Raw genomic sequence first — 56594 nt, 5'->3', positions numbered from 1 at the left:
CGAGTTCAGCGATGCTGAGGGAAAAAAAGTAAGGGTACACAGTCATATCATTATGAACTTTAATGATCGTAAAGTAGGGGAGGAATTATGGGCTAAGGGTTTTGCGAACTCGCGGCAGTTGAAACCGAATGAAAGTGGATTAAAAGGGATTGCTCAATACATGATGAAGCAACAGCGCAAAGACAGCACAAAGCGTTATACACCTTCTCGCAATTTGAAACAACCAATTATCACAATAGCAAACAGCAAAGTAACAAGAAAACGTGCGGAACGTATTGCACTAGAGCAAAATACTGCACATGAAATATTTGAAAAAATGTATCCAGGTTATCAATTTAATGAAATCAAAGTGAAATATAGTCCTTTTGCTTCAGGTGTCTATATATATGTGGAGATGATACGAATTGATAATCCAGTGCAAACAAAAAGGAGACTAGATATATGAGAGTAATAAGCATAATCAACTTAAAAGGTGGAGTGGCTAAAACCATATCTGCTATCAATATTGCCTACACATTAGTAAAAGCGCATGGAAAAAGGGTGCTGCTTATTGATAACGATAAACAGGGGAATACATCTAAATTTTTTAATTTGTATAACTATGAGGATAAAAGTTTAGCAGATTTGCTGACAGATAGAGATTGCAGCATAGAGAGCGTTATTAAACCTACAGCATACGAAGGGTTGGACATTATTCCAGCAAATATGAATTTGTTACGTGCTAATAAAGAAATTTTACTAGATGTTTCGCGTCCACAGCAAACACGACTACGGAAAGCCTTATCGCAGCTAACTAATGAATACGATTATTGCATTATCGACAATGCGCCAGACATTAACATGACGGTTATTAATGCCCTTGTGGCTTCTGATGATGTTTTAGTACCAATTAAGGTAGATAAGTTTGCATTTGATGGTTTAGAGCTACTGGTGGAGCAAATTGAAGATGTAAAAGAATTTAACGAAAAGATCACATTCAAAGGATGCTTTATTACGATATTCCAAAAAAATGGTGTAAATGTACAAGGATGCGAATATTTGTTTTCATCCACAAGTTATCCACTTTTCCACACTGTTGTAAGAAAAACAGTGAAAGTAGATGAAACGACATTCGTCGGCAAACCGCTATTGGATTACAAGAAGTCAACTGCTGGACAAGACTATGAAAAATTGGTCGAAGAATACCTACAAATGTGTTAGTTTCGGACACAAAAAAGGGGGTACGGACACATGAAATTCAATCTAAATCAGCTAATGAATGATAAATCTAAAGAAGCGGTAGAAAAGGAAGGGCTTGCTTTCAAAATAGAACACATTCCGATTGATCGGTTACGACCATCGGAAAAGAATAAATACACTGTTGAAGATGTAGAAGAGCTAAAATCCAGTATTGAATTAATGGGGCTTCAACAAAACTTATTAGTTCGTGAACAAGAAAACGGTTTTGAGGTTATAAGTGGACATAGACGATTGAAAGCCATGCAAGAGCTGTATGTGGAAGGAAATGAACAATTTAAAAAGGTACCATGCAAAATCATGAAATCAGTAGACGACATTCAAGCTGAATTGCAACTAATACTAGCAAATTCGACAGCTAGGGAATTAACTGATGCTGAAAAAACATATCAAGCAGCAAGACTACAGGAGTTACTAACTGATCTAAAGAAAAGTGGTTATCCAATATCAGGGCGAAGACGAGAAATAGTCGCGCAGCTTATGAAGGTATCACCTACACAAGTTGCCCGTATGGAAAGCATAAATAAAAAGTTGATTCCCGAGTTAAAAGAGGAGTTTGACAAGGAAAACATCAATATTACAACTGCTTATGAAACATCGAGATTGCCGAAAGAACAGCAACAGGAAGTTGTCAGAGAATACAAGGAAGGTAACGCACTAACACCATCCGTTGCTATAGAGAAGCGCCAGGAAGTCATTGAGTCAGAACAAAAAGAAAAACCGATGACGCATGAATTAGAAAGCTATCCAGAAGAGTTTGAAGCGGTAATAAAAGGATTGAAAACATTTGTATATGGTTTCAACAACAGGAACTTTCGGGTTGGAGATAAATTGAAAATAAACGAATTTGACGATGAAGAAATATTGTATACCGGCAGATCAGTAGAGGCAAGAGTAATTTACTTACAAGATGGGGGACAATCTGGCATTCCAGATGATTACGTCATCATGAGTATTAAAAAAATCAGATAACAATAAGCGACTCATTGATTGAGCCGCATTCATAGAAAGGATTGAAAGCTTTGACTTATAGCAGAAGCCATGCAAACAGGGGCGCAAAGTTAGAAATGTTAGTAGAAATGACAAATAACCAATATCGAAATGCTTGGTTAGCGGATATTAGAAAAGTACCTACGCCAGTAAAAATTTTAAAAAACGAAGGAAATAAAGTGACAGGTCATCTTGATACGCCGACATGGGTTGACTATAGCGGAATTTACGAGGGTTATTCAATCATTTTTGACGCGAAAGAAACCAAAGTTAAACGATTCCCATTGAAAAATATCTCGCCACACCAATATCAGTTGTTGAAATCATGGAATAAGCATGGAGCAGTTGCATTCTTATTAGTTGCGTTTTGGTTGGAAGGCAAAAGTGAGCCAGAAATTTATGTTTTACGTTTCGAGCAGTTAGAAGGGGCGTATGAAAACCAAAATGCTGGACGAGGTTCTAAATCAATTTCACACGATTTCTTTAGAGAGAATTGTGAACGTGCGAAATCAAGAAACGGCATTCCTGTTGATTATTTAGCAGCACTTAATTTAGAGCGGTCAAAAAAGTTAGTACAGCAATAAGGTGTAAGGGGCGTGTTGAGTAATGTCGATTAATCAATTAAATATATTTGATTGTGATACTAACATCCAAAGAAATGATTGGATTTTTCAACAGTTAGAAGCTTTAGAGATTGAGCGCACATTAATTGTAGGGGAATTGCAAATTAGCAGAACTGAAAAATTCTATGTCGTAGAGAAAGAAACTGAGTTTGAAGAGGTCTTTAAGAAAATCGAGCGTTGCTATGAATTTATAAATGGGAAGTTATTACATTGAAAACTATGTGAAGAGGTGAATTATGATGGCGAATCAGTATTGGAGTGCTAAACATGGTGGTTTTATCAAGTGTCCTGTTGAAGGGTGCAACCATGTAGGTATTATCATCACTACAGCGCACTGCCGATTACAACATGGAATGACACAAGAAGAAGTGCGAAAGAAATATGGTCTTCCAACGAATGTGCCGAAACGTAATCGAAAGCAGATAGAAAGAATGAGGAAAAAGTGAATCAAAGGGGGGATCACTAATGATAGATATTAGAACAAAGCGAATAGTTAAAACGCGAAAAGAGCATTTGTGCTTTGGTTGTACGGAAATCATAGAAAAAGGTAAAAATGCAGTGGCTGTTGCTGCAAAAGAAGACGATCAGCGTAAGAACTTTCACTTGCATGAGGACTGCAACAAAACAATAGCAAAAGATAATTGGTTTTCAGGAAGCGGCCTTTACTATGGCTGTATCAAAGATGCTGAAAAAAGAATAGAAGGATTGAACGTAAATTTAACTCCTGATGAAGAATTACCATTTATACGTTAAACAATTAATTTTTTAGATTCTATGTATAAAGGAGAATTATTTGCATGAAAATTGTTGTATCAAAAGAGCAATATGAGCAGGTACGTCAAGTTGAGAAGGTGTTAGGGATAAAGATAGCGTTAGCACCTGAAGAACAGCAGCTACGTGTCGTTGATAACGTAAATGGACAGTGGGGAGTTTATCAAGTGCTGCGTTGCTATAAAAGTGCAACAAAGTACTTTGCTGAATTGAGATTAATTGAGCCAACTAAAACAGAACAAGAAGCGGTATTGAAATTTTTAGCTGCACAACAACGAAAGGCAAAAGAAGGGAAATTGAAAGTCGTGCTTTATTGAAATAAAGTGTGCAGTAAATATAATAAAAGGCCACTTCCATAAAGAAAGTGACCTATCATAACTTAACCAGGTATCCGAATAGCCTGAATTTCTTGACAATCGACAATAATTGTTGAACCTGGTTCTGTTGTTGGATCGTTGAAGAATGCACAGCAATTGTTTGGGTCAAAGGAAATAAAAATAACGTCTTCTATATCCTGACCACCACGTAAGAAAAGGTCAACGACAGTTGAAGTTTGTAAGGTTCTTAATTGATTACAAACACAACCTTCGCAGTGATTCATGGGGTGTTTTTTCTTTTTATCATAAGAATCACAATCAGAATCCATAATTTTAATATTTATTATATCGCCCAATAGCAATACCTCCTTTTCAATTTTATTAAGGTAACGTTAACCTTACTTTATTAATTTATGATTAGAAAAAAAGTTCGCTTGGCGATTTGTCTATTAAGAAATAATTTAGTTATACAAAAAAAGAAAATGGTTAATAGACCATTGTAAGTTTAATGAGGATTTTGTGCAGTAAATATAATAAAAGGCCACTTCCGTAAAGAAAGTGACCTATTATAACTTAACCAGGTATCCGAATAGCCTGAATATCTTGACAATCGACGATAATTGTTGAACCTGGTTCTGTTGTTGGATCGTTGAAGAATGCACAGCAATTGTTTGGGTCAAAGGAAATAAAAATAACGTCTTCTATATTCCGACCAAATATGAAAAGATCAACTACAGTCGAAGTTTGTAAGGTTCTTAATTGATTACAAACACAACCTTTACAGTGATTCATGGATTTTCTTTCCTTCCTGCCACAAGAATCACAACCAGATTTAGTTCTAATATCGCTCATTCTCAATACCTCCTTTTCAATTTTATTAAGGTAACGTTAACCTTACTTTATTAATTTATGATTAGAAAAAGAAAGTGGATTGGCGATTTGTCTATTAACTAATGATTTAATCTTATAAAAATCGAAAATGGTTAATAGACCATTTTAAGATTTCATTAATGTACTTTAGAAACATATTGTGCAGTAAGGAAGTGAGAACATGGGTTATCAATTACCTGATATGAATGAATAAATCTGAAAAGAAAAAAGGAGCAAATCCTCCGTCAAAGGATACTTACTCCTAACTATCTTTACCGAGTATTTATCTTTAAACAATAGGACTTAACATTTTAAGGATAATAGAAGCATTTACGTTTGTTTGTGTGCCTCCAGCCAATGTTTGAAGGATTACTGCTGCAGCGGAGGTATGATTTCTAAGTGTAAGAATACCGCCTGCTGGGATAGCAATTATTACCTGACCAGTATTTTGTTGAGTACCAGCTCCGGAACCGTAGACTGATTCTGGGATCGGTACACCATTTAAAAATAGTGTAAATTGGTTAGGTTCAACACCTGATACGCTGAAAGTAACTTCGTAGATTCCTGGTGTGGTAACAACAATTTGAGAGGTTCCTGGAATGTGCGTAATTCCAGGTGTAACTATACCTGTTGAATCAAAAATAACATCAGCCTCAAGAGCTACAGTTTCAGGACTTAGATTATATATATAACCATATTCGCAAAGACCACTACATGCTGTTGGTGTTACAGGAATAGCGCCAGTAATTCCACAGAGATCGACAGCTGTGAACGGCCCTATTTGACTTCCGCATTGGCAGGAACGTTTATTACAGTTACTACAGTTATCCATTTTTTTCACCTCCATTTGTAGTATTTTATTCGTATGAAATATGGGATAAAGGGCAATAGGCTAACGATCGACTAAATTTAATCGTTCATTTATTGATGTTTTATTTAAAAAGGAATTTGATACAAGGTTTAAACTAAATTTTATAAATTTTAAGTTACTGCACATTTTGAGGAAAGAGGTTAGGTAATGATTGAAGAAAAAAGTTGGAAAGATTTTAGGAAAACAGGATTGCTATGGTTTATTAACGCTACATTGCATGTGTTTGGTTGGGCGATTTGTGTAGAAGTTGAAAAAGAAAGTGGAGAAATCATAAGAGCATACCCTGCAAGAGTCAAGTTTAGAGGATTTAATGAAAATGCAAATACAGAAGGTTATATAAAAGTATCGGATTACTTGAAAGAGAACATTGAACAGCTTTCACAAGAAGCGAAAGAGTAGGTACTGCACAGTTTGAGTATTTAAAGCAGTATCGGAGGTGAAACCAATGAATGAAAAGGAACGACTAGAGTATGAAAATGTGCAAGAACTTTTTAAAGAGTTAGGAATTTGTCTTACTAACAATCAGGGTGAATATAGAACGTTCTTAGATGTTACTAAGGATATTAGTTTAATATTTAATAAACTAACAACTAGTCAACAGGAAAACGTAGTATCAATGTTGTTCCAACGAAAAGAAAAGGGGTGTGAACAATGAATAGTACAGAGTTAGAGCAAACAGTTGAAATGACCATTACTAAATTTATTGAACGTCAACAAGAAGAACAAACTAAAAAAGCAGATAGACGGCTATTCAATACTCGACTACTGTTAAGGAATTATCATCAATTCAAAGTTCGTTGTGAAGAGTTAAAAGAATTGAATAAAGTCGAAACAGAAGAAGATCCATTTGTTGAAATTGGCGGCGAATATTTATCTATTGAATCACTTACCCGTAGCAGTGTGCGAACAATGAATATGATGAACTTTATTGATAAAATGCTAGAGTTCTATAAAAATGACTGCAAACAACAAGGGAAAGAAGGGATTCGTAAGTATGATACATTGATGCACTTTTATATTTACGATGACAAAAAGACATATGCTGATATAGCAGAGTTGCATGAGGTTAATGAACGGACGGTAAGAAGAGATTTAAAAGAAGCAGTACACGCACTTTCAGTGTTAATTTTCGGCATAGATGGATTGCGTATTCAGTTATGAAATGTCAAAAACATGCCCTTTTTTATGTTTTTTAAATATTATATAGTGTATATGTAGAGTTAGTGAACTTGCTTTACATCAACTCATTAGTCTTCCAACTAAATAGACGTTTGCGGAAACGTCAACACTACAGAGTCACATCTAACAAGGTGTGGCTTTTTATTATGCCTTAGGAGGTTGAGTTGAAATTGAAAGAGGAAAATTTAAAAGGATCACCCGGAGGATAGTGACCCTTAGTAAAGGTTTGAAAGTGTAAGGTTAAATTAGTATTACCTTACAGTAGTTATGAGCAATATAGGCGGTATTGGGTATTAGTAACCTCCATGCATGAAAGTAGCGCCGACAATAATCAGAAGAATGAATAGAACAACGACTAAAGCGAATGGGTTTCGTTCGCGACGCTCTTCGCGAAATTCTCCACAGAATTCCATAAAATATCCCTCCTTTCTATAATCTATAATCTATAATATGTATAGTTTTCAAAAGGGATTGCGATATTTATCTTAGGATGCGTTAGAAAAATGTTTAAAAATAAATATGTTAAAAATAGGTATACACTATCAAGAAAAAATAATAGATGTTAGCTAAGTCATATCCAATAGGGTATGGCTTTTTATTATGCCTATAATGGTTGAGCATGACATTGAAAGAGGAAAAATATTTAAAAGGGTCACCCGGAGGATAGTGACCCTTAGTAAAGATTTGAAGGTGTAGGAGTACCCTAATAATTATGAGCATTAGAGGCGGTATTGGGTATTAATAACGCATGAAAGTAGCGCCGATAATAATCAGAAGAATGAATAGAACAATAAGGAGCGCAAATGCTGAACCGCCACCCCAGCCACCATAACCACCATATTCCTGAGACATAATAATTTCCCTCCTTTCTATAATCTATAATCTATAATATGAATAGTTGTCAAAAGGAATTGCGATATTTATCTATTTTACAAAAATAAAGTCTTATAAATTGAAAAAAATGTTATGACATTGGGAATACAACGAAGAACAGTCTGATAGACTTTCACCTGATTTCTAATCAATATCAGGAAAAAATGAAAAGGATCACTCTGGTAAAAGTGACCCTAAAATAAGGAGGTGTATGGCTAATTAACTTTATCCTATTATTTATTCCTATGTTGTGAACAAAAGAGGTTTTGAGATTAATACAAGAAAGTAGCGCCGACAATAATTAAAAGAATGAATAGAACAACAATTAGTACGAATGCTGAACCGCCACCATAGCCACCGCCGTTATAGCCTCCGTAATAACAATTGTTGTTGTAATTGCCTAAATTATTTCCGAAGTATCCCATGTATATACCTCCTTTCTATTTCTATAATATGTATAGTTATAGAAAGTGAAGGAGGTATTCATCCTATTGAATAAGGATGGGATTGCTCCTTTTAGTGAGTCGTCTTAAAAAATTAAAAGATGATAGGTTAAAAATAGTGTTAACTAAAGGTCGTATCCAAAAGGGTATGACTTTTAATTTTGCAATGGTGGGACAGCAATGTATAAAAAAACATGGGCGAAGTGAGAGTTTGCTATCCCAAGTCCATTGTATGTTAGTAAATAGATCGAAATGACAAAGTATTTATTGTGGAGGGACGAATGATGGCAAATAAATGTTTTGCAAAAGGATGTACTAATGAAGCCACAACAGAGTTTTGTCCAGAATGTTTAATGACTGGTGGTATTAAACCTAAAGATTATATCAACTCTCAATTTGAAAATAGCTTCACGTATCATGCACCAAAGAATGATCAACCACAACGATATGAAGCAATTAGGGACAAAGCAAAAGAATTGGCTCATATGATTGATGAACTATGTCCAGAAAGTCGTGAGAAATCTATTGCTCAAACGAATTTAGAACAATCTGTAATGTGGGCTAAAATAAGGAGGTCCAATCAGATGGAACGACTGATTGATTATATTAAAGAGCTAGAGATTAGATTGTTAGCCAAAGGTGAAACATTACCTGCAATGCGTGAAGATGTAGTTGCATTATTATCAGAAGATGATTTACCAACGCGATTAGAAGGTAGTGACTAGGATTGATTAAAGAAGCACGTAAACAAGAACTGATACAGCATATCCTTGCTGGTGAGCTTATGAAGTTCTATAAGTCTAAAGAGTGGATGGATTTACGACTTGATGCATTAAAGCGTGACAACTATGAATGTCAGTTATGTAAAGCAGCTGGACGTTATCACAAAGCAGAGAATGTTCATCATATAAAAGAAGTAAAGACTCATCCACATCTGTCATTGACTCTAAACAATTTACAATGCTTATGCATTAAATGCCATAACGAAGTACATGATCGTTTGGAATTAACACGTAAAAATAAATATGCAAATGACGAGAGGTGGTAGGGGTGCAACTTTCTGATGGCACATGGACATATGATACAGATGTTATCAATGCTGCAGTTACAAATGAGTGTCGTGATTGGTATGAGCGAGACATGCTGAACGCCTTTACTCGTTACGCTTACTATCTATACAAACAGATAAGAGATTGTGTCAATGCTCGTAAGTGCAAGCACATGACGATTGAGAAGGTACGAGAACAATTGAAAAACAATAACAAACTTGACTTCGCATGTAATTTGTTGTCGATTTCGGCCGAAGAAATTTGGTACATCGTTGACTTCGCTGATCAGCATTTAAAATATGTAAAATAAATACCCCCCGGTCAAAAAATTCCGGCTTTTTTAAGGGATTCGTTCAACGGGTAGGGTTCTGTACTCGCAAATTTTTTTTGAATTTTTCTCGCGTAAGGGGGGGTATGGTGAATAAAAGAAAATTAAATGCGATAAAAAAAGAGTTGATGGCGCTCATCGATAAAAATAGAAATATCGAAGTTGAGAAGGTCGAACGTTATATTAATCTTATAGAGATATATTATATGTTAGATGCAGCGATAGAAGAATTTGGTGTGATGATTACAACAGAAAATGGCTCGCAAAAATTCACCAAACCTAATCCGGCCATCGCAGAGAAAAATAAAATTAATGCTTCGTTAATCGCTCTTGGTAAAGATTTAGGTTTGGATAAACCATTACCGTCACAGACTACAACTAATAGTGGTAGTGATAGTAGAAGTGATTTGACTTAACGTGTTGCGACAAAAATATGTAGATGAATATATTTCGCTTTACCGAGAGGGTAAAATCAAGCTTAATAAAGAGCGAGAACTTTTAATTAAATATTTAGAGCGTGATATTTTGTCACGTGATGACTTGTATTTCAATGACGAAATGATTGAGGACTGCATAAATTTTGGGGAGAAATGGTACTTTCCTCTAAATGCTTATCAGAAGTTCTTAATTGCTTTCGTTTTTTTATTTTTCAAAAAGAATGACCGCGTGTTTTACAGAAAACATTTGTGGATGCTTGGTCGTGGTGGCGGTAAGAATGGATTAATCACGGTTATTTGCAATTTCTTGATTAGCGATTTACATGGTATTAGAGAATATAATATTTCAGTCGTGGCTAATTCTGAAGAACAGGCACAAACATCTGTGGAAGAAGCAGAAAAAACAATCAAACGGAATAGTACTCTACAGAAATATTTCAAAGCAACAGCTACTAGAATAATTTCCAAATTAACAGATAGTGTTTTTAGATTTAGGACATCTAATGGGAATACAAAAGACGGTTTGCGTGATGGTGCAGTCGTATTTGATGAAATACATTATTTTGAAACAAATAAAGATGTTCGTGTACACATTTCTGGTCTTGGAAAAAAGGCGAATCCACGAGAATTTTATATCGGTACAGATGGCTATATTCGAGATGGTTTTTTAGACAAGCTCAAAGAAAGAGCTATGAATGTATTAAATGGGGAAGCTCGATCTAATGCTTTATTTCCGTTTATCTGTAAGTTGGATGATGAAAAAGAAGTAGATAATTCAGAGCTTTGGGAAAAGGCTAATCCGATGTTGTCTAAACCGCTGAGTGAATATGCACAAGGTCTTCTCGACACAATTTATGAAGAATATGACGACTTAGAAGAAGATCCGTCAAACCGTGAAGAATTTATGACCAAACGCATGAATTGTCCAATAACGGATTTACAAAAATCGGTGGCTACTTGGGATGAAATCATGGCGGCAACTGAAAATGAAATGCCTGAATTAAAGGGGCATGAATGTATAGGTTGTTTAGATTACGCTAGTATTAGAGATTTTGCAGCATGCGGATTATTATTCCGACCAGAAGGTAATTACGTATTTAAAACTCATTCATTTGTCCGTAAAGAGTTTGCGGATATTTTTTATGCTTATTCAAAGAAGCGGAATGAAAAGGATAACAAAAAAATATTAGCTCCTATTCGCGAATGGGAAGAAAAAGGACTGCTTACTGTAGTTGACGAGCCGACAATTGGTATTAAACATATCGTGAATTATTTTGTGGAAGCGCGGAAAATCTATAAAATTAAAAAGATTATCATTGATAATTTTAGAGCTGACTTAGTACGAACGGCATTAGAAGATGCTGGATTTGAAGTAGAAGTTATACGTAATCCGAAGGCAGCAGATGCATTACTTGCGCCTCGAATAGAAACGGCATTTGCAAATAAGCAAATTATTTTTGGGAATAATCCGCTGATGCGCTGGTATACGAATAATGTGCTAGTCATCATCAAAAAGGACGGCAATAAAGAGTATTCAAAGAAAGAGCCAATTCGAAGGAAGACAGACGGATTTGACTGTTTTGTTACAGGTATGTGGAGAGCTGATGAACTACTCGTCACGAAAATTATTACGAAAGAAAATGTTAAACGGGCTATTAAAACTTATAGCTACTAGGAGGTGAAATTAGAAATGTGGCAATGGATTAAACGATTTTTTAAAAAAGGTAAATTAGAGAGTTTGAAAGATTGCTATTATGAGTTATCAGCTGAGTATTATTACAAAAAATTAGCTGTAGAAATATGTGTGAATCTTATCGCTAACGCTTTATCGAGATGTGAAATAAAAACCTATAAAGAAGGAAAATTGTACAGAGGAAACATGTATTATGCTTTAAATGTGCAGCCTAATCAAAATCAAAATGCAACTGCCTTTTTCCATAAAGCTATTCGAAAACTCATTTATGAAGGTGAAAGCTTAATCATCATGGAAAATGACAATTTTTATATAGCTGATAGCTTTAATGTTAAAGAATACGCCTTCTATGAAAACGTATATTCAGGTATCCAAATAGGTGATTTGACGCTTGATAGAAAGTATTCAGAATCCGAAGTTATTCGTTTAAAACTTACAGATACAAAAATATTGTCAGTGATCAATGAATTATACGAATCACATGGGAAAATGATTGAGGCGGCTAAAAGTTATTACAAGTTAAAAAATAATAAGAGAGTATTAATTAAAGGTGATTTTTTAAGACCTCAGGATGACGAAACGCAAGAGGCGATTGATGACATGTTTGAAAATCAATTGAAGAATTGGTTTGATCCAGACAAGAAAAGTGTGGCTTTCCAATTACAAGAGGGTTTTGAAATTGAAGATATGTCTGATTCAAAAACAGGTTTAACAATAGATAGTCGAGATATAAGTAATCTAGTGGATGATATTTTTAATTATGTAGCGATGGCATTTCATGTGCCGCGCGGACTACTTAAAGGCGATTTGGCTGACATCGATAAACAGACTGATAACTTTATTATGTTTGCGCTGAATCCTCCTGCAGAAATGACGGAAGATGAATTCAATCGTAAGGCTTATTCAAAAGATGAATATTTGAAACGAACATATTTGAAAATTGATACATCAAAAATAAAAGTGTCGGACATTACAGAGATAGCAACAGCGTTAGACAAAATGTTTGCAATCGGCTTTACGTTAAATGAAATTTTTGAGGAAATGGGACGTGAAAAAGTGGATGATCCTATTGCTAATATCAGACATATAACAAAAAACTATCAAACAGTAGAACAGGCTTTGAAAGGAGGTGAAGGACAATGAATAATGCTTTATCAAAACTTTTCTTAAATTATCAAAATGAAGCATACATGAAAAAACTAGAAGAAATTGAATATCGCTTCGAAGCAAATCATGATACAGAAAAAAAGGTAACTGAAATAACAATGTATGGTATTTTTGCTTCGTCGTTATGGAGTGATACAATTTCGGCAAAGAAAGTAGCACAAGCGCTTGATGAAGCGGAAGGAAATGACATAATCATTCACCTTAATAGTCCAGGAGGAGATGTAGCGGAAGGTATAGCAATAGCAAATAGGCTGTTACAATATCAAGGGAATGTTACAACATATGTAGATGGTTTTGCATGTTCAGCGGGGTCATTAATACCTCTAGTTTCCGATGATACCATAATGGGTGTAGGTTCAATGGTGATGATACATCCTGTTTCTACATTTGTATATGGGGATGAAGCGATATTATTAAAAGAAGCTAAAGTTTTAGCAAAGATGACGCAAGGAGCAATTGACATTTATATGTTAAAAGCAAAAGTTGAAAGAGAAGAAATAGAAACAATGGTAAAAAACGAAACATGGTTTACAGCACGTGAAGCTCTTGCGATTGGCTTTGCTACAGAATTATCAGAAGTGCAGGTATCTCAACAAAAAGATAATGAAGTTGATTCAGAGCAATATAAAAATAATGTTTTAGCTAGATTTATGAAACATGAGCCGGAGCAGCAACAATCAAATAATTTCTTCAATAAATTCAAGCGCGGTTCAAACGAGTAGCGCTTTTTTATTTTGATAAAAATAGGGAGGTCATTTTAATGACAATTAAAAATTTAGATAATGATCCAAAAAAAATTGATACGGAGGAGCAGATCACTGGATTAAAATTAGCATTTGAAAATGGCGATGCGACAGAAGTAGCGCAACGAATCGTGGAGCAATATTCAAACAATATAGCGCACTACGAAGATTTGATGAATACCACAATTCGTGAGGCAAAGCGCGCGGCTGAAATGCAATGGGACGAATCTGTATTAGTTTCACGAGGCGTTAGAAAATTAACGAATGAGGAACGTACATTTTATAATCAAGCAATCGAAGTAGAAAGCTTTGACGAAGTATTGAAGTTAATGCCACCAACTGTTTACGAACACGTATTTGAAGATTTAGCGCAGGATCATGTTTTACTATCACGCATTAACTTTTCGCCTCTTGGAGCAACGACACAGTGGGTATTACGTAAAGAAGGCGCAACAACAGCATACTGGGGTGATGTTTGCGACGAGATTCAAGAAATGGTTGATAGTGGATTCCGCACAATTGAAGCAAAATCGTATAAATTAAGTGGCTTTTTAGTTGTATGTAAGGCTATGTTTGAACTAGGACCTGAATGGCTTGACCGTTATGTTCGTGCAATTATTGCAGAAGTAGTAGCAACAGAATTGGAGAATGTGATTGTAAACGGAACAGGCAATAAGCAACCTATTGGCATGATGCGTGACATGGATGCACCTGTTGTCGGGGGTATGTATGCACCGAAAAAAGCGGTGGAATTAGTAGCATTTACACCTTTAGAAATAGGGAAGAAAATACTTGCACCTTCCACGCGTGGAGGAAAGCGTGATGCACAAGGTGTTGTCCTAATGATTAATCCATTTGATTACTACGATAAGCTGTTTGCGTATGGTGCAAAACAACGTGATGATGGTGTATGGGTATTTGGGAAATTCCCTGTACCAGAACTAGAAATCATTAAATCGCCTGCAGTGCCATTAAATAAAATGGTAAGTGGTAAACCAAAAGATTATTGGTTAGGAGCGGGAAAAGCAACACTGGAATCATCTGATCATGTCCGGATGATTGAGGATCAGCGTTTATATTTGACTCGACAATTAGTGAATGGTCAGCCATTAGACAATGATGCATTTACTGTATTTGATATTACTGGCGCTGGAATTGATAGTACAACAAGTAATGCTGAAATACTAGATACACCTTAATTAAAAGTAAGAGGAGGATGAATCGCATGATCACAGCAAAAGTAGTAAATACATTTAAAGCGCTTGAACATGATGGCCATATGTATAAAGCAGGTGACACATATCCAGCTGAAGGATTTACAACAAATGAGGAACGTGTGTATTTTTTAACAGGTGTGCATCCTGAGTACAAAAAAATCTATCTTGCAGAAGTTACAATTAACGAGCAGGAAGAACATAAAGAACAAGTGTCAGAGTTTCCAAAGCACACAGGAAGAGGCTATTATGAGCTTTCTAACGGCACTAAAGTAAAAGGTAAAGAGGAAGCTATCGAAGCGGAAAATGCATTGAAAAGCGGTGAATAATGATGAATGAACTGCTTATAGAATTAAAGCATCGATTACGTGTTACATGGGATGATGAAGATGCTGAGTTAGAACGTATCATTAATAGAGCAAAGTCTTACTTCGAGAAATTGACGAGTAAGACTTTTTCTTTTGGATTAGACGCATGGGAAACAGAGCTGTTATTAGAGCGCTGTCGCTATGTTTATAACAATGCCGCTGATGAATTTGAAAAGAATTTTGCAGATGAACTCAAGCGTTTAATACTACATGTCGCTTTAGAGAAGAGGGCTGTAGATGGCGAACAAGAAGATTCGTGATGTTTTAAACGATGGTTATATTCAATATGGCACGAAGGAAACTGGAAGGTCCGCGAAGAGAAAACGAATCGGTGAAAAATTTGTTCCAATGGGTCGGCTTGCTTATCAAGAAATGTCGTGTCGTGATGAAGATTATGAAATGGCAAAAGTATTAAGTGCTGTTTTAAGCTTGAAAATTCGCACGCTCTGTCCTCCTCAATTACGCAAATTTGATAAAAGTAAATTAAAAGTCATTGTAGAAGGTATAGAGTACGATGTCATAAAGGCAGATAGTGACCGTGAAAAGATGTATCTCTATTTTTATTTACAGGAGGTGGGGGCACATGAGCAAAACGAAAATCAAGATGCAGGAACAGATTGATGCTTTACTTACAGCGTTAGACACCTTCGATATTCCTGTTTTTGAGGATGATTTAGCAGAGGATGAGGAAGCACAGTTTGAAAAGAAGAAGTATCATTTCTTTGTCTATGAAACAGGTGACATGAATAAAAATGATGATCGAAAGTCTATTAGTCAAGATGTAGTTATCTATTACTATTCAGAAAACCGTGACGACATTGACGAACGTACTGTTGATATTATTACAGAACTTTCTCAGGTATCTCGTATGTCTTTGAAACGTACACAAAAACAAAGATTAAAAAGAAAAGATACTGATAACTATGTTGATAGAGTTGTATTTCTTTATCAACGCAAAATTGTGACTGGGTGTGTTGAATTATGAGATCACTAGTTGAATTTGATGATTTAACTTCTTTGGAAGAGAAAATTAAGGCGTTACCAGGTCGAGCTGAGAAAGCCATTAACAAGGTTTTACACACGGATGCTATTGAGATTGCTACAAAAGAAATGTCCAATCTTTTACCCGTTTCAAAGGTTGCTAATAAGAGACACGCGAAGGAAAGTAATTGGTCAACAAATGAGGAACATAATTTGGGGTTTGTTGTGAAAACAAAGGGAGGAGCCGCCAATAAAAAAGGTAGTTTTGGTTACTTAGTTTTCCCTGATGAAGGTCGAGGACCATCGAATCCCTGGGCACAGCATTTTAGTGATCGTTCATTACAGAAATCAACGCCTAAAATTTTAGAGAAATTACATGGCGCATTAGAAGAATTAATAGAGGAGGGCTTATAATGGCAAAACAAGTAATTGAGCAATTTGATGCGTGGAATATCAAAAACGCATCGATTCAATTTATGAAAGGAGGCAAACAAGAACCAGGTACAAAATTTGGTTGTGTAGGTACGATTGCATCTGAACCTGAGACAACCGTTTTATCGAAAAAATGTGGTCGTGCAACAATTGCGGAGAAAACCGTTACATTAAAGCTAAATGTAACAGTTAGTGCCCATGTACCTGTACAAGTTTTACGTGACTATTTCGGTTTATCTAATGAGGATTTAAAGCCCGGTATCTATAGTTATGGCTCCAATTCATTAGGTAAAGACTTTGTATTTACAGCTGATGTGGTAGATGAATTTGAGGACCTCACAAAATTAATCGCATTCCCTAAAGCATCTAATGCGGGTGGTTTTACCATCAACATTGATACGTCCCAAGAAGAGTTAGCGATGCTTGAACTAGCATTTAGTGCAGTTGCTGATGCACATGGCCAATTCTACTATGAGGCGATTACAGCTGAGTTAGAAGATCCAGAAATTGCGGAAACTTGGCATACAAACTTCACACGAAAATTAGTTGAAAAAACTTTACCAGATACACCTTAATGAGCGCCGCCTATTGAGCTTTGTAAAAAAGATTGATAACAATTATTTCTTTAGTTAGAAGTGATTTTCAATTAGATATTTATGTTGAATTTGAAAGATTGTGAAGAAATATATTTAAACTAACGGTGCGGGTTTGTTCAAGTTCAATAAAAACTTGAGTAGTTTTTAAACCAATCTAATATTTCTTAAAAGCATACTCTATAAGAAATAGTGGGGTGAAATTATGTCTAAAAAAAAGAAAATTACTACAATAAAACCTAACGGATGTTGTCCTCCGGTTAAATACACAGCGCTTAATAGTCATTGTCCTTCTGTCCCTTCATCTTCATGTCTTTGTGACTGTTGTGTTTCTCCACTTCAGTCCGTCTTACAACAACTTGTTGGGCAAACTGTAATTCTTGGTACTGTTGCAGACGCACCTAATGTACCTCCTCTCCTTTTTTTATTCACTATTGTTGAGGTGAATGATTTTTTAGTTACTGTTACAAATGGAACTACAACCTATGTTGTAAATATTTCTGATGTAACAGGGGTAGGTTTTTTTCCACCAGGACCTACTATCAATTTGTTGCCACCTGTTGATTCTGGATGTGAATGCAATTGTCGCGAACGACCAATTAGACAATTGTTGAATACACTTATTGGTTCAACAGTAAATCTTTTGGCAAGTAATGGGTCTACTGCAGTAGATTTTAATGTGGAACAAACAGGTCTTGGCATTGTGTTAGGTACTCTACCAATAAGTCCTAACCAACCAATCTTTAGATTTGCAATTTCAACTTGCAAAATTGTAGCTGTAGGGCAGACTAATTGAATAAAAAATGATGTTAAAAACAAATATTTAGTGAGTCAGTAGTTATTAATAATTAGTAGTTTTTATTTCAAACCAACACCTCCGAATTGGAGGTGTTTTATTTTTAAATAGATGGAGGAGAATCACATGAAAATTCAAAAGGTCGAGTTAAAAGAGATAGAAGTTGTAGAAGTTGACGGTGAATTTGAAAAGCGATTTGTTAACACAAAAGTACACCCAGCGTTTTTAACGAACGCTGCAGTGAAAAAAGGATACGATACAGGGTTATTAGAATCAAGCTTGTTTGAAGATTTACTGAAAATAAAGGGACTTGAAACACTTATTACTCAATCCGATGAAGAAGCTTCCCTTGAGTTATTGAATGCTTTTGATGAGCAAAAATTAATTGCTGTTATTTATCTAGCTGCAATTGGCGCCAATAAAAATCTTAGATTATCTTTTGATGAATTTTTAGAAAAGTACCATTATTCATTAACAGATACAATCCAACTTTATGCTAATTTGATTGTTGGATTAATGAGTGAATCGAATGAATTTGCTAAAGCTTTACACAAACAAACGAAAAAGTCCAAAAAAAAACAACACCACCAAAGCTAGTCATCAAGCATGTGGAGGATCTCTACACACTCTACGTATTAATAGCAGGCATCGACACAGAAACCTTTTGGCATGGTCCAATAGCAACAGTAGAGCGTATTTATGCGAATAAACTGGCGTTTGATGGGTGGAGTAATAGCCTGATAGGAGAGTGAGTATATGGCTAACAATAACAACGAAGTCAAAATAACCTTCAAGGCATTTAACCAAGAATTTAATAAATCAATGACGGAAATGAACAAAGAAACCACATCATTACGTCAACAGATGAAGCTCCAGCAAGAACAGATGAAACACAATGCTTCTGAGACTGAAAAGTTAGAGGCGAAAATGAGTGGTTTACAACAAATTTATGAAGTGGCAAAGCGTAAAACAGAAGAAACCACAGCAACTTTAGCACGTGCAAAAAATCTATGGGGTGAAAATTCAGAGGAAGCCAAAAAACTAGAGGAACAGCTTAAGCGTAATCAAATTGCTGAACAACAAGCAGCCAATGCCATAACAGGAACAGAACAAGCATTACAACGTGCTAAGCAAGCTCAGGCTGATCAAACGGAGTCTTTACGACAATTACAAAATTTATTTTCAGTCACTGGCCAATCGGTTGGTGATTTTTCTGATTTATTGGGGCGAGATTTAACAAGAGCTATCCAAAATGGTTCTGCCAGTGCAAAACAATTAGATACTGCATTCGATAAAATCGCACGCTCATCATTAAATGCAGGTCGTGATATAACAGAGTTGCGAGCATCCATTCGATCGTTAGACAGCGGTTCTTCTGTTGAACAAGTTCGACAAGATTTAGCTCGATTGGGACAAGAAGCAAATGAAGCCGAACAAGAAGTGAATGGTCTTGCGGATAGTTTAAAGTCTATGGCAGGTGCAGCGACTGCGGCTATTGGAGTAAGCACAGCGGTATCAACAGCATTAGAAAGCTCTAGTTTGGATACATCTATTAAGATTTCCTTTGATGTACCTGAATCATCAAGAGAAACCGTTAGACAGGCTGTGCGAGATGTAGAAGCGTACGGTGTTGATGGAGAAGCCTCACTCGAAGGAGTTCGTAGGCAATGGGCTTTAAATAAAGATGCTACAGATGAGGCTAATCAAGAAGTTGTAAATGGTGCAGCTGTCATTACCCGAGCATATAGTGGGATCGATTTTACTGAACTGATTCAAGAAACGAATGAAGTTGGCAAGGCGCTGGGTATATCCAATATCGAGGCAACCAACTTAATTAGTCGTTTATTGAAAATCGGTTTCCCTCCTGAACAGCTTGATATTATCAGTGAATATGGCGGACAGCTGAAACGAGCGGGCTACAATGCTAAGGAGATTGAAACTATCTTAGCGAGAGCTGCACAAGAAAAAAGCTGGAATATCGACAACCTGCTAGACGGGCTGAAAGAAGGGCGTATTCGCGCTGTTGAAATGGGTAACGGATTGAAAGAATCCATGAAGGATGCCATTCGTGATGTTGTTGGGGATACTCAAAAAATGTCAGATGAACAACTTTCCGCGATGGAAGCTAACTTTTCTAAACAAGAAGGTGCCCTAGCAAAATCGCTAAGTAATCGTGAGAAGTCCATCTCAAAGGGTCATGCTCAACAACAAAAATCTTTAGATAAACTGCTTCAAAGAGAGTATGACGCTGTATCTAAGAGTTATGACCAACAACAGAAAGCACTTGAAAAAAAATTAAGCGCTAATTATGATGCTACGGTTAAAAGCTATGAACAGCAACAAAAAGCATTGGAAAAAAGATTAACTGCTGAAACTGAGACATTAACTAAAAATCAGCAAGAACAGTTACGTCAGTTAGAAAAGGCGCAACAAGAAGAGCTGAAAATTTTTGAGAAAAACTCTCAAGCAAAAATAAAGCTCATAGACAAAGAGTACAAAGAGCGTATGAAGCTCATTGATGAAGAAAAATATAATCAGTTAAAAGCCTTAGACAATAAAATAGATTCATTAAATGCTAAAACCGAAGCTGAAGATAAAGCCATTAAGAAACAAGAGAACGCACAGAAACGTGCTGAACTAAACTTACGTGTAAATAATGCGAAAACGAACGCTGATCGCCAGAATGCAATGCGAGAATTACGCAATTTTGAAGAACAGTTACGTCTTGAAAAAATCAGAGAAGATCGCAAAGAACAAATTGAAGTTTTGAAAGGTCAAAAGGATGCGGTAAAAGAAGCATCGGATTCTAAAAAAGAAGCGCTTAAAACAGAGACTGAGACTCGAAAAGAGCAACTTTCAGAGCAAATTGCAAACGAAAAAGAATCGTTAAAAAGTGGATTTGATGAGCGGAAAAATGCATTAAAAGAAATGCAAGCAGCCGAAAAAGCAGCCTTGCAAGAACGGCATAACGCTCAAAAAGAAGCTTTTCAACAACGCAAACAAGAGGAATTAAAGGTACTTAGTGAATCTAATAAGGCACAGATTGATGCGTTACGAGAAGTGAATCAGGCGAAATTATCGGCACTTCAAGAGGAACATACTAATCGTAAAGAAGCACTTAATGAGAGATTAAGTGATGAAATAGATGCTGTAAGAGAAGCGCACAAAGCTGAATTAGATTCATTTAAAGCTATGAATGCCGAAAAGTTAGCGATAGCGAAAGACCCTCCTGACAGTGCTGCTGTACAAGCCTTATTCTCTCAGTTAGAGGGATGGGGGAAAGCAATTGCCAAAGGTGGCGAAGAAGGTTCAAAGGCATTTTCCGAAATGGCTACATGGTTATCAACAATAGAAGATGCTACTTTACGTGAAACGATTGGCGTTGAAATTTTCGGTAGATGATAAATTGTGCCGAAGTAAAATCGCGGTATTAAGCAAAGAGGGTGAGAATCCTAATTTGAACCGAAGGCTATACAAAGTATAGTCAGGGGCAGAGCATAGAAGGTGAAAAAATATAATCCTTCCAAGAGACCGCGACACTATAAGTGAAAACGTATGCCGAACTTACAGGAAATGAACTGTAAGAAGTAGAGGATAAAAAGCCTTTACGATAACAAAAAATGACAATGTGGGAAGACCAGGGCGATGCAATTGTTAGCGTGCTAGAAGACGTGGCTAATGGACAGATTACTGTTGCTGAAGGCCAAGCGGAAATTAACAAAATGACGGAGCAAGTCAATGCTGATCCAATGACTGAGTTGAGACAAGCTGTATCAGATGTAAAAGAAGCACTTGAACCGTTGCTAGGTGTTATTGCCGATGTAGTATCGAGTATTGCTAGTTTCGCAAAAGAAAACCCAGTGTTAACATCTACCATTGTAGCTATTGTCGGTGCTATTGGCACATTAGTAGGTGCATTTACCGCACTCAGCCCAGCAGTATACACCATAACCACCTTATTTGGTGGTGGAAAGGGTGGTGCTGGCTTTGCTTCGATTTTAGGTAAACTCATTCCTGTCATTGCTAATCTAGCCTCGAAAGTCTTACCAGCTTTAAGACTTGCTTTTGGTGCTTTGACGGGACCAATTGGTATCGCGGTCACAGCGTTAACCATAGCTGTTCCGTTAATTATTGAAAACTGGGATTCTATAGCGGAATTCTTCACTGATTTATGGGATTTTATTGTTGGCGTTTTTAAAAAAGCTGGTGGCGCTATAGTCGACTTCCTGAAGGAAAACTGGAAAACCATCCTTGCTGTCGTTACGGGACCAGTTGGCATATTAGTAAAAACGATTGTCGAAAACTGGGACGCAATAAAACGTAAGACAGTTGAAATTTTTACAGGTGTCTCTAACTTCTTTTCGAATATCTGGTCAAAAATTTCCGATGTTGCTAAGACGGTTGTGGGAAAAATCAAAGGATTCTTTTCATTCAGTGATCTCCTTGGCAAGGTCAAAGAAAAATGGGATTCTATTTATTCGGCCATTAAGACACCAATAAACAAAGCAAAGGATGCCGTAAAAAAAGCAATAGATGCTATAAAGGGCTTCTTTAAATTCGATTTTAATTGGCCAAAGCTCAAGAAGCCTAAATTTAGTATTAAGGGCTCTATCAATCCATTAGATTGGTTTGGTGAAGGGCTTCCTAAAATCGATATTCAATGGCATGCAAAAGGTGGCGTATTTAATAAGCCAACGTTGTTTAATACAGGAAATGCATTGCATGGGGTAGGAGAAGCAGGTCCAGAAGCCATTTTACCTCTAAATGAGCGAGTGTTAGGTGCAATTGGTAAAGCCATATTTGATGCATCTGGTGGAGGACAACAAGAACCGCAAGTAATTCACAATAATTATGAACGCATGTTAGAGGGCGCACAATTTATTATTCGCGAAGAAGCTGATGTTAAGAAAATTACACGTCAAATTTATGAACAGCAGCAACGTGATCGAAGGGGGAAATAGTATGCGTGACATCACATTTAAAGGAATACACTGTTCACGATTTGGGCTTGAGGTTATGGACACCGAGAGGCCCCTTTTTGGTGAATTTAGTGATTCATTTATAAAATTACCGGAGGTTAGTGGCAGTGTAGTGGTAACTGATAATAGTGAAAGTGATATTGAAATTCGCATACAATTCCTACTTACACCGTTGCCTGGTCAAACCTATTATGATGCTTGTCGGGCTTTGCGTGGTTATTTTAAATCATCGCAGAAAGAGCGATTAATTTTTGATGAAGATTCAAAGTGGGCATACATGGCCAAGTTTATTTCTAGTGAAGATTTTGAGCGTATCGTGGATGACGGGTTATTTTGGGCAACGTTCCGTTGTTCACCTGATATGGTGGCTGTATGAGTTACGATATTAAGGTTTTAAATCATAGCAATCTATCGCTTATCGGTACGCTTGAAAATGTTATTAATGCAGAGATTTATGAAGTCATCAATGACCAATACACTTCTGATATACAAATGGCTGAAAATATATTTCCCTCCTTTTTACACTACCCTAATTTAGTGGAAATGGATGGGGATTATTTTATTATTGCTGGGGTAGACAAGCAGCGTGATCGAAGTAAAGCAATTAAGCTGATGCTTGAGCATGTAAGTTATGTATTAAATACTCCATCGGAAGCGCCCTTTGTAGCAGAAGATGAAGAAGAGTTTTATGAGGGTTCACCAAGGAGTATCATTTCGCAATGCTGGGGATTGGACGGATTTAAGATTATTGATTTAGCAGGCGGTTATTATTACTATAGGCCAAGCGCTAAAGGTGGTAGAAGTCGCATTAATGAATTTGCACGCCAAAATGGGTTAGAAGTTGAATATAACAAGTTTGTCATTACGATTCATAACAGACGGGGAGCCAATAAAAGCCTTAAGTTAGAGGTTGGGAAAAACATTCAATCGATTACACAAAAAATTGATTTGGATGAAAATTTTTCGTTTGAATATGCACATGAAGTAGACATTATCGATTTTAGTAAAATGTCTGGCTCTCAACAGCAAGAAATCGCTTCAGCTGAGCTAGGGGATATCGTTCGCATGATTGATACAGATTTAGCCATTGATGCAACGGAACGTATCGTAGGTAAACGCTATAATCCTTTATTTAAAGAAGTACCGAAGTTGGATGTAGGGCAAGTTATACGTGATATTGTGAATGTCATGAATGAAGATAAGGAATATGAAGAGAAAGAAGACCCTACTTTGAATTACTTTTTGCAGAGCTGGCAAATGGGCAAAATCAATTGTATGGCTCTTGATGGAATCGAACTTGGCGAGGAAGAAATCTTACCTGACAATATATCAACCTCTATTGATTATTATATCCAAGGTGAACTAAAAGGTATGTCTTTAAAGGTTAAGCCCCAATACAGTAAGTACCACGTGTACATTAGTGAATGGTATGAGGACAATCAATATGAAGAATACAAACTTGAGAAAATAGCTGACGTCATGAGTAACTGGACATTTCCAAAACCTAAAATGCAAGCAATCAGTATTACCATAAGTGAAGTGCCTCTCGAACAACTTAATCCAGAGATTCACAAAGTAAGAGATTATGCAGTGAAATTCAATAAAGTTTATATTGCCCCGTTACGTGAATTTAAAATTGGTAAGAACAACATGTTAGGCAACAGTAGCTTGTTAATTGACACAGAAGGGGAAAATATAGAGCTTGATGATTTTTCCGTCAAGTTAAACTATCACCTGATGCAAGAGTACGGAGGTATTAAATTATCATTAAGACCTGAATTTAGTAATTATAAAATAAATATTGTGACGTTCGGCTCCGATGGTGTTCCATTTGTGTACGATTACGAAACGATAAGGGATCAGTTGCTCAATTGGAAACTACCGCGTGATGGTGCAGAATACTTATTAATTACTGTTTCAGAAGTTTCAAATTCACAATTTGATCCAACTGTTCATAAGAATGTGATGTATGGAGTTGCTTTCGAAAAGATACCATTTGAACCTCTTTACGAGTTACGTATTGGAGAAGTTAATTGTTTACAATTAAATGGTGTGTTAGTACCTGCTAGTCCTTCATTAAATGCTATTCAAGCAGAAATATTTTATAAAGCATTACTCGAACACAATGGATTACGCTTGAAGTTATTAAGAAAATATCGTTCTTATTACGTTAGTATACGTACTTACAGCAGCAAAGGTATAAGAACTGTCAGATCATACGAGGGTATAAAGGACTGGACTTTCCCACGCAAAAATGTGATGTACATTGTTATTAGCATTCTTGAAAAACCACCATCAGAATTTGACTCATCAAAGCACAGGCAAGCTTGGTATGCTTTTAGATTTACAGCACAAAATGATGAGGTTGTTGACCCTGGTTTACTTGGACCAACGTATTATTTAGAGTCAGAAACTGTATCAGCAGGTAGTGACGGAGCTGAATTTCTTTTTACAACTTCCTATGATGAAGTAATTAGTGTGACTACGGGGATTGGCAAGGTAGAGCAAGCAGAGCCGATAGCAGCACTATGGGAATTAATTAAAGATGCAGAAGATAAATATATAGGCGTTAAAATTAATTTGCTAGGCTTGGAAAGCGGAAATGTAGATATAAGTGTACAAGCCATGTGTCAAGAGGGAACTGAAGAAGAGGAAGAAGGAGAGGGGGATGATGTTTAGTGGTGGAACTGGTACAAAAGATGACCCATTTTTAATTAAAACTGTCCAAGACCTTATCAATGTGAGGAATAAGAATAATGAAAACCCTAAGTATTATTATAAACAAGTGGCGGATATCAATTTATCAGGTGTTGAATGGTTACCAATAGGTGATAATCAAGGTAAAGCGTTTTGTGGTACCTATAATGGTGGCGGATATACGATAAGTAATTTAACAATCACTGAAGATATTGAGGGTCCAGCTTTTATCAGCTCAGCAGTAGAAGCAACACTTTTAAATATCACGATTGATAATGCGTATATTACTAACACGTTATATACCTGGATAGCTATTTTAGTATCATCAACAAACGATTGTACAATTACCAATTGCCATGTAACAGGCAAAATGGAATCCACAAATGCAAACAGTAATATAGGCGGTCTAGTAAGTACAGCTGGTACAGGGACAATAATAAATAGGTGTTCTGCTAATGTAGATATAACAGCAGGACATGCTGGAGGATTTGTCTGCTATTCCAATGCTGTTATAAAAGATTGTTATGTTACAGGTAAAATTGGTGGCGTACAAGACAAAGATAAGCCAGATGATATGTATATAAAGGCTGGTACATTTGCTTACGTTTTATATAGTGGTAATGTTGAGAATTGTTATACAAGTGTAGAGATTTATAACTATTCGTCACGCAGTAGGAAACAGTTGTATGTTTTTGCAGAGAATTATGGTGCTGAAATAATTTCCTGTTATTGTGATGTATCGTTAGGTGTTACTATGCGGGGGTGGTCTAGCGATTTGAATTATATTGAAGAAATGTTTATAAGAGGTACAGATAATAAATTATATGTAAATTACACATCACAATACAATAAAGATCGTGATTATTGGGAGCCTGAATGGAATAGTACAGGTCCTCCTTCGTGGTGGCCAAAACCTTATTATAGGGCACAACCTATAACAGGTGAAGTATGGTCAAATTTCTGGAAGCAAGTAACAGAAATTTACACCGAAGCACGTACAACTACAGAAATGCAAACACAATCAACATTCGATGGATGGGATTTTGATATGGTATGGACAATAGACGAAGGTAGAGACTATCCTCGGTTTAAATTAAAGATTACACAAATAAAATGCAAACGGATGCCATTAACAAACTATAGAAGGTGATAAAATGACAAAATTTAATCAAGTAAAGTTAATCCGTGATGCATCTGGAAGCCCTATACCTAGTCAGTATTGGGATGATGTAAAGCAAACTTTTATAATACCAGGTGGTGAAGGTGTTGATTTTACAAAAAAGAAGCTGATTCGTGATGCAGTTGGCGCAGTCATACCTCAATATTGGGATGGTGAAAAGGGTGGATTTGCAGCTATTACATCGGGAAATCGACAGTCTAAAGAAACCATTAACCAGGGAAGATTAATGACAGATTTCTCAAGGTGGCAATTGTGGTATGGAGTAGTTTCACAAGATACAGAACATGTTAAAGTCGGACAGTCGTCTGTCAAAGTAACTACAAATGATGCTAATACTACATCAGCGAGTAGACTAAGATCAGTACAATTTAACTTATCAAAAACCAAAACAATGATGATACGTTTCTACGTAGAAGATGTGAACAAGCTTTCTAATATTGAATTGAGATTCTCTTCAGTTGATAATATGGCAAGTTTTCTATCTTGGAAAACGACAAAATGGAAAGTGATTAGTGGATGGAATGAGGTCATGATACCTCTTTCTAAATTGAATGTTGTGGGTAATGAAAGTCTTAATAATACGATTACAACATTACAAATAAGTGTTACAGGCGATCATACATTTGTTGTATTTGATGGAATCTACACCAACAGGAAATCAAAAGGAAATGTATTGCTTCACTTTGATGATGGTTTTATTTCTCAATATACGAACGCTTTTCCCCTCATGTTGGCTAGGGGATTCGTTGGATCAGTCGGTGTCATTAGCGGCTCAGTAGGTACAACGGGATATATGAATTTAGCACAATTAAAAGAGTTATATAATTATGGGTGGGATTTGTTTAATCACACTGTTACACATCAAGATTTATCAACATTGTCAATAAATCGTATTCAGGCAGAATTGGACGTTTGTAGGGAATGGTTAATTTTCAATGGATTTTCCAGAACTGCTGATTTTGTAGCGTATCCTTATGGCGGTTATAATAATGACGTTTTAGAGGTCATGAAAAACTATAAATTAGGAAGGTCAATAAGAGAAGAATATGAGATTCTTCCACCAATTCAACCACATCTGCTTAAAACGGTCATTTTATATAACAATGTAGAAGAAATCACATTTAGAAATGCGATTGATTATGTAATAGAAACAGGAGCAACGGTGATTTTCCTACTTCACAAAGTAGAGGATGTAAATACAGATGAAATGAATTATCCAATAGAAAAGTTTAAAAACATGCTTGATTATCTTTATTCAAAGCAGGAAGAACTAAATGTACTGTCATGGAGTGAGTATGCAAATATGTTTTAAGGGAAACGCGAGCGGAGCTTAGCGTTATTTTTATTGTTTAAAATCCCAAATGCTTGGGGTTTTACATGAAATAAAAAAAGATGCGTGCATAATAGCACGCATCTTACTTCACAAATAAGAACGAGTGTTCCTGTCTGGTGTTTATTATTACATATCGGGAGGAAAAAAGAAATGAAAATTTGCGAAAACACCATCTATAACATGGATTGCCTGGAAGGTATGATATATATACCTGACAATTCGGTTGATATGATCCTGTGCGACTTGCCTTATGGAACTACAAATTGCAAGTGGGATTCCATCATTCCGTTTGAGCTTTTATGGGAGCAGTACGAGAGAATTATTAAAGACAACGGAGCAATTGTATTAACCGCAAGCCAGCCATTTACCAGTAAATTAATTATGTCCAATCCTAAATTGTTTAGATATGAGTGGATTTGGAAGAAAGGTAATCATGTAACAGGGTTCCCAAATGCTAATAGAATGCCAATGAAGAATCATGAAAATGTATGTGTTTTTTATAAAAGGCTACCGACCTACAATCCACAAGGTGTTGAATATGTTAAACCTAAAGTTGTTATTAAGAATTCGCCTAGAATGCAAGTGCTAGGGAAAAATAATGACACACTAAAAAAGCCTCATGTTGTAAAAAAGAAAAATTATCCTAAGTCGGTTGTTGATTTCCCGCGTGATAGTGGTACTTTTCATCCAACTCAAAAGCCTCTTTCATTGTTTGAGTATCTTATTAAAACTTACACTAACGAAGGCGATACAGTACTAGACAATTGCATGGGTGGTTTTACAACAGCTGTAGCTTGTGACAACACAGGACGTAACTGGATCGGTTTCGAATTAGAACCGGAATACTGCGAAAAAGGAAAACAACGCATTAATGAAAATCGACAAAAGTTAGGATTACAACCAGTTGAAATTGTTAATAAGTCATAACATTTGGAAGGTGTTCTATGGAAAACGTTCAAAGATTAATAGCTAGTTTTGTAGGTGCTATTTTTGTACCAGTATTTGAATTTTTGTATGGAGAGGGCGAAGTCGTGATGTATACGATGACCGCACTCTTTTTCTTTTTAGTAATGGATTGGATTAGTGGAGTTCGTGCAAGTAAGAAAGATAAAAGTTACGGGTCATCGTATGGTATCGATGGTTTATTCCGTAGCTTCTTTTTATTGCTTCTACCTGCTGGTGGACATTTGTTAGATATGATTTTCGGTGCGCCTGGGGTTGTATTTGGTTTATTAGCAGCTGGTTTGTTGTATCACATTATTCAATCGATGACTGCTAACGCTATTCGTGCAGGTTGGGGACAATGGTTCCCAGACTGGCTACTTACAAAGCTTACAGAGTGGGTACGTAGCGAAATTGAAGCGAAGCTTGCACGTGCTGAAGAACGAAAAATGAAGAAAGAGGGAGAAGCGTAATGAGTACAAGTGTAACTACTACATGTCGAAATCTTGCTGAACTATTAACAGCTGCACAAACAGCATGCCGATTGTTGTTTCAAGAGTGTTTTAAAGCTGGTATTAAAAATATCTTCATCACGGAAACGTATCGCTCTCAGGAACGACAAAAATACCTATATGCACAAGGACGAACACGACCAGGGCAAATCGTTACTTGGACGCTTTCAAGTAATCACAGTAGTCGTTTAGCATGGGACGTTGCAGTTGGTCCTCCACAAACGTTATATGATGTGACAACGCTCAATCGAATCGGCGCTATCGCACGTAAGCTAGGTATTACATGGGGTGGTGATTGGGTAGGGAACATTGACCGACCTCACTTTGAAGTTAAGCCAAGTTGGGTTATTCCTAAAGGTTACAAGCTTGAAGGACAAGTAATCGTACCAAGCAACAGCAAAATGAAAGTTCAATTAATTGTGGAAGACAAAAAGGAGGAAATCAAAATGACAAAATGGAATCCGGGTTCACCTGCTATGAAAACAGAAGCAGAGAACTATATCACTCAGGCTATTAAGGATGGTATTATTCAGGCTTCACATTTGAAGGATTTACAAAATGGTAACATTACTACAGACCGTTTATTAGGATTGCATATGACGATTCAACAGCGTAGAAATAATAAAAAATAGTCAAAATTAGTACAGTACCTGTTGAATTTAATCAAATACTGAAGCCCAGGAACTCATCATAGATGGTGAGTACCTGGGCTTTTTGTATTTATTCATCATACGGTCTATATTTTGTATGAAGCTCCTTAGCTGCTTCTTTTCGGCTTTCTATATCTTCTTTCAAGAATAATTTATCTCGACTTAATTCCTTTATTGGAACTAACTTACCACGCTTTACAAGTGAGTTTAATGCTTGGCGAGATATTTGTAATTCGTCCAATACCTCTGACGAAGTTAAGATCTCAGATTGAACCATTTTAATAAATTCCTCTTTATTAGCTACTTTGTATTTTGTCACAATGTATCAACCCTTTTTCTTTTTAATATAAACAATGATGTTTATGATTACTAACACTAAACAAATCGAATATAAGATAATCATTGAGTAGTCATAGAACTTTGGTTCTTTCCAGTTGACCAAATAAGTTAATGTGTAAATTGCAAAGGCGAGTGCAACAACATAAGCAACGTTAATATAATTTTTCATAATCAAATAGATGTGATAAGATTTAAGAAGAGAGGGGAATTTCTTCCCCTTCTTGCTATTTGCGACTTTACTTCTTCTTACGTTTGGTAGACGGTTGGGAGGAAGAAGGTCGCTTTTTGTTTTTCATATCTTTTCGCATGTCATAGATGTTTTTTACTGAACTTGTCAGTAAGTTTATCACCGTAGCAACTGCGACTAGATAAGTTAAAACCTTATCATAATCCACTTTAATTCCCCTCCTTTCTATACTTTTATTATACTATATCTATTAACACGAGTCAATAGATATTATAGATTTATTTTACTGTTTTGCCAAAAATAATCAATAAAAAAACCACTCGTATGAGTGGCTATTTTTTATAGGCAGGGTGTAATGCATAAGTACTTACAACTAGTTTTAATTGATCGTTATAAAAATTATCAAAATTAATTTTATCAATTTCAGATTTATCTATACTAACTGTCAAAGCATTATCGGCTGAGGTATTGCCATATTTGTCAATGAACATAGCTTGTGCATTAATTGTAACGGTATTGAGATTTTCAATTCCTTTAACGCTTTCCAATACATCTATAATATCTGATTCTAAAGAAGAAGAATTATTACTTGATTCGTCTGCAATGAAGCTAATCGTTACATTATTGTCGTTTGAGGTTACATTTACAGCTCTTGATTTACTCATATTGTTCTTTTCACCTAAAACACTTAATACTGCATTTTCGATACGTTCCTCAATAGGTAGTGAAGTGTCTAATGATTTTTTTGCAGCTCCTTTTTTATCACCTTTGTTATTTGCGTCTATTGATGCAGCGATTATTAAAACGATAACTATTAATATTATTAAGCCGAAACAACCTATTCCACACCCTTTTTTTACCTTATACTCCATATGTATCACTCCTTTACATTTATACTAAATGTTTACAAGTTTAAAAGTACATAATAAAAAACAGACAACTGTGTTAGTTATCTGTTTTCTCGTTATCTTTAGCCTTTTCAATTACTTCCTCAAAGGCAACCTTAATTTCCTCAATAGTAAAACCAGTGTTAAGTAATTCTTGGATTGTTTGTTCTATCCTATTCATTTAATTTTCTCCGTTATATTTTAGTACCATCGTCCATTACGAAATATGCCTCAAACTTCATATCTAACAATTCAGCAATTTTACGTAGTTCTTCTTCATTAAAATTATTCCTTTTCAATTTTTTTGATAAGTTTGGTTGAGATACTTCCAACTTTTCAGCAAGTTGTGTCAATGTCATGCCTCTTTTAATTAGTGCAATACGAATTTTCTCACTCATCTCATTCATTGTTTCTCCTCCTCTTGGTTATATTCATGATTCAATTATATATGAAATGATACATATTTGAAATAAATATATCCAAAAAAGTTATAATAAACACTTGCGATCATAACTTTTTGGATATATATTTAATTAAACAAGGAAAAAATATAACTAAATTAATATGAAAGGTGGAATTGTGATGAGTGATGTTATGTACAAACTGCACACAAAAAAATATTGGGTAGGGGCATTAAGTTTAAATATTGATTTAGAACGAGAATATGCACATAAAGCGGAACAGTTAAAGCCATCAGCTATTGTAGCTTTTCGAAAGTATGGAGCAGGATATATAACTTTAGAAGAATTCAGGGAGTTGATTTTTGAATATGGCTTCTATCAAAGAAGAGCGAATGAAGCTAACAAAATAATTATTGAGTGCCGTAAAGCACTTGATTGGTTTGATTCTCAAACAATTTGAAAACTGAACAGGGGGCATCACAGCTGGTGCTCTCGATTGAGTTTTTAAATAACTAAGAAGGTAGGTGAACAAATATGAGTGATTTTTTACTCGAACAACTTCAGTTTGAAACAAAACGAGCAGAAAAGTATTGGGAGAAATCACTGGTATTAAGTGAAGCAATAGGGCATTTAGAAGCCTATGCAGAGAGCGAGTATGATGTAGTTTCAGATGATGTTAAAGCATTTGCTATTAAACTATTGAAACGAATTGAAGATGGATTAGCAGTTGTAGAAGAAAAGTTTAGGTAATTAGGAAAGTGAAATGAAAGCGAGGTGAAAATGATGGCATTTGAATATTTAGCACAATATACAACATTCGATTCAATAGCCGATATGGATTCGGCTGTTGAAAACCACATATCGACACACTACTACGATTTGACTGAATCAGAACGAGCCATCGTTTTCAAACTTGCTTCTCATTCATTAGAGTATCCAGGAGTATGTCACTTAAAAGCTGCCACAATTGCTGAGGCATTGGAAATCAGTACAAAGACTGTTTATCGTAGCGTTAAGAAATTGGTTGAGTTAGGCATCATTGAAAAGGTAGCATCTACTAAATTGAACGGCATTAAAGGGGCAAGTATTTATTGTGTTTTACCTTATGTCCTATCGAGCGTGTCCCAACGAGAGACAGCGCAAGACATTAGTGATGACGCGGTTTCGGAGACTTTTTCAGAAAACCAACCATCTAATTCTTTTAGTCTTTTAAAAACAAGCAATTTAAAAGATATATATAATAACGCTCACGCTGAAAAAGAAGCTCATAAGGAATACATGAACGAGTACCAGGTAATGCTATTCGATTTCATGCACTCGTTGCCTATACGTGACGATTTAAAAGATCAACTGCATAAGTGCATACTGGCTACAAAATTGAACGATATACGTGATTTTGTGAACGCTAAAGACGTTTTAGTTAACATTATCCGTGATATTGCGAACGGTACATTAACAATTGCAAGTACATTAAGAGCCGTATTCGTAGGGGCATATAACAAGGCTGTAGAGCGATTAAGTAATAAATCAGATAAACCATCACATATAGAAGAAACACCAAATATAGAACGTACTGTGCCTTTCTATAACTGGTTAGAAGAACGTGATGATCGTACACAAATAAATAGCAAACCAAACTTAGAAAATTGGCTGGAATGGTAGAGAGGGGAATATAAAATGTTTGAAAATGTTAATAATCCTTTTCTGAAGAATCAATGTATAGATTTTAGTTTCAATGAAGAGTTAGCAAAATTATTTGAAGTGATTTCAGAACAAAAATATTGCAGCCATACACCTTTAGTTTTTACTAGTGATTTTAGTAACAACGAATATCAACGTATCTTAATTGAAATTAAAGCTCATTGTAACTTATATAGTCGATATAAGGATGTCGCTGCATTCGTGTATTGGAAAAATGAAGTAATCAATTGTGCGTATGGTGTAGGAGAAAAGGAAGCATATATTTCTGCTATAAAATTAATAGAAAGAAATGCTAGTGAGATAAATATTAAATTTGGTTTGAAATATAAATATGAACAATTAACTTTATTTTAATGGGGGAATAGAAGATGGCTCATTTTGAATACATGGAACAACAAGAGCAATTGCATTGGATGTATGAGGGGGATATATTATGATAAAACGCATCTATAAAATCGTTGATAATTTTTTCTTTATGCCACAAGGATATGAGGAAGAAGAAGGTCTTAGGGAATGGTATTTAAAGTATTTTATTTCAACAATGGTTTTACTTATTTTCTTGTTAATAACATTTGGTTTTCAGTACAAATAAAAGTACAAAAAAAGTACAAAATATGTTTTACAATATTACTTTTCATCGTAATTTTATTCACAAGAAAATGAATAAAACCTTGATATATAACGGTTTATCGTAACTATGTAAATAAGGTTTAACGGTGTGTAGTGACTCCCGCCGTCTCCATACATAGTTATCATATGAATACATATGATGCTCAAAACCCTTGATATCAAGGGTTTTTTATTTTGCCCAAAGTTTATCAGGTGCATTTAGGTCGATTAATCCGTAGTCAAAACCGTAGTCAAAACCGTAGTCAAAAACGTAGTCAAATCCTTAGCTTATTTCTGTAGATATTGTATATACTTTTCTGCAGCTCGTGATTTTGCTTCTGCTGTAACGTGCGCATAGATTTTTAAAGTTATTTCTAAATCCATATGTCCAAGCCGTTCCATTACTTCTCTAGGTGTAACACCCGCTTCTAAAAGTAGTGTACAGTGAGTGTGACGTAAACCGTGAGTCGTAATTTGTCTAAGATTATGTCGGCGCTGTATACTTTTAATCCATTGATTTGTTTTGGAAGGGTATACGTATGCATTAAGCGTATTGCTGAAAACTAACTGATTTGTATCATTAAGAGCTTTTAAATTTTGTTCTTTTAATAAAATTCGTTGCTCCTTTTTCCACTGTTCTAAAAAAGAAAGGGTATCTTTATCAATAAGAACCGCCCTGGGTTTCCCATTCTTGGTTTCTTTTATATACAAACCGTTTGTAGGGCAATAAGAAAGAGCTTTATTTATACGAATACAGCTGTTTTCAAAATCGATATCTTTCCATTTCAAAGCAAATGCCTCACCTTTTCGCATTCCTGTATGTGCTAACGTATTAAAGAATGTAAATTTCATAATAGGCTCTTTTTTTAGCGCTTCTAAGAAATTAGTCAACTCTTCTGCTGAGTAATAATTGCCTTCTAAAAATTCTTCCTCTACATTTTCATTTATTTTCTTCAATGGTTTTGGTCGATCAATATATTCCATTGGATTTTTTTCAATGTAATCACGTTTTTTTGCATATTCCAGAACTAATGAAGTGTAATTTAATACGTCCTTAAATTTTTTAAGTTTTTTAGGTAGAGTATTAGCGAATTTTTGACAAAAATCTACTGTTATAAAGCGGATCTTCAAAGATCTAAATGTAGGTAAGATGTGATTTTTAAAAATACTTTTAGTTTTTCCTAAGGTACTTAATTGGACAGTATTTTGGTATTGCATTAACCAATCTTCATAGATTTCTTCAAAAAATTTGTCCTCTATCTTCTTTGGAGCAAAGTCAATCTCCCCGTTAGCAATTTGATATTGCAAACGTTTTAGCTCAATTTCAGCTTCCTTTGCAGTTTTAAAACCGCGCTTTGTTGTTCTTTTTTCATTTCCCGTTAATGAATCAGTACCAAGGTAGATTTGAAACTGATAGCGTATAGTGCCATTTTTTAATTTATAACTTTTAATCTCAGTCATATTTTCCTCCGTTAATGCTGTTGGGGCATATGGGAGATGTGAGTAATTATATTAGATACTCAATTAGTATTTCAATAAGAAAAGAAAAAACAGCCTTCGGGTTATTTTCGAAGGCTGTTTAGAGCTATGCAGCGAGATGTTTGTTTTTGTATTCAGCGAATTTTTTAACTGCTTCTTCCTTAGATTCAGTTGTAACCCAATCGTAGACATTCATAGTAGTATGAACATTGATATGTCCAAGTCTATTCATAACATCACGAATCTTCATCCCTGATTCAAAGCAATGAGAACAATGAGAATGACGAAGACCGTGAGTCGTAATTAGTTTTAACCCAAATGTAGATTGGATTTTCTTAATCCAATCATTAGATCTAGACGGATTAATATGTTTATTAAATTTATTCATAAATACTAATTGAGTTCGGTTAAACTGCTTTTGTCCGCGTTTGACTAGAATAGCCTTTTGTTCCTGGTGCCATTCCTTTAAAATTTCGGCGGTCTCATCATCGATAATAATATAACGAGACTTTCTATTTTTGGGTTTTTTAACATATAATTTCTCCTCTGAGGAATAAGAAAGTGCTTTAGTAATATAAATTTTATTTTCTTCAAAATTTATATCGCTCCATTGTAATGCATAGGCCTCACCTTTCCGCATTCCCGTAAAGCTAAGCAGATAAAAAAATGTAAACTTCATTTCAGAGTTTGCTACTTTTATATCTCTTGCGCATTTTAAAAACTTATGAAGTTCGTTTATTGTATAAAAATTACCCTTAAAACAGTCCTCCTCTCCTTGGACTATTTCCTTTTTGTATTTTGGCTTGAGTACGAATTTCATTGGATTTTTACTAAGCGCATTTCTACCAACGGCAAATTCAAAGATATTTTTAGCATATGATTTTGTCTCATCGAGACTAGGAAATTCAGAAAGCAACTGATTGAAGAATATTTGACAGGTATCCACATCAATCGATTTAATGGCCTTGTTCCCGAAATAAGGGAGTAAATGATTTTTAACGAGACCCTTAGTTTTTCGAAATGTACTTGATTCAACTGTATTTCTATATTCTTGTAACCAAAGATTAGCGAAATGTTCAAATGACTGACTGTTAATTCCCCTATTGGATACTGATTTCAAAACATCCTTTGTTAGTGTGCCATTTCTTTTATGTTTATTTAAAAAAATTATAGCCTCCATTGCTTCGTCTTCTGTCTTAAAACCTCTAAAAGTTGTATGTTTTAAATCTATAAGTCCTGCATAATAACGAAACCAATAATTGATTTCCCCATTTTTTTTGAAAGTACATTTTATTTTTATCATTTTGATACTCCTATTCGTGCTGTTTTAATTATTTGAAGAGATTATATTTCCTCTTTTACTAAAAAACCAAGATTCAAGGAGTGTTTTTTATTTGAAACACAAAAAAGTTATTTTAATTAGAAGATATGAGTTTAAAAGAGAGGATAATTGGATAAAAATCTTCTTCGTATATTATGAGATGGCTGCTGCAGAGAAAAAGGCAATTAGGACCGTAATGAAAGTTACGTCTTACTTTATAGCCTTTGTTTTCTGATCTTCCAATAATCCTCTATCAGTAAACCCCTTAGTGATATAAAATTTCTCGAGTAGTTATGATTTCTGGTGATAATTTGCGGAATTTGAAGATTCAGGTACAGTTCTTCCTGCGGGAAAATGACAACAGGTTGTGAACTTACTATGGAGCTCTGGCAAATAGAGAAGGATTACTTCAAAAACATAGAAGACGGTCACCCTGATAAATCGGAAAAAGACAAACATAAAAAGACTAAGATATATTTATAGAACTGCAATTAACGATATAATCAATAGCGCAAAAGAAGAAGAATTTGTTTGATTCTGCTACAATCCTATGTTATATTCTAAACAGAAGAGATGGTGGAGGGAGGATTAGTTAACTAATCCGCTGGTACCGATACGCTCTTTCAGAGACCCTGTGGGTGGTCGGGTACGACGTTCAGCTATTCTCGAAGATATAAGCCTTTGGGCTTTTTTTTTTCAAATTATGTAATTTATCATACATCAATAAAAGAGCAGCGAGCATTTCCTAATGGTTATGCTCGCTTTTTTTTATGGCCAAATAATCTTAATCAGCCTTTAATTTTTTTGTTTTGTTGATAAGAATATGATTCAATAATAAAAGAGGTAAATGTCATTGCAGAATTTACAGCCAATCGAGCGTGGTGTTCAGTAGGTTTATATTCTCTTGCGTGTGAATCACTTGCTTTGGTTCTGAGTTTACCAATTCCTAAAACAATGCTATTTAATCCTTGGAGAATTTGTTTTAGGGATTCATTCAAACCATCTTGTCCTGGATCAAAATTAATTAATTTCTTAATTCGATTGTATAGAGCAGACATCTCTCCACCATTTTTTTCACGTTGACCAGTTAAACGTTCTTCAATTTCTAGTAACACTTCTTCAACTAAAGCTCGTGCATTTGTAATGGCACCATCAAAATCTTTTTCAAATAACTTCTTTTCACATTTATCTATTTGTTCTTTCAAAAACTCAGTAGATAGGATTTCTAATTGTTTTTCTTTTACAATAACCTTCGATGATATTAGACCATCTAAAGAAAACTTATTGCCGTTACGAATAATCTTGATGTCGTCTAGTTCAAGATACGAATTCCAATACTCGATAATTTCATCAACGTCAAATTGCGATTGAACTTCAAGGTAATGCTCAGCACTTAAACTGTAATTAATAAACTCTAGAAGCCTGTCTTGATTAATAATTTCTTTTATTTTTGCTTCAGCAAACACCCATCTTGTGGGAAATCCAGGTCCATATGTATCATCAAATCCAAGGTCATTAAAAAAATCAACAAGCTTAGGGCCCGAACGATAAATGGATTTTTCATTATCTCCTGCAATAGTCTCTGCCATAATTTTTATTGTTTTATTTTTAATTTTCAATCTTCCTTTCTTGATATTTACATATATAACCTATTGATTTATATTCGAAATTTTATTATCACTGATACTCTTCCACTATCCTGCACCGTTAGTTGAATAGCAATAGTTTTTTCGAAAATAGCATTGCTCAAATACCCTAGCTGTCGGGATAGTGATCTACGATTGGTCGCTGAATATATGAATTGAATCCCCCCTCTAAATAGACTTCTATAGGGGGAGCTGCTACGGCTTCTGGATTTGGATACATTTTTGTTTAAGTTTTATCGAAAACTCGCGTCTTTGAGCAAAATAGAGAAAATGTATTACGCTAACTAAAAGAATATAAAGGGAATGCGGAAAATTTCGGGAATACATACAGTAGTTATGTAGAAGCACTGAAAGGTAATTAAACGGTATCCAAACTACAAAGAACCTGATCAGAAGCCGTTTGCGAGGCTTCGATGGGTTCTTATGTTACAGATGCTAAAAAACCCTCTGAGAAGCTTTTTTAGCATCTCGAAGGGTTAATTTCCTATTCTTATATTCAACTGTCTCTCGAAGAGTACCAGTCCGGCAGCTAAGCTAATTAGTGCATTCGAAAAAACTACAGAGGCAAGAGAAAGCATTGTCGGTAATTCTTTTAGCTTCGTCAATAAATTAGTTTCCATAGACATCTCCCCATTCCAATCTTGTATCACAAGACCAAAAAATCCAAATACATATGCAACCATTAGACCTACTGCTACGAGCAGGAATCGAACCCACATACGGGAGAATAGTTCAATATAAGAATACCTAATTATACCAAGTTTTATGCTCTATATCAACAAAGAACCTGTCAGAAGCCATTTTCGAGGCTCTGAGGGGGTTCTCTTTTTTGCACAACTATTTTATAACTGTTAAAACTGTACTCCCCGTCGCACAGCTCGATTTTTGAAACGTTTTCTTGTGCTTGAACGTCCAAGCTTTTTACTACGGCAAAATGACAACAAGTTGTGCTTTACTACTACGGCAAAATGACAACAAGTTGTGCTTTACTACTACGGCAAAATGACAACAAGTTGTGCTTTACTACTACGGTAAAATGACAACAAGTTGTGCTTTACTACGGCAAAATGACAACAAGTTGTGCTTCACTACTACGGCAAAATGACAACAAGTTGTGCTTCACTACTACGGCAAAATGACAACAAGTTAGGCTTTGCTACGGCAAAATGACAACAGGTTGCGAACGTTTTATTTTTGCTAATACAAAGAAATGGTAAGAATTGGGAACAATAAGTTACAGTAATATGAAGAAGCCTAGGTTTGGGGAACAAAAGTGAAAGTCCATACTGTTCACTACGGCAAAATGACAACAGGTTGCGAGCGTTTTATTTTTGCTAATACAAAGAAACGGTAAGAATTAGGAACAATAAGTTACAGTAGTATGAAGAAGCCTGATTTTATATCAAAATCTGTATCTCCAGGTTTTCTTGTTGAAATCAAGTCTCTAAATTCTTTCACTTAAAACTTACCTCCTTTTCTTGTGTCATCTACATATTCCATCTACATAACTAAACCTACGTAACAATCCGTATCTTGAACTAACTGTATCGTTAGTTCAAGAAAGAAAAAAGAGCTGCTTATGTAACTCAATGATTTTTGATCAATGCCCAGTTAAAGAAGCACACAAAATTAAGATTCTATTTTTTTATCATTTTGAAATTAGTTAATTTAACACTCTCTCGTTTAACAGTTTTTGAACAAATAGTATTGTAATCTCTATGTTCAAAAAATTGCTTAGCTGTAATACTTGCATCTGTATCGATTTTAAATAGGTTTAATTTTTCCGCTTCGTCTTCTAGCTTATCAACTAAAGCCGTAGCTATACCTTGACCTTGACCTTGATAATCTTTATGAATATACAGTCTATTTAGGTGCCCGCTATGCGTCATATCACTAAAGCCTACTACTTTATCATTAATTTTGCGACAAAAGATATGTTCTGACCTAATAAAATCTTCCAAGCATCTATCTTTGATTTTTTTTCTTCCTTTGGTGCCCAAGCATCTAATTCTGTTTGTGAATAATCTTTTAATTAACTGAATGAACTGTTTCGTAGAACAAAGAAATAATGTCTTCAATATCAGCTTCCTCAAATTTCTTAATATTCATTTCCCCATATACCTCTCTAAATAAAGATAAGTAGTATATTTTATCATCAAATCACTAAACTGGTCCGTTAGTTGAATAGCAATAATCTTTTTGAAATCAGCCTACTTGAAAGAGTGAGTAATAAAAATAAACTTGCAAAGACGAAACATATGTTCTGATACAATATATAGAATTTTCGAAATAAAGAAGTATTTGGAGGTAAATTTGGAGTTATATAGAGGGGCTTTGGAAAAGTATCCATATTTAAAAGAATTAGATCCAATTATTAATGAAATATTTTTGAAGGTAATCAATTCAGGCAAGAGATCAGTTTTGCTACAAGGATATGTACAAAGTGGGAAGACAGGAGCTTACTTAGCTTTAGTTGCAAAAATGATAGATGAAGGATATAAAAAAATCTTTATTATTACAAAGAGCTCACTAAGTTTAGCGTGGCAGACAGAAAAGCGTGTTTTGAATTTTTTTGAAGATGATGAAAATTCCATCGATGTGTTAAATATCAAGGATGATTTTAAGAATCTTACAGACTATGAAATTGAGCGGACTAGTATTTTTATATTGAAAAAACACGAAAAGGATTTTGAGAAGCTTCAAAAGATGATTATCGATCATCCTAAAATTCGTACACAAAAGTCGTTAATTATAGATGACGAAAGTGACTTTGCTAGCGTGGGATATAAAATGGGAAAGAATTCCGAAGATAGTTATAGGAGAATTTGTGGTGAAATTTTAAAGTTACGAAATTTATTGCCGCGGGCTAATTACTTATCTGTAACAGCAACCCCCTATGTGCTTTATCTTTCACGTAATTGGATGATTAGACCGAGTTCGACCATTCTTTTACCTGCACATAAAAACTATTTTGGTGGAGAATTTCTTTTCATCTCTCAAGAAAAAACAGCTAAGTCTATTCGAGAAAACTATGTGCAGCAAGAGGAATTTGATAAGGTGCTGGATCAAAAAACAGATCAATATAGAAATTATATTCACCAGTTTCCAATGTTGACTAAAGCGTTAATTAATTTTATTTTAGGCGGACTAATTAGAAACAAACAATCTAATAGTAAGAATCCTATTCATTATTCGATGCTAGTGCATATTGATACTCAGAAAGACGGACATAACAGGCAAAAAAGACTGTTAATGAAACTAATTGAAATCATTCTTCTCAAAATGAAACAACAAGATGCAAGTATTATGTTGTTAATAGAAGAATGCTATGGGAATTTACAAGCAACAAGTAGTGAGAGTGTTGACATACCGCTCCTTGAAACTTTACTAGAACCATTTATAGAAGGGTTAGCTAAACAAACTAAAATAAATATTATGAACAGTGATTATCACGGCCAAATCCCAACTGATTCTGAGGGGAATATAAAAAATCCTGTGCCATTTTCTATTTTCATAGGAGCGTATGCAATAGATCGTGGGGTGACATTCAATAAACTTATTTCCTTTGTATTCGGACGACCAACAAAAGTACCTTCAATGGACAGCGCGTTACAGCAACTCCGAATATTCGGAGCAAGGTCTAAAGAAGATTTAAATGTTACGAGGGTATATGCTTTAGAATCTACTGTAGAAAATTGGATTCAAATTTGTGAATTAGAAGAAAAAATCCGTGACAATCTTGAAATTATGGAAGCAGCGCAGCAATTGGCTCAAAAATCAGAGTATGCAAAAAGAATTGTAAATGTTTTGCCCGCTCCGCCGAAAGGAATTAGATTCGGGGCTAAACAAAAGATTGAAGGGACTCAAATAAAAATGAAACCATATTCAAGACTTTTACCGACACATTTTACAACTTCAAGTGATGAGGAGGTTGTGAAGGGAGTTATGGAAGAACTAAATCAATATATTACTAGTTTAGAACATTGTTATACTACGGAGTTATTAGAAGGAAAATATCCGTTTATTACAGTTAATACCGCAGAAGCTATTGAACTGATTGAGAAAAGTTACTCAACACTTGTAGCTTTAGATGGACGGGAAATAAATACATTTGAGCAGTGCCTATTTGTTTTGTTAATGATGAAGAAACAGGGGAAAGATAAAGTTCATCTTTATGTGAGATACAATCGTGACCGAAAAGCTATTCGTAGGGATGGTAAATTTGATAGCGCTCCTGATAGTGGGGTCAATGGTGATTATGCTATAGCTAAGAAAATAGGAATCAATTATCCAGTTCTAACGCTACTTCATCAAAATGGTTCAGTTGAAAATGGTTTTAACGATTGCCCATTTTTCTGGCCGATTCTGACGCTACCCCAAAACCTCGAATATGATTTAGTCTCTCTAAAATAATTTTGAAACTCGATAGCCTATAAAAAGGTTATTGAGTTTTTTTGAAGGATTATCAAATTTTAAAATTAATAAAAAGATAGTTCAACTTATGAAAAACTTCCTTTTCATAAGCTAGAAAATTATAATTTAGGAGTGTTTTTATGGAAGCGGTATCTAAAGTTTTAGAATTAAAAAATATTATGGAGAATCGTGAAGTCGATTTTGCGATTTTGCAGCAAGAGAAGAAAACAAAGGAAATGTATAAAGGTGATTATAATCGATTTTTGAAATATTGTATGAAAGAGAATAGGGAGCCTTCATTTGAATCGTTAGAGAAATATTTGTATAGAACAGTGACAAAAGATCTGTTGAAGCTTAGCACATTTAATCGGCGGGCCGCTGGTATTACATATTACTTATTAAATGAGCTAAATCATACATTGACAAATGATCAACTAAAGAGAATCCAACTGATTCGTCAAATGTATGACAATGAAGAATATCGTGATCAAAAGCTAATGAGAGGGCAATCCGCACAACCTAAAGAAGAAATAATGCATCTGATTGAAAAATTAGATGTGCGTGCAAAAGCTATTTGTTTATTTAATTTAGTTACTGCCAGTCGGCCAAGTGAAATGATTACTGTTCAACTGAAGCATATAAATTTAGAGAAGCGGGAAGTTAGTGTTTATATACAAAAACAAAAAGTGTGGAAAATAAAAAGGTTAACATTACAATGTGCGCTAGTAATTAAAGAATACATAGCTGCATTTAATTTAATGAGTGAAGATTATTTAGTCGGCAGGGTGAACCGTTATCAGCAATATACGAGTGTGAAAATTTCGGATGTAGCCTATCGAGAATCTATAAAAAAATGGTTAGGATTCGCACCATACACGTTAAGAAAAACACAGATAAGTGCAATGCACGAAGCTGGTGCGGATCTTGCTACTATTGCAAAGCAAAGCGGACATAAATCACTTCAAACAATCAATGAACATTATCTTGAAGTGAATAATACAACAATAGATAAGTATCTTTAAAAATTAGATTAACCTCATTGTTGATAAGAATACGTAGGAATGTAATATAAAAGAATTCAGTTAACAGGGGTAAGAAAAGCCATTTTGTATCGTTATATTAAGCAAGAGACGTGTTCGGGATTTGATAGAATTACAAAATCTTTTAAGAAAATCACTTAGTTTAACTAAAGTGATTTTCTTTTTTTTTGTTAAAAAATCTCTCATTTATTCATTAGTCTCCTCATAGCCCTTGAAAAATTTCTCTCAAAAAGAATATAAGTACTTCGATTATTTTTTTGGAGGAAAGCAATGAAAAATATAGAACAAATCGAAAATGAATTAGGGTTGGAAGTGACTGCTTATATTCGAGATATGAGCTCTGAAACCGAAAGGGTATTTTTATCTCCGATAGAAATTAAGCTCAATACATATCAAGCGATTAGTGTTGAGAAGTTGGAAGTAAAGGAGACACTATATCACAGAAATCTTATTGCGCATTATAAAAATTCTAAAAGTTTAGAGCCTCACCGCAAAAGATTAGGGAAAAGTATTACTCAAGTAAAAGCTATGAAATTACTATATAGAGATTACTTTGATTATCACAAATCTGAAAAACAAAAAAAGAAATCGCTCTATGCTTTTCTATTTCCAAGAGATAAGCAAGGCGTGATTGATCAAACAAATAAGAAATATGTATCAACTATCGACAATTTATTGAAGGAGGTTAAAAAAAATGACTGTTTTACACCCGCACTCTTTTACGATAACCGTTCATATATAAAAGAAAACCTTTCATTAATGTCTGCAATCGTATTTGATTTCGATTTATTAGCAAAAAAAATAGTAATGACCAAAGAAGAGGTTTTTTACTTTGTGAAAGATAAATTAGGAGTAGAGCTATCAATTATTTGGGATACGAAAACAGATGGTAATTACGCGGGTGCTATTTTAATTGAAAGTATGTCTGGTAAACCTTTAAGTGTTCATTTGTATGAGCAAATTTTGAAAGAAATGTTATTGAAATTAGAGGGAATTGTAGATACTTCCTGTTTTACCGCTAACCACTTATTTTCTTTGCCTGTAAATTCAAAGAAAACTAACCGAGAAATACGTTTTTATAATAATCGAATTCATTCAATTGAAGATTTTCGATATTTATTAAATGAACGGGATAAACGTCGTGAAATGGAGGGAGAGAGCAGTTCGATTAGTATGAGCAATCTTTTAGATCATCCAGCAATTAGTGCTCTTTATAACGGTGAGGTAACGGGCTATAGAAATAATGCCGCATTTACCCTAGCATTAGTTTTTAAAACCTTGCATAAATCTGAACAAGAGTGTATGGATTATATGCACTCTAAATGGTATTACAATGTTCAAAATGGCTTTGATCATAAATTTACAAAGAATGAACTAACAAAATGTATTCGCCACGCATATTCCTTGCGATATAAGTCTTTTCACTCAGATTATGTTGAAATCGTTACAGGTCTTCGCTGTAATATTGTCCGTGTCTCCACTTACCAACCTACCGGCAAGCATAGACTAGGGAATGAACATAAGCTACGGTTGTTTTTCCAAGAAAGAGGGTCTATTAATAGTAATGTTTCGGAATTAGTACAACTAACAGGAATTAAAACTCGAACTTTAGAAGGCTTATTAAAGAAACTTAAGGAGAGTGGAGAATTGCAATATGAAACGAAGCGTGGGCGAGGCTTGAAGACATTGTATGTTTATAATCATTATTTAGCAGCATAAGCAGCTAAATTTAGTTGCTTTTTGGTATTTATTGCATTATAAAATCCGCACTTTTCGCATTACCATATGTATTGCACAGCAAAAATCCTATTAAAGTTAGGGGCATATAAATAAATTTAAAAAAAGATTGCTAACCTCTTGAAAATCTATCTTTCTAAAGAAGATAATGACTGCGTAAAATTATAGAACAGTAAAATTAGGTTCTGTAGAGATTAGAACAAGGGAGCATATAGAATGAGTGAGGTTATGAAAAGTGGCGTGTATTTCAAGTCAGAGGAACATTCAAAGGATGCAAAGAAAATCATTAATCGAATGGGATTTAGATATTTGGAGGAAAACGTCGAGTATGGTGTATATGCTTATTTAGTTTCAGCGACAGGGAAAGGAAGTGTATTTTGTGAATGTATTGATCCAGTAGGAAACATTAATTTCTCTAGGTGGGAAGAATATATGAGAGATTATGCAACTACTGAAATTGCTCTTATCGAATTCGGATTTCAACTTTATAATGGCAATACAGGTGGCTATGCATTTGCTAAAACAATTTATGGAATGGATAGAGAGAATTTAAAGGTTATAAGGTCCGCTTTAAATCTATATTTAGGTTGGGATACATATTAAATGACTGATACCGAAAGTGCCTTTTATACTTAATCATTTCGTTCTAGATTATGAAAGATGGGATATATATAACCAAACGATTTAACAACCGCTTCTTCTACAAAGCTATAGGAGACTAAGTGATTACAGGTGGCTAGTTAAAATAAGCAAGCGCTGTAAAAATAGGAAAGCCATTCTGAAGGATGAGGAATCGTATAATGCGCAAGTCTGTATAATTGAGTTGTATGTACAACGTAATGTTTTCACAAGTTTGGAGAAAGACGCGGGTATGACCCGGAAAGGTTGAGGTTAATCTTCAAGCTGAAGTTGAATAAGCGGGATGCAAAAACAAGTAACAATTCACTTAACTGGAGAGTTGTGAATGCGAAACGAGTATATGGGTAAACCCGACTGCTCGTTTTTCTTTGATAAGTGCTATGGGAAAACTAAGATTTCTAATTGTATTTTCTAGAGTGCTGAGTATAGTGCTATGCAGTTAGGGGGGAGGTTAACAATGAAAGAAAAATTAAAAGTAACTAGCTTAGTAGCTCAAGAGCTTAATCTAAACGAAACAACACTTAGAAAATATGCGAAATTACTGGAGGACTTTAATTATCCGATATTAAGAAATTCACAAGGTCAGCGACTATACAGTGAAGAAAATATAGAAAAGTTAAAAGAATTTCAAGAGCTGATTAGTGACAAGGGCTTCACGTTAATAAAGGCTGCTGAACTAGTAACCGTTGAATATCGTCAAGATAATTTAGAGGTAGTAGTTGAGCGCTTAAATGATCGAGTAGCTACACTAGAAAAAGTAATTGCTACAATTGAGAATAAGGTTGAAAATTAAACCTTTGAATTCTAAGTCATAAACAAAGATAATAAAAGAAAACAATATAATTTTAGGAGAATATAAATGTCACAATTAACATTACAACAACTTGAGTCACATTTGTGGAAATCAGCGGATATTCTGCGTGGATCAGTGAACTCTAATTCATATAAAAACTACATATTCGGATTGCTTTTTCTAAAGCGTACGAGTGACGTTTTTGAGGAGCAGCGTGAAAGCATCCTAACTCAGTACGGTGAAGAAATCGGCCAACAGCTTGCTGAGATTCCAACTAATTATCAATTCTTTGTACCTGAAGCTGCGCGCTGGGAAAATGTACGTAAAGTTGCGACAAATATTGGTGCAGCAATCAACATCGCCTTTGAAGCATTAGAAAATGAAAATGCGACATTAACTAATGTATTAACACCAATTGACTTTAATAACAAAGAAGTACTTACTGATGAAACATTACAAAAGCTTCTACAACATTTCTCACAATTAGATTTACGCAATGAAAGCTTATCAGAGCCTGATATGCTTGGTCGCGCGTATGAGTATTTAATTAAAATGTTCGCCGATGATGCAGGACAAAAAGGTGGAGAATTCTACACACCATCAAAGGTTGTAGAATTAATCGTTAATTTAATTAAGCCTACAGAAGGTATGCGAGTATATGATCCGACGTGTGGTTCGGGAGGTATGCTGATTCAATCGGTGGATTATGTAAAGGAGAAAGGTGGTAATCCACAGTCTTTATCACTTTACGGACAAGAGAAAAATTTAGATACTTGGGCGATTGCAAAGATGAACTTGCTACTTCATAACTTACCGGATCACCGCATTGAAAAGGGCGATACACTGCGTAATCCAAAATTAGTAGATGAAGGGGAATTAATGCTATTTGACCGCGTAATCGCTAATCCACCGTTTTCGTTAAAAGAGTGGGGCGTTGAAGAAGCAAAAGCAGATACATTCGGACGCTATCAATACGGAATCCCACCAAAGTCGTACGGTGATTATGGATTCGTACAACATATGATTGCATCACTTAATAGCAACGGTGTAGCTGGTGTTGTAATGCCACACGGAGTTCTTTTCCGAGGTGGTGCAGAAGGTAAAATCCGTAAAGCGTTACTAGAACAAGATTTGCTAGAAGCGGTCATTGGCTTACCGTCCAACTTATTCTATGGTACAGGTATTCCAGCAAGTATTTTAATCTTCAACCGCAATAAACCAGAAGTACGTAAAGGCAAAGTAAATATTATCGCTGCGGAAGCCGATTTCCAAGAAGGTAAAAACCAAAACACATTACGTGATCAAGACATCGAGAAAATTACAGCAACATTTGAAGCATATGAAGACGTTGAAAAATACGCACGTGTGGTGTCATTAGAAGAAATTAAAGATAATGACTACAATTTAAATATCACTCGCTATGTTGATAAATCAGAGGAAGAAGAACAGGTTGATATTAAGTCTGTGCTATCTGATATCCAAACAATTCAACAAAGTCGCACTGTCAACTCAGAAAAATTGAACGCTTTTTTAAAAGAGCTAGGGTTGGGTGATTGTATTGAATGAAGTACGTGAAGGATATAAAATGACCGTTCTTAATGAAATTCCGGTTGATTGGGAAGTAAAAAGGATAGAGGAAGTTTTTATTATTTCAGGTGGAATGTCTTTATCTAGAAGCCAAACCGGAGAAGGGGATGTATTTTATCTTCATTATGGAGATATCCATAAGAAAAGCCAATCAATTTTTGATTTGAATAAAGATAGTGAATGGGTTCCACTAATAAATTCTAAGGAAATAAAAATAAAAGAAAATGCAACTTTAGAGTCTGGTGATGTAGTATTTGCTGATGCATCAGAAGACTACGCAGATATCGGGAAAAATGTCGTTGTTAAATTGAGAGAAAAGGATAAGTTTATAGCGGGACTCCATACAATTTTTATTAGGGAAAAAGATTCTAAATTAGATTTAATATATAAAGCTTATTGTTTTAAGACAGAGATGGTTAAGAAACAAATTAAAGTATTAGCAACAGGAAGTACAGTTTTAGGAATATCTAAACCTAATTTAGGGAAAGTTACTTTCTTGCTTCCTCCAATTAAAGAACAGAAAAAAATTGCAGAAATACTTTCAACAGTTGATACACAAATCGAGCAAACAGAGCAGTTGATTGAAAAGACTAAGAAACTGAAAAAGGGCTTAATGCAGCAATTGCTGACGAAGGGGATTGGTCATAGTGAGCTTAAGGGAAGTGAGCTTGGTGAGATTCCTATAGAATGGGGGATTGTTGAGTTAGGTGAAATTTCTAGTGTAATCGACCCTCAACCAGATCATCGGGCACCGAAAATAGACCTAGAAGATGGTGTTCCATATTTAGGCATAGGTAATATCTCAGATGGTGGAGCATTAGATTTTAAAAATGCTAGAAGTGTAGAGCGAGCCGCTTTGGAAAAACAACAAGAGAGATTTACCATTGAAGATGGTGATATAGTTTTTGGTAAAATAGCTAGTTTAGGAAATCCAAAAAAATTAACATCCTTTATAAAAAGTAGGCCTTATGCTATCTCAGATAAGTTAGTGCTGATAAAAAGTGAATTTAAATCCATCTTATATTATATTTTAAAATCAAGCTATGTTGAAAAGCAAATTGATTTTCATAAGAATGGATCAACGAGGCTAACACTAGGTATACAAGATATAAGGAAATTTAAAATTGCTCTACCTTCAATAGAAGAACAAAAAAAAATCGCAGAAATTCTTTCGACAGTCGATGCTGAAATCGATAATTATGAGCAGGAAAAAGCAAAGTATGAAGAATTGAAGAAAGGTTTAATGCAGCAACTTTTAACAGGTAAGATTCGAGTAAAGGTAGATTAATTTCAGGAGAGTAAGCTTAGCTATGAATAATTTTCAAAGAATAGGTTCAGTCAGTAACGCCCATATTGGAAGAGAGTTTGAAGACATAGCATTAAACTATTTTAAGAAAAATAATATCCATCTTATTAAGGATGCTAGTTTACCAATTGGCATAAATGAAGTTAAAAAGAATCATAGATTCGATTTAGGTACTTCTCCCAACGTTGATAATAAAGTAATTGTAGAGTGTAAATCACATCGCTGGACTTCAGGTGATAATGTACCTAGTGCAAAGCTGACAGTGTGGAATGAAGCGATGTATTATTTCTATTTGGCACCTAACGGTTATAGGAAAATATTCTTTATCTTAAGGGACTTCAGTGTTAAAAGAAACGAAACACTAGGTGAATATTATGTACGAACATATAAGCATTTAATTCCGGAAGATGTTGAAATAATGGAATACGATTCAAAGGGTATGACGGTGAAAACATTATAAGATTTTATTTGAGTTAAAGGATCGCCCCGTGCGGTCCTTTTTTTATTCAATGGTTTACTTCCAAAGATTTTAAATGTTCTGTATGATAATGGTAATAAGTGTTTACTGAGGTGAATGTATGTCTAATGTTTATGAAGATTTATTGATAGATATTGAACGATTTATTATGAATATAATAGGTAGTATTACAAATGACCCAATGGATTCCGATTTTGATTATACACTTGAAAGAAAGAAACTTTTTGAGAATCCTTTAACAAACGATTTAGTACCGACTTTTATAAAAACTTGCCGTACATCTGAATCACTTTGGGCTTTTGTTAAGGCTAAAATAAGTACATATGCTGAAAGAAGAGCATTCGTGCGTAGTGAGTTTAAAGAAATGGTAGACAAAATCGAGCAGCTACAATTTAATAATGTTTCAGTAAAGGTAGAGTCTCTTCTAACGATAGGTAATGAGTTTAATTATATTCAGATAACTTGGGAAAAAGCAAAATCAAAAGTAGAAATTGATCCGGAAGGTGCAATTACTAATGCTAGGACATTATTAGAGAGTTGTTTGAAATATGTCTTAGATTCTTTAAATGTAGCTTATAAGGACAATGGAGATTTAAATATATTATATAAAAGTGCACGAAAAGAGCTGAATTTATCGCCAGATCAGCATTCGGAAGATGATTTCGTTAAGGTTCTTAGTGGATGTACCTCAATTGTTGGGGGATTAGCGGGGATCAGAAATGATTATGGTGATGCTCACGGTAAAAAAATTATACATTATAAACCTGCTCCTAGACACGCTCGATTAGTAGTAAATTTAGCAGGTGCAATGAGTGAGTTTATTATTGATACTTATTTATTGAAGTATGCCGGGAAAAGAGATGAAAATAGTGTCACAGTATGAATATACAAAAGTAGAACTCCCTTTTATTGAAAGTTTAAAAGAATACGGTTATACACATTTCACAGGGGCCCAATTAGACACAGAAAGAGGTCAAAACCAGGTTTTATTAGAAAACCGCTTCCGTTCGGCTTTGAAACGATTAAATCCTTGGATATCAGACACAAATTTGGAGAGGGTTATTCATCAGTTTAGCGCTATTACAACAGCTGATCTGTGGGAAGCCAATAAGCAAGTATTTGATTGGTTGTTCGGTGAGGGTATTACGGTGGACCAAGACCTAGGATTAGGTAAGAAGGGGCAAACTATTCGTTTATTTAATTTTGATGAACCAACAAGTGAAGACAATGAGTACTTGGTTGTGAATCAAATGACAATTACGAATGCGAATGGTTCAATTCGTCCTGACATTTTAATTTTTGTAAATGGCCTGCCGCTTGTCATTGTGGAGTGTAAAAGTCCGAAGTTACAGCCCGAGAAACAACTGCCAGAGTGCGTAAAGCAGTTTGAGCGTTATATAGAAACTAATGAAAAGCTGTTTTTTTATAATCAGTTAATGGTTGCAACTAGTCGAGATCGTGCACGTGTTGGGACCTTATTTGCAAAAGCGCAGCACTATGGTCTATGGACAGATCCATATCCAATGCATCTTGATGCAGTTGGTTCAGATCGTCCACAAGACATTCTGATTGCCGGTATTCTCCGCAAGGAAGTATTACTAAACTTGTTAAATAACTATATCGTTTATGACGGCAAAGTGAAGAAGTTTGCACGATATCAGCAATACCGCGCTGTGGAAAAAGCGATTGATCGTATTATATCCAATAAGAAACCGGCAATGCGCGGCGGTGTTGTATGGCATACACAAGGATCGGGAAAGTCTCTTACGATGGTATACTTAGCAAAAAAACTACGCAGAATGCCAAAGCTTGAAAATCCGATGATTGTCATCGTGACAGATCGTGAAGATTTAGATAATCAAATTACAGAAACGTTCCAAGCGTGTGGTTTCCCAAATCCAAACCAAGCAGAATCGGTTAAGGATTTAAAGTTCCAGCTTTCTAAAGGGCAAGGTACAACAGTTATGACGCTTATTCATAAATTCCAAGCACGTGAAGATGAAAAGTTTCCGATTATTTCAGAAGCGGAAAATATTATTGTAATGACAGATGAATCGCATCGTTCTCAATATAAAGGATTAGCACTGAATATGCGTAAAGCATTGCCGAATGCAACTTTTATAGGTTTTACAGGAACTCCTATAAATAAAAAAGATAAATCGACAACAGGGAAGTTCGGTTCGTATATTGATGAATACACGATTGACCGCGCAGTAAAAGATGGGGCAACAGTACCCATCTTCTATGAATCACGCCTACCAAATCTTCATATGCAGGGCGAGACACTAGATGAACTATTTACACGTAGCTTCCACGAATACGATGACGATGCAAAAGAGAGAATTAAAGATAAGTATGTAAATAAAGAGCTTATTCTAACTGCTCCTGATCGTATGCGTGACATAGCGCTCGATATCGTGAAGCATTTCGAAGAAAAGATTTTAATCAATGGATACAAAGCACAAGTAGTAGCAATTTCTAGACGCGCAGCAGCGATGTATAAAGATTTGATTGATAAGTTTTCAAATGGGGCATTTGAAATAGCGGTCATATTCTCTGAGGGCCAGAATGATACCGATGAACTGCTTAAGAAGTATAAGACATCGAAAGAGGAAGAAAAGGCTCTTATTAAGCGTTTTAAGAAGCCATTTAGTGAAGATAAACTTGCGATGCTCATTGTTTGTGACAAGTTATTAACGGGCTTTGATGCTCCTATAGAGCAAGTGATGTATTTGGACAAGCCATTGAAGGAGCATAACTTATTACAAGCGATTGCACGTACGAATCGTCGATATGACGAGCATAAAACATATGGATTGATTGTTGATTATTTCGGTGTTTCCCGCTTCTTAGACGAAGCGTTAGAGGTATTTAGTGAGAGCGATGTGAAAGGGGCGCTTGTTTCAATTGACGCAGAATTGCCCCGCTTGGAACAACGTCATCGCAGCGTAATGCGTTTCTTTGATGGCTTGAAGCGGGATGAACAAGAGCGTGCAGTACTTCGTTTGAAAGAAGAAGACATACGTGCTCAGTTTGATATTGCTTATAAGAAGTTTGCTCAAAGTATGGACCGTGTCTTGCCAGACCCGAAAGCAGAACGGTTTATCGGTGATTTAAAGTGGGTAAGTGTCATCCGTCAATTGGCGCGTTCTCGCTATGCCGTTGTTGACGGTATGGACATTTCAGATTGTGGTGAGAAGGTTCGTCAGATCGTTCACGACTACATTCATACAAGTGGTATCGAAGTAAGAGATCCAATTGCTATTTTAGATGGAAACTTTAAAAATGAACTAGAGAAGCATACATTGCCTGAATCGAAGGCTGCTGAAATGGAGCACGCTATTAAACGTGAAATCTCGGTACGTATGGATGAAGACCCTGTATTTTATAAGTCTTTAAAAGAAAAAGTAGAGGAACTAATTGAGCGGTTAAAAGCTGAGCAAATCACGATTTTCGAGCTGTTAGATGAATATGAGATGTTGCGTGGCAAGATCGTTGAAAAAGTTGCTGGTAAAACAGAAAGTGGTTTATCCGTATACGAGGAGCCTTACTATAACAAGCTTGTTGAAATATGCGAATCACGATCGGAATATGAACTCAAAGATATCGCTAAGGGAATTCATCAATTTATCGGACAAAACGTTGCAATAATTACTGACTGGACGAAGAAAACTGACTTTAAACGCCAATTAAATTCAAAGGTTCTAATGCAGCTTGTAGAGCAGGGAATGTCTGTGCAAGAAGCGGGTATGTTGACAGGGTATTTTATGGCGTTGGCTGAGAAGCAATACGGAAATTAATATAAAAAGAAGGGACATTTACAAATAGATGACCCTTCTTTTTATTGAACATAGCTTTATTAAAAACTCTTTCTAGACCTCTAATTTACGTCCATTCAAACGCAACCATTCCTTCGAGTTCTCATATTCTGGGTAAATCATCTGCAATGTTTCCCAATAGGCTGGCGAATGATCTAGATGTTTCAAGTGAGCTAATTCGTGAGCAATGACATAATCCACAATTGGCATAGGAGCTAAAAATATTTTCCAATTTAAAATTATGTTGCCGCTAGCAGTACAGCTTCCCCAGCGTTGTTGTTGATCTTTAATCTTAATGGATTTTGCTTTAAGGGTTGACTGTCTTTCAAACTGCTTCACACGTTCCATAGCAATGTTCTCTGCCTTCTTCATTACCCATTCTTTATAAAGGGGATATAGTATTTCTCTATGATGTTCTACAGTAATAGTAGTAGGTATCGTTACGATAAACTTACCTTGTTTAAAAATGAGTGCTGCTGTTGGGACGTTATCTTTATTAATCTTTAAACGATAATGACGCCCTAGATAAGGCAACTTCTCCCCAGCCTGAAATTGAAGTTTCTCTTCATAATCATAGATTTCTTCAAAGTCCGCTAATTGTTTTATAATCCAAGTCGCTTTTTTCTGGAGTATTTCCTCTATGCGCGATGGCGCTGTATTTGAAGGGGCAATAATAGTTATTCCCTTTTCTGATACCTGAATGCTCATTGTTTTACGTTTACTGCTGTACTTTACTGAATAAGAAATAACAGTATTTCCGTATATCATATGCTGCATTATTGTCATTCCTCCATAATTTGTTTTTGCTCAGATAAAGTACTTTCTATACCTGTTATTTTAACAAAAATAAATTGGATTAAGTGTTATATTAATAATAACTTTGAATGAAAAGGAGTAGAGCATTGAGAGAAGAATGGGTAGAAGTTGATATAGAGAAGTATTACAGCAAACGTTTTAGTTCAAAAGGAGAAGCTTTATCTGGAAAAGAACTGAAGGATGCTACAGAGAAGTTATTCAATCAAATTGAAGATTTTATGAAAGAGATGGAAGGGCAAGAGCATCATAAGTATTTTGATAATCAAGTGCTCTTTCCAGTCATTGAATGGCTGTCAGATGACACTGATATTCCATTAAAGGTTTGGTATGAACAAAAAATACAAGAGCTAGAGCAAGAAGAATAATGTAGTATATGGTTGTCTATTCTCTCTAATTTTGAATAGTTTTTGTAAAAGCGCGGTGAATCTTGCGCTTTTTTTAGATGAAAGATTGAAAATTAAAGGTTTGAAAAAATATAATCTCTATGACATTTGAAAAATAGGGAAAAGTTTAAAAAAATAGGTGCGGCTTAAGAAGCAGGTTACATATTTGAATTTGTGCGAGTAAGTATACAATGTAAAACGTGGCATAACTTTGCATTATGTTACATAACAAATAGAGCAAAAGTGTAGTTTTTTTATGCTTTTTCTCCGTTTTTTGTTGTTAACTCAATAAATGAAATGCCCTTCGCAGTATAATCATTCCATTTCAAGTGGGAAAAGTAAGTACACTTGAAAATTCACGCTGTTTTCAAGTGGGAAAAGTGAGTACACTTGAAGATTCACTCTGTTTTTAAGTGGGAAAAGTGAGTACACTTGAAGATTCACTCCGTTTTCAAGAGGGAAAAGTGGGTACACTTGAAGATTCACTCCGTTTTTTAAGTGGGAAAAGTGAGTACACTTGAAGATTCACTCCGTTTTCAAGAGGGAAAAGTGGGTACACTTGAAGATTCACTCCGTTTTTTAAGTGGGAAAAGTGAGTACACTTGAAGATTCACTCCGTTTTCAAGAGGGAAAAGTGGGTACACTTGAAGATTCACTCCGTTTTTTAAGTGGGAAAAGTGAGTACACTTGAAGATTCACTCCGTTTTCAAGAGGGAAAAGTGGGTACACTTGAAGATTCACTCCGTT

General features: G+C 35.2%; 67 protein-coding genes and 2 pseudogenes (1 of these 69 running past the window's edge). 52 read left to right on the top strand and 17 right to left on the bottom strand.

The genetic code is table 11. From position 1 onward, the window contains the following. The 8 genes in view from AC3WSK_RS12215 to AC3WSK_RS12180 are tightly spaced (at most 44 nt apart) and all read left to right on the top strand, a layout consistent with a single transcriptional unit that may run on beyond the window. Positions 1-445, top strand: partial view of a rolling circle replication-associated protein gene (locus AC3WSK_RS12215; RefSeq protein WP_492412529.1) — the final stretch only. It extends 467 nt beyond the left edge of the window; 445 of the gene's 912 nt are visible here — the last part of the coding sequence; the start codon falls outside the window, past its left edge; the stop codon is at positions 443-445. After that, positions 442-1200, top strand: coding sequence for a ParA family protein (locus AC3WSK_RS12210; RefSeq protein WP_492412527.1), 759 nt, complete (start codon positions 442-444; stop codon positions 1198-1200). The genes AC3WSK_RS12215 and AC3WSK_RS12210 overlap by 4 nt, the downstream gene beginning before the upstream one ends. Before the next feature lie 30 nt (positions 1201-1230). After that, positions 1231-2208: a ParB/RepB/Spo0J family partition protein gene (locus AC3WSK_RS12205; protein WP_492412525.1), complete on the top strand. Its 978-nt coding sequence runs from the start codon at positions 1231-1233 to the stop codon at positions 2206-2208. A 41-nt stretch (positions 2209-2249) separates the two neighbouring features. Continuing rightward, entirely contained in the window at positions 2250-2810 is a 561-nt protein-coding gene (locus tag AC3WSK_RS12200; RefSeq protein ID WP_492412523.1) for a Holliday junction resolvase RecU, read from the top strand. Positions 2811-2832: 22 nt separating this feature from the next. Beyond that, a complete protein-coding gene (locus tag AC3WSK_RS12195; protein ID WP_492412521.1) occupies positions 2833-3063 on the top strand; it encodes a hypothetical protein in 231 nt (76 codons plus the stop codon). Positions 3064-3085: 22 nt separating this feature from the next. Next, positions 3086-3295 carry a hypothetical protein gene (locus tag AC3WSK_RS12190; protein WP_492412519.1) on the top strand — a complete coding sequence of 70 codons (210 nt, stop codon included), beginning with the start codon at positions 3086-3088 and terminating at the stop codon, positions 3293-3295. 19 nt (positions 3296-3314) lie between these two features. Further along, positions 3315-3602, top strand: coding sequence for a hypothetical protein (locus tag AC3WSK_RS12185; protein ID WP_492412517.1), 288 nt, complete (start codon positions 3315-3317; stop codon positions 3600-3602). A gap of 44 nt (positions 3603-3646) precedes the next feature. Beyond that, positions 3647-3937 carry a hypothetical protein gene (locus AC3WSK_RS12180; RefSeq protein ID WP_492412515.1) on the top strand — a complete coding sequence of 97 codons (291 nt, stop codon included), beginning with the start codon at positions 3647-3649 and terminating at the stop codon, positions 3935-3937. A gap of 62 nt (positions 3938-3999) precedes the next feature. Here AC3WSK_RS12180 and AC3WSK_RS12175 read toward each other — a convergent pair whose 3' ends face one another. The 3 genes from AC3WSK_RS12175 to AC3WSK_RS12165 all read right to left on the bottom strand — a co-directional run bounded on the left by AC3WSK_RS12175 (position 4000) and on the right by AC3WSK_RS12165 (position 5639). After that, positions 4000-4293: a hydrolase gene (locus AC3WSK_RS12175; RefSeq protein ID WP_492412513.1), complete on the bottom strand. Its 294-nt coding sequence runs from the start codon at positions 4291-4293 to the stop codon at positions 4000-4002. Between the two features lie 217 nt (positions 4294-4510). Then, the gene (locus tag AC3WSK_RS12170) at positions 4511-4789 is read right to left on the bottom strand and encodes a hydrolase (protein WP_492412511.1); all 279 of its coding nucleotides are present in this window, start codon (positions 4787-4789) and stop codon (positions 4511-4513) included. 307 nt (positions 4790-5096) lie between these two features. Further along, positions 5097-5639, bottom strand: a complete 543-nt coding sequence (locus AC3WSK_RS12165; protein ID WP_492412509.1) for a collagen-like protein — start codon at positions 5637-5639, stop codon at positions 5097-5099. Positions 5640-5825: 186 nt separating this feature from the next. On the opposite strand from AC3WSK_RS12165, the gene AC3WSK_RS12160 reads away from it, so the two are divergent. From AC3WSK_RS12160 to AC3WSK_RS12150, 3 genes are read left to right on the top strand one after another with little or no spacing between them, the layout of a single operon-like run. Further along, a complete protein-coding gene (locus AC3WSK_RS12160; protein WP_492412507.1) occupies positions 5826-6077 on the top strand; it encodes a hypothetical protein in 252 nt (83 codons plus the stop codon). Positions 6078-6123: 46 nt separating this feature from the next. Then, positions 6124-6333, top strand: coding sequence for a hypothetical protein (locus tag AC3WSK_RS12155; RefSeq protein WP_492412505.1), 210 nt, complete (start codon positions 6124-6126; stop codon positions 6331-6333). After that, complete coding sequence (locus AC3WSK_RS12150; RefSeq protein ID WP_492412503.1) at positions 6330-6839, top strand: hypothetical protein; 510 nt, start codon at positions 6330-6332, stop codon at positions 6837-6839. The genes AC3WSK_RS12155 and AC3WSK_RS12150 overlap by 4 nt, the downstream gene beginning before the upstream one ends. A 311-nt stretch (positions 6840-7150) precedes the next feature. Here the strand turns inward: AC3WSK_RS12150 and AC3WSK_RS12145 are convergent, their stop codons facing one another. The 3 genes from AC3WSK_RS12145 to AC3WSK_RS12135 all read right to left on the bottom strand — a co-directional run bounded on the left by AC3WSK_RS12145 (position 7151) and on the right by AC3WSK_RS12135 (position 8155). After that, entirely contained in the window at positions 7151-7270 is a 120-nt protein-coding gene (locus AC3WSK_RS12145) for a YjcZ family sporulation protein (protein ID WP_492412501.1), read from the bottom strand. A 325-nt stretch (positions 7271-7595) separates the two neighbouring features. Next, positions 7596-7709 (bottom strand): YjcZ family sporulation protein, encoded by a 114-nt coding sequence (locus AC3WSK_RS12140; protein WP_402869463.1) that lies wholly within the window; start codon positions 7707-7709, stop codon positions 7596-7598. Positions 7710-8002: 293 nt separating this feature from the next. Beyond that, positions 8003-8155, bottom strand: a complete 153-nt coding sequence (locus tag AC3WSK_RS12135; RefSeq protein ID WP_370079061.1) for a YjcZ family sporulation protein — start codon at positions 8153-8155, stop codon at positions 8003-8005. Between the two features lie 299 nt (positions 8156-8454). Here AC3WSK_RS12135 and AC3WSK_RS12130 point away from each other — a divergent pair, with 299 nt between their 5' ends. From AC3WSK_RS12130 to AC3WSK_RS12010, 25 genes and pseudogenes are all read left to right on the top strand, one after another. Continuing rightward, positions 8455-8898, top strand: a complete 444-nt coding sequence (locus AC3WSK_RS12130) for an Acb2/Tad1 domain-containing protein (RefSeq protein ID WP_492412498.1) — start codon at positions 8455-8457, stop codon at positions 8896-8898. 59 nt (positions 8899-8957) lie between these two features. Then, a complete protein-coding gene (locus AC3WSK_RS12125) occupies positions 8958-9221 on the top strand; it encodes an HNH endonuclease (protein WP_402869537.1) in 264 nt (87 codons plus the stop codon). A gap of 2 nt (positions 9222-9223) precedes the next feature. Then, complete coding sequence (locus AC3WSK_RS12120; protein ID WP_402869459.1) at positions 9224-9532, top strand: hypothetical protein; 309 nt, start codon at positions 9224-9226, stop codon at positions 9530-9532. Between the two features lie 104 nt (positions 9533-9636). Further along, entirely contained in the window at positions 9637-9966 is a 330-nt protein-coding gene (locus AC3WSK_RS12115) for a P27 family phage terminase small subunit (RefSeq protein ID WP_376077218.1), read from the top strand. Position 9967: 1 nt separating this feature from the next. Next, the gene (locus AC3WSK_RS12110; protein ID WP_492412495.1) at positions 9968-11662 is read left to right on the top strand and encodes a terminase TerL endonuclease subunit; all 1695 of its coding nucleotides are present in this window, start codon (positions 9968-9970) and stop codon (positions 11660-11662) included. 15 nt (positions 11663-11677) lie between these two features. Further along, entirely contained in the window at positions 11678-12823 is a 1146-nt protein-coding gene (locus tag AC3WSK_RS12105) for a phage portal protein (protein ID WP_492412565.1), read from the top strand. Beyond that, positions 12820-13569 (top strand): head maturation protease, ClpP-related, encoded by a 750-nt coding sequence (locus tag AC3WSK_RS12100; RefSeq protein WP_492412493.1) that lies wholly within the window; start codon positions 12820-12822, stop codon positions 13567-13569. Before AC3WSK_RS12105 ends, AC3WSK_RS12100 begins: the two co-directional genes overlap by 4 nt. Before the next feature lie 38 nt (positions 13570-13607). After that, positions 13608-14789 (top strand): phage major capsid protein, encoded by a 1182-nt coding sequence (locus tag AC3WSK_RS12095; protein WP_492412491.1) that lies wholly within the window; start codon positions 13608-13610, stop codon positions 14787-14789. Positions 14790-14815: 26 nt separating this feature from the next. Then, positions 14816-15133, top strand: coding sequence for a hypothetical protein (locus AC3WSK_RS12090; RefSeq protein WP_492412489.1), 318 nt, complete (start codon positions 14816-14818; stop codon positions 15131-15133). A 2-nt stretch (positions 15134-15135) separates the two neighbouring features. Continuing rightward, positions 15136-15432, top strand: coding sequence for a phage head-tail connector protein (locus AC3WSK_RS12085; protein WP_492412563.1), 297 nt, complete (start codon positions 15136-15138; stop codon positions 15430-15432). After that, positions 15410-15793, top strand: a complete 384-nt coding sequence (locus AC3WSK_RS12080; RefSeq protein ID WP_492412487.1) for a phage head closure protein — start codon at positions 15410-15412, stop codon at positions 15791-15793. The genes AC3WSK_RS12085 and AC3WSK_RS12080 overlap by 23 nt, the downstream gene beginning before the upstream one ends. After that, positions 15756-16157 (top strand): hypothetical protein, encoded by a 402-nt coding sequence (locus AC3WSK_RS12075; protein ID WP_492412485.1) that lies wholly within the window; start codon positions 15756-15758, stop codon positions 16155-16157. Before AC3WSK_RS12080 ends, AC3WSK_RS12075 begins: the two co-directional genes overlap by 38 nt. After that, positions 16154-16567: a hypothetical protein gene (locus AC3WSK_RS12070; RefSeq protein ID WP_492412483.1), complete on the top strand. Its 414-nt coding sequence runs from the start codon at positions 16154-16156 to the stop codon at positions 16565-16567. Before AC3WSK_RS12075 ends, AC3WSK_RS12070 begins: the two co-directional genes overlap by 4 nt. Then, the gene (locus AC3WSK_RS12065) at positions 16567-17160 is read left to right on the top strand and encodes a phage tail protein (protein ID WP_492412481.1); all 594 of its coding nucleotides are present in this window, start codon (positions 16567-16569) and stop codon (positions 17158-17160) included. Before AC3WSK_RS12070 ends, AC3WSK_RS12065 begins: the two co-directional genes overlap by 1 nt. 325 nt (positions 17161-17485) lie before the next feature. Beyond that, positions 17486-17974 (top strand): annotated as a pseudogene (locus AC3WSK_RS12060) (bclA protein); the annotation flags it as partial. Positions 17975-18100: 126 nt separating this feature from the next. Next, a complete protein-coding gene (locus AC3WSK_RS12055; protein WP_492412479.1) occupies positions 18101-18571 on the top strand; it encodes a hypothetical protein in 471 nt (156 codons plus the stop codon). 159 nt (positions 18572-18730) lie between these two features. Then, positions 18731-21376: a coiled-coil domain-containing protein gene (locus AC3WSK_RS12050; RefSeq protein WP_492412477.1), complete on the top strand. Its 2646-nt coding sequence runs from the start codon at positions 18731-18733 to the stop codon at positions 21374-21376. Between the two features lie 218 nt (positions 21377-21594). Further along, positions 21595-22935: a phage tail tape measure protein gene (locus AC3WSK_RS12045; protein ID WP_492412475.1), complete on the top strand. Its 1341-nt coding sequence runs from the start codon at positions 21595-21597 to the stop codon at positions 22933-22935. A gap of 1 nt (position 22936) precedes the next feature. After that, complete coding sequence (locus AC3WSK_RS12040) at positions 22937-23329, top strand: distal tail protein Dit (RefSeq protein ID WP_402869433.1); 393 nt, start codon at positions 22937-22939, stop codon at positions 23327-23329. Then, entirely contained in the window at positions 23326-25632 is a 2307-nt protein-coding gene (locus AC3WSK_RS12035; protein ID WP_492412472.1) for a hypothetical protein, read from the top strand. The genes AC3WSK_RS12040 and AC3WSK_RS12035 overlap by 4 nt, the downstream gene beginning before the upstream one ends. Next, a complete protein-coding gene (locus tag AC3WSK_RS12030) occupies positions 25622-26800 on the top strand; it encodes a GLUG motif-containing protein (protein WP_492412470.1) in 1179 nt (392 codons plus the stop codon). Before AC3WSK_RS12035 ends, AC3WSK_RS12030 begins: the two co-directional genes overlap by 11 nt. A 4-nt stretch (positions 26801-26804) precedes the next feature. Continuing rightward, positions 26805-28142: a polysaccharide deacetylase family protein gene (locus tag AC3WSK_RS12025; protein ID WP_492412468.1), complete on the top strand. Its 1338-nt coding sequence runs from the start codon at positions 26805-26807 to the stop codon at positions 28140-28142. Positions 28143-28313: 171 nt separating this feature from the next. Beyond that, positions 28314-29090 (top strand): DNA-methyltransferase, encoded by a 777-nt coding sequence (locus AC3WSK_RS12020; protein ID WP_492412466.1) that lies wholly within the window; start codon positions 28314-28316, stop codon positions 29088-29090. A gap of 17 nt (positions 29091-29107) precedes the next feature. Continuing rightward, on the top strand, positions 29108-29578 hold the full coding sequence (locus AC3WSK_RS12015) for a phage holin family protein (protein ID WP_492412464.1): 471 nt from the start codon (positions 29108-29110) through the stop codon (positions 29576-29578). Beyond that, on the top strand, positions 29578-30249 hold the full coding sequence (locus AC3WSK_RS12010) for a M15 family metallopeptidase (protein ID WP_492412462.1): 672 nt from the start codon (positions 29578-29580) through the stop codon (positions 30247-30249). The genes AC3WSK_RS12015 and AC3WSK_RS12010 overlap by 1 nt, the downstream gene beginning before the upstream one ends. An 88-nt stretch (positions 30250-30337) precedes the next feature. Here the strand turns inward: AC3WSK_RS12010 and AC3WSK_RS12005 are convergent, their stop codons facing one another. The 5 genes from AC3WSK_RS12005 to AC3WSK_RS11985 form a co-directional block, all read right to left on the bottom strand. After that, positions 30338-30586: a DNA-binding protein gene (locus AC3WSK_RS12005; protein WP_492412460.1), complete on the bottom strand. Its 249-nt coding sequence runs from the start codon at positions 30584-30586 to the stop codon at positions 30338-30340. 256 nt (positions 30587-30842) lie between these two features. Next, positions 30843-31001, bottom strand: a complete 159-nt coding sequence (locus tag AC3WSK_RS12000) for a hypothetical protein (protein WP_492412458.1) — start codon at positions 30999-31001, stop codon at positions 30843-30845. 124 nt (positions 31002-31125) lie between these two features. Next, positions 31126-31665: a hypothetical protein gene (locus AC3WSK_RS11995; protein ID WP_492412456.1), complete on the bottom strand. Its 540-nt coding sequence runs from the start codon at positions 31663-31665 to the stop codon at positions 31126-31128. 73 nt (positions 31666-31738) lie between these two features. Next, complete coding sequence (locus AC3WSK_RS11990) at positions 31739-31861, bottom strand: hypothetical protein (protein WP_492412454.1); 123 nt, start codon at positions 31859-31861, stop codon at positions 31739-31741. Between the two features lie 13 nt (positions 31862-31874). Further along, entirely contained in the window at positions 31875-32087 is a 213-nt protein-coding gene (locus tag AC3WSK_RS11985) for a helix-turn-helix transcriptional regulator (RefSeq protein ID WP_492412452.1), read from the bottom strand. Positions 32088-32262: 175 nt separating this feature from the next. Here AC3WSK_RS11985 and AC3WSK_RS11980 point away from each other — a divergent pair, with 175 nt between their 5' ends. The 5 genes from AC3WSK_RS11980 (at position 32263) to AC3WSK_RS11960 (ending at position 34374) form a co-directional block, all read left to right on the top strand. Beyond that, a complete protein-coding gene (locus AC3WSK_RS11980) occupies positions 32263-32541 on the top strand; it encodes a hypothetical protein (protein ID WP_492412450.1) in 279 nt (92 codons plus the stop codon). A gap of 74 nt (positions 32542-32615) precedes the next feature. After that, positions 32616-32831 (top strand): hypothetical protein, encoded by a 216-nt coding sequence (locus AC3WSK_RS11975; protein ID WP_492412448.1) that lies wholly within the window; start codon positions 32616-32618, stop codon positions 32829-32831. A gap of 30 nt (positions 32832-32861) precedes the next feature. Further along, positions 32862-33743, top strand: a complete 882-nt coding sequence (locus AC3WSK_RS11970) for a helix-turn-helix domain-containing protein (RefSeq protein ID WP_492412446.1) — start codon at positions 32862-32864, stop codon at positions 33741-33743. 15 nt (positions 33744-33758) lie between these two features. Next, entirely contained in the window at positions 33759-34136 is a 378-nt protein-coding gene (locus AC3WSK_RS11965; protein WP_492412444.1) for a hypothetical protein, read from the top strand. A 79-nt stretch (positions 34137-34215) separates the two neighbouring features. Further along, positions 34216-34374, top strand: coding sequence for a hypothetical protein (locus AC3WSK_RS11960; RefSeq protein ID WP_492412442.1), 159 nt, complete (start codon positions 34216-34218; stop codon positions 34372-34374). Positions 34375-34679: 305 nt separating this feature from the next. Here AC3WSK_RS11960 and AC3WSK_RS11955 read toward each other — a convergent pair whose 3' ends face one another. From AC3WSK_RS11955 to AC3WSK_RS11935, 5 genes and pseudogenes are all read right to left on the bottom strand, one after another. Beyond that, entirely contained in the window at positions 34680-35852 is a 1173-nt protein-coding gene (locus tag AC3WSK_RS11955) for a site-specific integrase (protein ID WP_079561399.1), read from the bottom strand. Between the two features lie 124 nt (positions 35853-35976). Continuing rightward, on the bottom strand, positions 35977-37173 hold the full coding sequence (locus AC3WSK_RS11950) for a tyrosine-type recombinase/integrase (protein WP_079561400.1): 1197 nt from the start codon (positions 37171-37173) through the stop codon (positions 35977-35979). Positions 37174-37979: 806 nt separating this feature from the next. Further along, positions 37980-38810 (bottom strand): abortive infection family protein, encoded by an 831-nt coding sequence (locus tag AC3WSK_RS11945; RefSeq protein ID WP_079561401.1) that lies wholly within the window; start codon positions 38808-38810, stop codon positions 37980-37982. Positions 38811-39313: 503 nt separating this feature from the next. Beyond that, positions 39314-39520 carry a hypothetical protein gene (locus tag AC3WSK_RS11940; protein ID WP_079561402.1) on the bottom strand — a complete coding sequence of 69 codons (207 nt, stop codon included), beginning with the start codon at positions 39518-39520 and terminating at the stop codon, positions 39314-39316. A gap of 954 nt (positions 39521-40474) precedes the next feature. Next, positions 40475-40946: pseudogene (locus AC3WSK_RS11935) on the bottom strand (GNAT family N-acetyltransferase). A gap of 204 nt (positions 40947-41150) precedes the next feature. Here AC3WSK_RS11935 and AC3WSK_RS11930 point away from each other — a divergent pair. From AC3WSK_RS11930 to AC3WSK_RS11885, 10 genes are all read left to right on the top strand, one after another. Beyond that, positions 41151-43250 carry a Z1 domain-containing protein gene (locus AC3WSK_RS11930; protein ID WP_492412438.1) on the top strand — a complete coding sequence of 700 codons (2100 nt, stop codon included), beginning with the start codon at positions 41151-41153 and terminating at the stop codon, positions 43248-43250. A gap of 140 nt (positions 43251-43390) precedes the next feature. Further along, positions 43391-44272, top strand: a complete 882-nt coding sequence (locus AC3WSK_RS11925) for a tyrosine-type recombinase/integrase (RefSeq protein ID WP_079561405.1) — start codon at positions 43391-43393, stop codon at positions 44270-44272. A gap of 288 nt (positions 44273-44560) precedes the next feature. Beyond that, a complete protein-coding gene (locus tag AC3WSK_RS11920; RefSeq protein WP_079561406.1) occupies positions 44561-46009 on the top strand; it encodes a hypothetical protein in 1449 nt (482 codons plus the stop codon). 234 nt (positions 46010-46243) lie between these two features. Continuing rightward, a complete protein-coding gene (locus AC3WSK_RS11915) occupies positions 46244-46630 on the top strand; it encodes a hypothetical protein (protein ID WP_079561407.1) in 387 nt (128 codons plus the stop codon). Positions 46631-47123: 493 nt separating this feature from the next. Then, positions 47124-47459, top strand: a complete 336-nt coding sequence (locus AC3WSK_RS11910; protein WP_170938958.1) for a MerR family transcriptional regulator — start codon at positions 47124-47126, stop codon at positions 47457-47459. A gap of 66 nt (positions 47460-47525) precedes the next feature. Beyond that, the gene (locus AC3WSK_RS11905) at positions 47526-49025 is read left to right on the top strand and encodes a type I restriction-modification system subunit M (RefSeq protein ID WP_079561409.1); all 1500 of its coding nucleotides are present in this window, start codon (positions 47526-47528) and stop codon (positions 49023-49025) included. Further along, positions 49018-50334, top strand: a complete 1317-nt coding sequence (locus AC3WSK_RS11900) for a restriction endonuclease subunit S (protein ID WP_139376967.1) — start codon at positions 49018-49020, stop codon at positions 50332-50334. The genes AC3WSK_RS11905 and AC3WSK_RS11900 overlap by 8 nt, the downstream gene beginning before the upstream one ends. Before the next feature lie 22 nt (positions 50335-50356). Beyond that, the gene (locus AC3WSK_RS11895) at positions 50357-50812 is read left to right on the top strand and encodes a hypothetical protein (RefSeq protein WP_079561411.1); all 456 of its coding nucleotides are present in this window, start codon (positions 50357-50359) and stop codon (positions 50810-50812) included. Between the two features lie 118 nt (positions 50813-50930). Beyond that, entirely contained in the window at positions 50931-51713 is a 783-nt protein-coding gene (locus AC3WSK_RS11890; protein WP_492412434.1) for an abortive infection family protein, read from the top strand. Then, positions 51691-54630 carry a type I restriction endonuclease subunit R gene (locus AC3WSK_RS11885; protein WP_492412432.1) on the top strand — a complete coding sequence of 980 codons (2940 nt, stop codon included), beginning with the start codon at positions 51691-51693 and terminating at the stop codon, positions 54628-54630. The genes AC3WSK_RS11890 and AC3WSK_RS11885 overlap by 23 nt, the downstream gene beginning before the upstream one ends. Before the next feature lie 72 nt (positions 54631-54702). Here the strand turns inward: AC3WSK_RS11885 and AC3WSK_RS11880 are convergent, their stop codons facing one another. After that, entirely contained in the window at positions 54703-55425 is a 723-nt protein-coding gene (locus AC3WSK_RS11880; protein ID WP_170938959.1) for a M48 family metallopeptidase, read from the bottom strand. A 125-nt stretch (positions 55426-55550) separates the two neighbouring features. Between AC3WSK_RS11880 and AC3WSK_RS11875 the strand changes: the two genes are divergently transcribed. Next, positions 55551-55829, top strand: coding sequence for a hypothetical protein (locus AC3WSK_RS11875; RefSeq protein WP_079561415.1), 279 nt, complete (start codon positions 55551-55553; stop codon positions 55827-55829). Positions 55830-56594: the final 765 nt, after the last annotated feature.

This window comes from Lysinibacillus sp. EB271-A1-10B (assembly GCF_058791335.1).
The sequence above is the reverse complement of the archived record's forward strand: the minus strand, read 5'-3'. Positions and strand labels throughout refer to the sequence as shown.

What these genes read in the sequence shown, in the direction of transcription:
- AC3WSK_RS12210 (WP_492412527.1), top strand. Translation starts at nt 442, where the DNA reads ATGAGAGTAATAAGCATAATCAACTTAAAAGGTGGAGTGGCTAAAACC.
- AC3WSK_RS12205 (WP_492412525.1), top strand. Translation starts at nt 1,231, where the DNA reads ATGAAATTCAATCTAAATCAGCTAATGAATGATAAATCTAAAGAAGCG.
- AC3WSK_RS12195 (WP_492412521.1), top strand. Translation starts at nt 2,833, where the DNA reads ATGTCGATTAATCAATTAAATATATTTGATTGTGATACTAACATCCAA.
- AC3WSK_RS12190 (WP_492412519.1), top strand. Translation starts at nt 3,086, where the DNA reads ATGATGGCGAATCAGTATTGGAGTGCTAAACATGGTGGTTTTATCAAG.
- AC3WSK_RS12185 (WP_492412517.1), top strand. Translation starts at nt 3,315, where the DNA reads ATGATAGATATTAGAACAAAGCGAATAGTTAAAACGCGAAAAGAGCAT.
- AC3WSK_RS12180 (WP_492412515.1), top strand. Translation starts at nt 3,647, where the DNA reads ATGAAAATTGTTGTATCAAAAGAGCAATATGAGCAGGTACGTCAAGTT.
- AC3WSK_RS12170 (WP_492412511.1), bottom strand. Translation starts at nt 4,789, where the DNA reads ATGAGCGATATTAGAACTAAATCTGGTTGTGATTCTTGTGGCAGGAAG.
- AC3WSK_RS12165 (WP_492412509.1), bottom strand. Translation starts at nt 5,639, where the DNA reads ATGGATAACTGTAGTAACTGTAATAAACGTTCCTGCCAATGCGGAAGT.
- AC3WSK_RS12160 (WP_492412507.1), top strand. Translation starts at nt 5,826, where the DNA reads ATGATTGAAGAAAAAAGTTGGAAAGATTTTAGGAAAACAGGATTGCTA.
- AC3WSK_RS12155 (WP_492412505.1), top strand. Translation starts at nt 6,124, where the DNA reads ATGAATGAAAAGGAACGACTAGAGTATGAAAATGTGCAAGAACTTTTT.
- AC3WSK_RS12150 (WP_492412503.1), top strand. Translation starts at nt 6,330, where the DNA reads ATGAATAGTACAGAGTTAGAGCAAACAGTTGAAATGACCATTACTAAA.
- AC3WSK_RS12145 (WP_492412501.1), bottom strand. Translation starts at nt 7,270, where the DNA reads ATGGAATTCTGTGGAGAATTTCGCGAAGAGCGTCGCGAACGAAACCCA.
- AC3WSK_RS12140 (WP_402869463.1), bottom strand. Translation starts at nt 7,709, where the DNA reads ATGTCTCAGGAATATGGTGGTTATGGTGGCTGGGGTGGCGGTTCAGCA.
- AC3WSK_RS12135 (WP_370079061.1), bottom strand. Translation starts at nt 8,155, where the DNA reads ATGGGATACTTCGGAAATAATTTAGGCAATTACAACAACAATTGTTAT.
- AC3WSK_RS12130 (WP_492412498.1), top strand. Translation starts at nt 8,455, where the DNA reads ATGATGGCAAATAAATGTTTTGCAAAAGGATGTACTAATGAAGCCACA.
- AC3WSK_RS12125 (WP_402869537.1), top strand. Translation starts at nt 8,958, where the DNA reads ATGAAGTTCTATAAGTCTAAAGAGTGGATGGATTTACGACTTGATGCA.
- AC3WSK_RS12115 (WP_376077218.1), top strand. Translation starts at nt 9,637, where the DNA reads ATGGTGAATAAAAGAAAATTAAATGCGATAAAAAAAGAGTTGATGGCG.
- AC3WSK_RS12105 (WP_492412565.1), top strand. Translation starts at nt 11,678, where the DNA reads ATGTGGCAATGGATTAAACGATTTTTTAAAAAAGGTAAATTAGAGAGT.
- AC3WSK_RS12100 (WP_492412493.1), top strand. Translation starts at nt 12,820, where the DNA reads ATGAATAATGCTTTATCAAAACTTTTCTTAAATTATCAAAATGAAGCA.
- AC3WSK_RS12095 (WP_492412491.1), top strand. Translation starts at nt 13,608, where the DNA reads ATGACAATTAAAAATTTAGATAATGATCCAAAAAAAATTGATACGGAG.
- AC3WSK_RS12090 (WP_492412489.1), top strand. Translation starts at nt 14,816, where the DNA reads ATGATCACAGCAAAAGTAGTAAATACATTTAAAGCGCTTGAACATGAT.
- AC3WSK_RS12085 (WP_492412563.1), top strand. Translation starts at nt 15,136, where the DNA reads ATGAATGAACTGCTTATAGAATTAAAGCATCGATTACGTGTTACATGG.
- AC3WSK_RS12080 (WP_492412487.1), top strand. Translation starts at nt 15,410, where the DNA reads ATGGCGAACAAGAAGATTCGTGATGTTTTAAACGATGGTTATATTCAA.
- AC3WSK_RS12075 (WP_492412485.1), top strand. Translation starts at nt 15,756, where the DNA reads ATGAGCAAAACGAAAATCAAGATGCAGGAACAGATTGATGCTTTACTT.
- AC3WSK_RS12070 (WP_492412483.1), top strand. Translation starts at nt 16,154, where the DNA reads ATGAGATCACTAGTTGAATTTGATGATTTAACTTCTTTGGAAGAGAAA.
- AC3WSK_RS12065 (WP_492412481.1), top strand. Translation starts at nt 16,567, where the DNA reads ATGGCAAAACAAGTAATTGAGCAATTTGATGCGTGGAATATCAAAAAC.
- AC3WSK_RS12055 (WP_492412479.1), top strand. Translation starts at nt 18,101, where the DNA reads ATGAAAATTCAAAAGGTCGAGTTAAAAGAGATAGAAGTTGTAGAAGTT.
- AC3WSK_RS12050 (WP_492412477.1), top strand. Translation starts at nt 18,731, where the DNA reads ATGGCTAACAATAACAACGAAGTCAAAATAACCTTCAAGGCATTTAAC.
- AC3WSK_RS12045 (WP_492412475.1), top strand. Translation starts at nt 21,595, where the DNA reads ATGACAATGTGGGAAGACCAGGGCGATGCAATTGTTAGCGTGCTAGAA.
- AC3WSK_RS12040 (WP_402869433.1), top strand. Translation starts at nt 22,937, where the DNA reads ATGCGTGACATCACATTTAAAGGAATACACTGTTCACGATTTGGGCTT.
- AC3WSK_RS12035 (WP_492412472.1), top strand. Translation starts at nt 23,326, where the DNA reads ATGAGTTACGATATTAAGGTTTTAAATCATAGCAATCTATCGCTTATC.
- AC3WSK_RS12030 (WP_492412470.1), top strand. Translation starts at nt 25,622, where the DNA reads ATGATGTTTAGTGGTGGAACTGGTACAAAAGATGACCCATTTTTAATT.
- AC3WSK_RS12025 (WP_492412468.1), top strand. Translation starts at nt 26,805, where the DNA reads ATGACAAAATTTAATCAAGTAAAGTTAATCCGTGATGCATCTGGAAGC.
- AC3WSK_RS12020 (WP_492412466.1), top strand. Translation starts at nt 28,314, where the DNA reads ATGAAAATTTGCGAAAACACCATCTATAACATGGATTGCCTGGAAGGT.
- AC3WSK_RS12015 (WP_492412464.1), top strand. Translation starts at nt 29,108, where the DNA reads ATGGAAAACGTTCAAAGATTAATAGCTAGTTTTGTAGGTGCTATTTTT.
- AC3WSK_RS12010 (WP_492412462.1), top strand. Translation starts at nt 29,578, where the DNA reads ATGAGTACAAGTGTAACTACTACATGTCGAAATCTTGCTGAACTATTA.
- AC3WSK_RS11995 (WP_492412456.1), bottom strand. Translation starts at nt 31,665, where the DNA reads ATGGAGTATAAGGTAAAAAAAGGGTGTGGAATAGGTTGTTTCGGCTTA.
- AC3WSK_RS11990 (WP_492412454.1), bottom strand. Translation starts at nt 31,861, where the DNA reads ATGAATAGGATAGAACAAACAATCCAAGAATTACTTAACACTGGTTTT.
- AC3WSK_RS11985 (WP_492412452.1), bottom strand. Translation starts at nt 32,087, where the DNA reads ATGAATGAGATGAGTGAGAAAATTCGTATTGCACTAATTAAAAGAGGC.
- AC3WSK_RS11980 (WP_492412450.1), top strand. Translation starts at nt 32,263, where the DNA reads ATGAGTGATGTTATGTACAAACTGCACACAAAAAAATATTGGGTAGGG.
- AC3WSK_RS11975 (WP_492412448.1), top strand. Translation starts at nt 32,616, where the DNA reads ATGAGTGATTTTTTACTCGAACAACTTCAGTTTGAAACAAAACGAGCA.
- AC3WSK_RS11970 (WP_492412446.1), top strand. Translation starts at nt 32,862, where the DNA reads ATGATGGCATTTGAATATTTAGCACAATATACAACATTCGATTCAATA.
- AC3WSK_RS11965 (WP_492412444.1), top strand. Translation starts at nt 33,759, where the DNA reads ATGTTTGAAAATGTTAATAATCCTTTTCTGAAGAATCAATGTATAGAT.
- AC3WSK_RS11960 (WP_492412442.1), top strand. Translation starts at nt 34,216, where the DNA reads ATGATAAAACGCATCTATAAAATCGTTGATAATTTTTTCTTTATGCCA.
- AC3WSK_RS11955 (WP_079561399.1), bottom strand. Translation starts at nt 35,852, where the DNA reads ATGACTGAGATTAAAAGTTATAAATTAAAAAATGGCACTATACGCTAT.
- AC3WSK_RS11950 (WP_079561400.1), bottom strand. Translation starts at nt 37,173, where the DNA reads ATGATAAAAATAAAATGTACTTTCAAAAAAAATGGGGAAATCAATTAT.
- AC3WSK_RS11940 (WP_079561402.1), bottom strand. Translation starts at nt 39,520, where the DNA reads ATGGTTGCATATGTATTTGGATTTTTTGGTCTTGTGATACAAGATTGG.
- AC3WSK_RS11925 (WP_079561405.1), top strand. Translation starts at nt 43,391, where the DNA reads ATGGAAGCGGTATCTAAAGTTTTAGAATTAAAAAATATTATGGAGAAT.
- AC3WSK_RS11920 (WP_079561406.1), top strand. Translation starts at nt 44,561, where the DNA reads ATGAAAAATATAGAACAAATCGAAAATGAATTAGGGTTGGAAGTGACT.
- AC3WSK_RS11915 (WP_079561407.1), top strand. Translation starts at nt 46,244, where the DNA reads ATGAGTGAGGTTATGAAAAGTGGCGTGTATTTCAAGTCAGAGGAACAT.
- AC3WSK_RS11910 (WP_170938958.1), top strand. Translation starts at nt 47,124, where the DNA reads ATGAAAGAAAAATTAAAAGTAACTAGCTTAGTAGCTCAAGAGCTTAAT.
- AC3WSK_RS11905 (WP_079561409.1), top strand. Translation starts at nt 47,526, where the DNA reads ATGTCACAATTAACATTACAACAACTTGAGTCACATTTGTGGAAATCA.
- AC3WSK_RS11895 (WP_079561411.1), top strand. Translation starts at nt 50,357, where the DNA reads ATGAATAATTTTCAAAGAATAGGTTCAGTCAGTAACGCCCATATTGGA.
- AC3WSK_RS11890 (WP_492412434.1), top strand. Translation starts at nt 50,931, where the DNA reads ATGTCTAATGTTTATGAAGATTTATTGATAGATATTGAACGATTTATT.
- AC3WSK_RS11885 (WP_492412432.1), top strand. Translation starts at nt 51,691, where the DNA reads ATGAAAATAGTGTCACAGTATGAATATACAAAAGTAGAACTCCCTTTT.
- AC3WSK_RS11880 (WP_170938959.1), bottom strand. Translation starts at nt 55,425, where the DNA reads ATGCAGCATATGATATACGGAAATACTGTTATTTCTTATTCAGTAAAG.